Here is a 57,671-nt window from a genome sequence, read left to right as displayed (position 1 = left end):
TCCACGCGACCGTCGCGCAGCACGCTGGCGGCGTTGTAGACCACGCTACCGGCTGATTCCGGCCAGCCGACGACCGCGACGATGCCCCGCACGCCGGCCGCCACGCGTCGCAGCGCCGCCTCGCAGTCGGCGAGGAACGACGGCCGCATCAGCAGGTCTTCCGGCGGATAGCCGCTGATCGCGATTTCCGGAAACAGCACCACATCGGCGCGATGCACGTCGCGTGCCTCGGCGATCATGCCCGCGATGCGCTCGGCATTGCCGGCGACGTCGCCGACTGGAAAGTCAAACTGTGCGAGTGCGACGCGGAGCGATTGGCTCATGGTGATTGAACACTTATTGTTCGGTCGGCTGCGGCTGCATCGAGGGCAATCCCGCGAGGATCGGCGTCACCCATTCGTCCACAGCGCCGCTGCTCCATGGACTGTCCGGACGAGTCCGGAACAAATTATGCGTGCCGGTCACCGTCCGCCACTTCTTCGGCGTCATGACCGCGGCCTTAAAGGTTTCGGTGCCTTTCACCAGCCTGGCCGAATCCTGCGCCGCAACAGCCGAGACGATGTCCTGTTCGATGCCCGCATCCAATTCCGGAATTTCGCAACTGAAACTGACTTCGGCGATCTCCGCGTCCTTGAACGCTTCACCGCCCATCGAGCGCTGCACATCATTCGGTCCGAGCTTGCTGGTCGTCGCCTTGCACTTCGCATTGGCGACGACGTGGTCGGTTCCCTGGAAATAATTCAGGAATGCCGAAGCAAGCACCGGGCGCTCGGCTTCGGGAGCCTCCGCGGCAATGTCCCTGGCTCGCGCCTCGTCCTGTTGGGGCTTCTCTTCGGCGAATTTGCGCAACTCGCCCAGGTCGTAGGCATCACCGCCGGAAAACTCCGGCTTGAGGTACTCGTTCAGGCGGCGCGCACTGTCGAGATCGCGGTTCACGAAGACCTGGATGTACAGGTCGGCGACTTGCTCCGGCGTCAGCGTCGAGGCCGCGGACGCTGCGCCGGAAGACAAGGCGGAAATACCAAGCACGCACGTCAGCAACGACGCTCTTGGGACGAGAAATCGGTTCGGCTGTCCTTTCATGAATCATTCCTTGTGGCGATGACTGTCCAGTGCATCCGCATGCCGGGTATGGCCAGATCAGTGGCCGAGTCGCTTCGCGATCGCGGCCCCCAGATCGCCCGGCGACTTCACCGTGGTCACGCCGGCCTTCTCCAGCGCGGCGAACTTGCCTTCGGCCGTGCCCGCGCCGCCGGAGGCGATCGCACCGGCATGGCCCATGCGCTTGCCCTTCGGCGCCGAGGCGCCGGCGATGAAGCCGACCACCGGCTTGGTGACGTACTGGCTGATGAACTCGGCCGCTTCCTCTTCGGCGGAACCGCCGATCTCGCCGACCATGATGATGCCCTCGGTCTGCGGATCATCCTGAAAAAGCTTGAGCGCCTGGATGAAGTTGGTGCCGTTGATCGGGTCGCCGCCGATGCCGATGCAGGTGCTCTGGCCGAGACCGGCGTCGGTGGTCTGCTTGACCGCTTCATACGTCAGCGTGCCAGAGCGCGAGACGATGCCCACCTTGCCCGGCTTGTGGATGTGGCCCGGCATGATGCCGATCTTGCATTCGCCCGGCGTGATCACGCCCGGGCAGTTGGGGCCGATCAGCACGGCGTCGTCGTAGCCCTTCAGGGTGTTCTTCACGCGCAGCATGTCGAGCACCGGAATGCCCTCGGTGATGCAGACGATGACCTTGATGCCGGCATCGGCCGCTTCGAGGATCGCGTCGGCCGCGAACGGCGGCGGCACGTAGATGACCGAGGCGTCGGCGCCGGTTTCGGAGACGGCTTCGGCCACGGTGTTGAACACGGGCAGGCCGAGGTGTTCGGTGCCGCCCTTGCCGGGGGTCACGCCGCCGACGACCTTGGTGCCGTACTCGAGCATCTGTTCGGCGTGGAAGGTGCCCTGCTGGCCGGTGAAGCCCTGCACGATGACTTTGGTGTTTTTGTTGATCAAAACGGACATTGCGATTATTCCTGTAGGGCGGGCCTTGGCCCGCCATCGGATCGGTGCGGCGGGCCAAGGCCCGCCCTACGGTTTACGGTTCGGTGCGGCGGGCCTGGGCCCGCCCTACGGTGACGTCACGCGGCCTTCTTCACGGCCTCGACCGCTTTCTTGGCGCCGTCGTTGATGTCGTCGGCGGGCGTGATCGCCAGGCCGCTGCCGGCCAGGAGCGCCTTGCCTTCCTCGACATTGGTGCCTTCCAGACGCACCACCACCGGCACCTTGACGTCCACTTCCTTCACCGCGGCGATGATGCCTTCGGCGATCATGTCGCAGCGGACGATGCCGCCGAAGATGTTGACGAAGATCGCCTTCACGCTGTCGGAGGAGAGGATCAGCTTGAACGCCTCGGTGACGCGCTCCTTGGTGGCGCCGCCGCCGACGTCGAGGAAGTTGGCCGGCTCGCCGCCGCTCAGCTTGATCACGTCCATCGTCGCCATCGCCAAGCCCGCGCCGTTGACCATGCAGCCGATGTTGCCGTCCATGGTCACGTAGTTGAGGTCGTACTGGCTGGCGCGCACCTCGGTCTCGTCTTCCTGGCGGATATCGCGCATCGCGACGAGTTCGGGATGGCGGAACGAAGCGTTGTCGTCGGAGTTGATCTTGCCGTCGAGCACGGCGAGGTCACCACTGGTGAGGATCGCCAGCGGGTTGAGTTCGACCAGCGCCAGGTCCTTCTCGTTGAACAGCTTGTACAGGCCCAGCATGATCTTGGTCAGCTGGTTGACCTGCTTGGCGGTCAGGCCGAGCGCGAAGCCGAGGTCGCGGCACTGGTAGGGCTGCAGGCCCTGGACGAAGTTGACGTGCAGGGTCTGGATCGCGTCGGGGTTCTCCACCGCGGTCTTCTCGATCTCGACGCCGCCGTCGGCGGAGGCAATGAAGGTGACCGACTGCGTGCCGCGGTCGACCAGCACGGAGAGGTAGAGCTCCTGGGCGATGTCGGTGGCCTGGGTGACGAGCACCGTGTCCACCGGCAATGCGACACCGGCCGACTGGTAGGTGGCCATCTTGGTGCCGAGCATGCCCTTGGCGTATTCGCGCACTTCATCCAGGGTCTTGGCGAGCTTGACGCCGCCGGCCTTGCCGCGGCCGCCTGCGTGGATCTGCGCTTTCACTACCCAGAAGTCGCCGCCGATGGCCTTCGCGGCGTCCACCGCTTCTTCCGGCGTGCGCGCGACGCGCCCGGCCGGGACTGCAATGCCGTAGTCGGCAAACAACTGCTTCGCCTGGTATTCGTGGAAATTCATGTGGGGTCCGGTCGTGGGGAACGAATCGCCCGCAGCGCGATGCTGCCTGGGCAGCCAGGGGGTGCGGACGGGGCATGTATTCTCGCCGATGGGGGGGCTGTCGGCAAAATTGCATGCTCCCGCAAAAAGGCGTACCGCTCCTGCCCGCATCGATGGCCGGCGGAGCCTGCCCGGATTAGGATGCCATCCATGGCGCAACTCCCCCGACTTCGGAAACCCCGACCCGGCCATCCATGGCCGGACGTCCGGAACGGCAGGCGACGCCAATATGGCATCGTCTAAGCGCCGCCCCGAACCCAGTGCGCTCGGCCGCGAACTGTATCTGTTCGCGCTGTACCGCCTGCTCGAAGCCTCGCTGCTGGCGCTGATGGTGTTCAGCCCGGCTGGCGCCTTCATCGGCGAGCCGCGCGACGCCCTGCTCGCGGAATCCGTGGCCTTCGCCTACGCGCCGATGGCCCTGGTGCTGGTGCTGTATGCGCGCCATTCGGCGGCGTCGCCCCGGTCGCAGGCCCTGATCGGCGCCGTGCTCGACATCACCGTCGCCGCCCTGATCACCCACGCCCTGCCCGGCGCCGGTCCGGGCGTGGCGATGATGCTGATGTTCAACGTCGGCGCCGCGGCGCTGCTGGTGCGGATCGAACTCGGCCTGGCCGTCGCCACCGCCGCCGTGCTGGCGCTGATCGGCGAATACCTCTGGAACAGCCTGAGCGCCGACGCCTACGACCGCCCGCTGGCGGAAGTGCTGATGTTCTCGGTGAGCTTCTTCGCCATCGCCACCTTCAGCAACCTGCTCGGCCGGCAGATCCGCGAAAGCCAGGAGCTAGCCGAACAGCGCAGCGCCGAGGCGGCCAATCTCACCGAGGTCAACGGCCTGATCATCCGCCGCATGCGCACCGGCGTGCTGGTGGTGGATGGCGGCGGTTTCGTGCGGCTCGCCAATGAGGCCGCGCTGCTGCTGCTCGGCGAATCGCGCGAGGAGCAGGCGGCGCAGAAGCCGCGCAACCTGCGCATCATGGCGCCGGAGCTGGCCGATCGCCTGCAGGCCTGGCAGGCCGGCGGCGAAATCGACGACACGCCGCTGCAGATCGGCGACGAGCGCATCGAAGTGCTGCCGCGGTTCGCGCGGCTGCTGGCCAAGGGCGAGACCACGCTGGTGTTCCTCGACGATGCCTCGATGGTCTCGCGCCGTGCCGAGTCGCTGACGCTGGCGGCGATGGGCCGCTTCTCCGCCAGCCTCGCCCACGAAATCCGCAATCCGCTCGCGGCCATCAGCTACGCCACGCAATTGCTGCAGGAGTCGAACGAGATCTCCACGCCCGACCGGCGCCTGCTCGACATCGTGCATCAGCAATGCATGCGCACCAACGCCATCGTCGAGAGCGTGCTCGGACTGGCGCGGCGCGAGCGCGCGCATGCCGAGCATCTGGATCTGGTCGACTTCGTGCGCCGCTTCCTCGAGGAATTCCGCCAGAGCATGCCGCCGGACGTCGACAGCCTGTCGATGAGCAGCGCCGCCGGCTCGCAGCCGGCCCTGGTCGATCCGCGCCACCTGCAGCAAATCCTCACCGTGCTGGTGCAGAACGCGCTGCGCTACGGCCGCATGCCCGGCGCGCCCGCGCGCGTGATCCTGCGCGTGGAGGCGCGCGGCAACATGCCGGTGCTGGAAGTGCTCGACCGTGGCCCCGGCATTCCCGACGCCGTCGTGGCGCAGCTGTTCCGACCGTTCTTCACCACCTCCGAGCACGGCACCGGCCTCGGCCTGTACATCGCCCGCGAGCTCTGCCACGCCAACGGCGCCAGTCTCGACTACGTAGCGGTCCCCGCTGGCGGCGCCTGCTTCCGCATCACTCTGCCCGGCCCGGACTCGGTGTTACCGTTGTAGCGCCGGTCACAAAAACGCGTCCAAATCGTGCGCCATGCACTGATCGGCTTGCAAAAGCATAAAATCGACGTAACTGGTCACCCGGCCTTGCATATATAAGGTGTGCGAATGAGTGAGACCCGCAGCGTCCTGATCGTCGACGACGAGCACGATATCCGCGAGCTGCTGGTCCTGACCCTCGGCCGCATGGGGCTGCGCACCGATACCGCGCCCACGCTCGGCGTCGCGCGCGAGATGCTGTCGACCGTCAGCTACGACCTGTGCCTCACCGACATGCGCCTGCCCGACGGTTCGGGCCTGGAACTGGTCAGCGAGATCAGCACCCGATTCCCCAACACGCCGGTGGCAATGATCACCGCCTACGGCAACGTCGAAGCCGCGGTGGAAGCGCTCAAGGCCGGCGCCTTCGATTTCGTCAGCAAGCCGGTCGACATCAACGTGCTGCGCGGCCTGGTGCGGCAGGCGCTCGATCTCAACCAGCGCCGCCGCGCGCAGCCGGAGGAAAGCAGCCGGCTGCTTGGTAATTCCGAAGCCATGGTCGGCCTGCGCGAAACCATCGCCAAGGTGGCGCGCAGCCAGGCGCCGGTGCACATCACCGGCGAGTCGGGCACTGGCAAGGAACTGGTCGCCCGCACCATCCACGCCCAGGGAGCGCGCGCCGGCGGGCCGTTCGTACCGGTCAACTGTGGCGCGATCCCGGCCGAGCTGATGGAAAGCGAATTCTTCGGCCACAAGAAAGGCAGCTTCACCGGTGCCCATGCCGACAAGCCCGGCCTGTTCCAGGCCGCCGACGGCGGCACGCTGTTCCTGGACGAAGTGGCCGAGCTGCCGCTGCCGATGCAGGTCAAGCTGCTGCGCGCGATCCAGGAGAAGACGGTGCGGCCGGTCGGCTCCTCCAGCGAAGTGCCGGTGGACGTGCGCCTGCTCTCGGCCACCCACAAGGATCTCGCCGCCCTGGTCGCCGACGGCCGCTTCCGCCACGACCTCTACTACCGCATCAACGTCATCGAACTGCACGTGCCGCCGCTGCGCGATCGCGGCGGCGATCTTTCACTGCTGTCGCAGGCCATCCTGCAACGCCTCGCTCAAGCGATGCAGCGGTCGGCGCCGAAGCTGTCCGACAGCGCGCTGTCGGCGCTGGAAACCTATGGCTTCCCCGGCAACGTGCGCGAACTGGAAAACATCCTCGAACGCGCCCTGGCCCTGGCCGACAACGACGCCATCAATGCAACCGATCTGCGCCTGCCGACCGTGGCCGTCGTGTCTCCAAGAAGTCCCGCGGCTGCAACATCGCCGGCCGTCGCCGCTCCGGATCCTCGCACCCTGAGCCCGCGCGACACCGCCAGCAGCGCCCTGCCCTCCTACATCGAAGAAATCGAGCGCGCGGCCATCCAGCAGGCCCTGCAGGAAAACCGCTACAACAAGACCAAGGCCGCCGCCGCGCTCGGCATCAGCTTCCGCGCATTGCGCTACAAGCTGAAAAAACTCGGCATCGACTGACGCGACCCGTCGCGGATCAGTTGGCGGGAACGAAGAACGGCTCGATCGCGCGCCACCAAATTGTCGATGCCAATCACGCTTCGTGATTTTTTCCACGATCCAAGCTGGCAAAACGCGTCACTTCAGGCTCTGAAAACTGACGCAACGCGTCATTAGTGACAAAGCCTGTCGGGGTTCTTTCCGTGACTGCCCCAACAGATCGGAACCAAGATGCAAGACGTTGCCGAGTTGGCACGGCTCATGCTTACTCCCCAGCGCACGTGCTATGCGCCCGGCTGACTCAACGGACGGGAATGCTGCGCATGCGGCATGTGAAGCATCCAACCACCACCTTCTGAGGGGAATACACGCATGAAGAAGCAGCAGGGCTTTACCCTGATCGAACTGATGATCGTCGTTGCGATCATCGCCATCCTGGCCGCGATTGCGATTCCGCAGTACCAGAACTATGTCGCTCGTTCGCAGGTCACCCGCGCCATGGGTGAGGCAGGGCAATTGAAAACAGTCGTAGAAGATTGTTTCAACAATGGCAAGGTCAACATCACCGCTGCAGCTGGCCCGACCAATTGCAATCCTGGCGCCACCGCTTCTAGCATTTTGACCGGCGCATCCCAAGGGGATCCGCTCCCGGATGCAGCGCACACCGGCGTCCCTGTGATTGCCCCAAATCCGATGACGGCCGATGCAAATGTCACCATTACTGCCACGCTTGGCAACTCTGCTTCCACTAAAGTGGCAGGCGACACTGTTGTCTGGACTCGCGATTCCGCGACAGGCTCTTGGGCTTGCTCTAGTACCACTGAAGACCGTTTCGCTGCGACTGGTTGCCCAGTTGCTGCTGCTCCTTAAGATTCTCAGGCTAGGCACGATCACAAACCCCGCCTTTCTGGCGGGGTTTTTCTTTTCCGGGCTTCATTGCGCTCGCAATGTTAGATCCAGCTCGAAATCACACCGTCATCGCCGGATTGCGGTAAAGTCTCAACATAGGGGAACGGGTCGAAGGGTATGAACGCAGTCCCGACAGCCAATCTCGTCGGCATCACCGGCATCGCTCGGCGGCTGGTGCTGGACGGCGTCCTGGACGAAGCTACGGCGCGCAACGCGCTTGATACAGCGACGCGCGAACGCAAGCAGATCGCGGCTTATCTGCGGGAACACAAACTCGTCACGGCGGCGCAGATGGCGGCAGCCAACTCCATCGAGTTCGGCATGCCCATCTTCGACCCCGCGGCGATGGACGAGAGCCAACACGCGCTCAAGCTGGTCCGGGAAGACCTCCTGCAAAAGCATGGCGTGCTGCCGCTGTTCAAACGCGGCAACAAGCTCTTCGTCGGCACATCCGATCCCAGCGATCACCACGCACTGGACGAGATCAGGTTCCATACCAATCTCACAGTGGAACCAATCCTTGTCGACGAGGAAATCCTCCGCCGCACCACCGAGCGCTGGATGGAAAGCGGCGACATGCTCGGGGATGCGCTCAACGACAACAGCGGATTCGATCCCCTCGACGTCGGCACCGGCGATGATCTCGACGCCGACGCTATCGTCGACTCCAAGGGCGATGACGCACCCGTCGTGAAATTCGTCAACAAGGTGCTGGTGGATGCAATCCGCCGCGGCGCCTCCGACATCCACTTCGAACCTTACGAACACGATTATCGCGTCCGCCTTCGTATCGACGGCCTGCTCAAGCAGGTGGTGAAGATTCCAGTCAAGCTCAACCCACGCATCACCGCGCGCCTGAAGGTCATGGCGCAACTGGACATCGCCGAAAAGCGCGTTCCGCAGGATGGCCGCATCAAGCTGCGCATCAGCAAGACACGGCAGATCGACTTCCGTGTCAGCACCCTGCCTACTCTCTTCGGCGAAAAAGTGGTGCTGCGTATCCTCGATGGCGGTGCGGTCAAGCTTGGCATCGAGAAGCTCGGTTACGAGCCCGAGCAGAAGCAGCTGTTCGTCGATGCTGTGAGCAAGCCCTACGGCATGGTCCTGGTCACAGGCCCGACCGGTTCGGGCAAGACGGTATCGCTGTACACCGCGCTCAACCTGCTCAACGACGATCAGCGCAACATCTCCACAGTCGAGGATCCGGTCGAAATCCGCGTCCCCGGCATCAACCAGGTACAGATGAACGTCAAGCGCGGCATGACGTTCGCCGCCGCCCTGCGCAGCTTCCTGCGTCAGGACCCGGACGTGATCATGGTCGGCGAGATCCGCGATCTGGAAACCGCGGAGATCGCGGTCAAGGCCGCACAAACCGGTCACATGGTGCTGTCGACCCTGCACACCAACGATGCGCCGCAAACCATCGCACGTCTGATGAACATGGGTGTGGCCCCCTACAACATCACCAGCTCCGTCACGCTGGTGATTGCCCAGCGCCTGGCGCGGCGCCTGTGCAACAACTGCAAGCGCCCGATGGAATTGCCAGGTCATGCCCTGCTGGCCGAAGGCTTCACCGACGAAGAAATCCAGGAGGGCATCGAACTCTTCGAAGCCGTGGGCTGCAATGAATGCACCGAAGGCTACAAGGGACGCGTCGGCATCTACCAAGTGATGCCGATGAGCGAACAGATCCAGACGATCGTGCTGCAAGGGGGCAGCGCACTGCAGATCGCCGAGGCCGCGACCGCCGCGGGCGTGCGCGACCTGCGCCGATCCGCGCTGGACAAGATCAAGGCGGGCGTCACCAGCCTCGCTGAGATCAACCGCGTCACCAAGGACTGACCGAATGCGTCACATGGGGACGACGCTTCGTATCAATCCATGCCAGCCGTCACATTCGCATCCATCAATCGCAACCGTAACCCGCTACTATTGAGGAATATTGAAATCCAGCGCACGGACGCCGGACCAGGGGAATCCAAGCATGGCTGTAACTCGTAGCGTCGCCAAGACCGCCGCGCCCGCACGTCAGGGCGTCAACCTCAACACGTTCGTCTGGCAAGGCACCGACAAGCGCGGCGTCAAGATGAAGGGCGAACAGACGTCGAAGAGCGCCAACCTGCTGCGCGCCGAACTGCGTCGCCAGGGCATCACGCCGACAGTGGTCAAACCCAAGAGCAAGCCGCTCTTCGGCAGCGCCGGCAGCAAGATCAAGTCCAAGGACATCGCGATCTTCAGCCGCCAGATCGCCACGATGATGAAGTCGGGCGTGCCGATCGTGCAGGCCCTCGAAATCATCGGCAACGGCAACAAGAATCCGAAGATGCAGACGATGGTGAACAGTCTGCGCACGGACATCGAAAACGGATCCTCGATCCACGAAGCGATGGCCAAGCATCCGGTGCAGTTCGACGAGCTGTACCGCAACCTCGTGCGCGCAGGCGAATCCTCGGGTGTGCTGGAAACGGTGCTCGACACCATCGCCACCTACAAGGAAAACATCGAGACCCTGAAGGGCAAGATCAAGAAGGCCCTGTTCTATCCGGCGATGGTGATCGCGGTGGCGCTGATCGTGAGCGCGATCCTGCTGATCTACGTCGTGCCGACCTTCGAGGAAGTCTTCCAGAGCTTCGGAGCAGAATTGCCCGCCTTCACTCAGATGATCATCGCGGTCTCGCAGTTCATGGTGAGCTGGTGGTGGCTGCTGTTGATCCTCATCGCAGGCGGTATCGGCGTGAGCATCTACGCCTTCAAACGTTCGCCTGCGTTCCAGCATGCCGTCGATCGCGCGATCCTCAAGGTCCCCGTGATCGGCCAGATCATGCACAACAGCGCCATCGCCCGTTTCGCGCGTACCCTGGCAGTGACGTTCAAGGCCGGCGTGCCGCTGGTCGAGGCGCTGGAATCCGTCGCCGGCGCCACGGGCAACACCGTCTACGAAAAGGCGGTGCTGCGGATGCGCGATGACGTCGCGGTCGGCTATCAGGTCAACATGGCGATGAAGCAGACCAATCTCTTCCCGCACATGGTCACGCAGATGACCTCCATCGGCGAAGAAGCGGGTGCGCTCGACACCATGCTGTTCAAGGTAGCCGAGTTCTACGAGCAGGAAGTCAACAACGCGGTGGATGCGCTTGCCAGCCTGATCGAGCCGCTGATCATGGTCTTCATCGGCGTGGTCGTTGGCGGCTTGGTGATCGGCATGTACTTGCCTATCTTCAAGCTCGCGTCGGTCGTCGGATAAAGCGATCGCTCATCTTCTTGCCATCTGCAGCCACAAGCGCGCTGCTGCAGATGGCAACTGAACGCTTCTCTACGCCCGCCTCGCCACAAGCGAGCCCTCAACAGCCGAACGGCTGGCCATCCAGTGACTTTTCCCGGCCGGACACTTAAAGTCGCCGGATTCCCGCACTTGCGATCGCCGCCACGGAAGCACCCGAACTCCCAGAATGGCATTCCTCGACCAAAACCCCGCACTCGGCTATCCCGCCGCAGCCTGTCTGGGGCTGGCGCTGGGCAGCTTCCTCAACGTCGTGATCCTGCGCCTGCCCAAGCGGCTGGAATGGCAGTGGAAGAACGACAGCCGCGAAATCCTCGGCGAACCCGAGCTCTACGACCCGCCGCCCCCCGGCATCGTCGTGGAGCGCTCGCATTGCCCGCATTGCGGTCATCAGCTGTCGTGGTACGAGAACATCCCTGTCGTCAGCTATCTGGTGCTGCGCGGACGTTGCCGCAACTGCAAGACGCCCATCTCGCTGCAGTACCCGCTCGTGGAGTTGCTGACGATGCTGCTGGTGCTGGCCTGCGTCTGGCAATGGGGCTTCGGCTGGCAGGGCTTCGGCGCGATCGTGCTGACCTGCTTCCTGATCGCCCTGACCGGCATCGACCTGCGCACCCAGCTCCTGCCCGACCAGCTCACGCTGCCGCTGATGTGGCTCGGCCTGATCGGCAATATCGACAACCTCTACATGCCCGCGAAGCCGGCACTGGTCGGCGCGATCATCGGCTATCTCAGCCTGTGGACCGTCTGGTGGCTGTTCAAACAGATCACCGGCAAGGAAGGCATGGGCCACGGCGACTTCAAACTGCTGGCCGCCATCGGCGCCTGGGTTGGTCTGAAGGGCATCCTGCCGACCATCCTGATCTCCTCCCTGGTCGGCGCGATCATCGGATCGATCTGGCTGGCCGCCAAGGGCCGTGACCGCGCCACCCCGATCCCGTTCGGCCCCTACCTCGCCATCGCCTGCTGGATCGTCTTCATGTGGGGCGAACCGATCATCGCGGCGTACATGAGCTACGTGAAACCCTAGCCATACCCTTTACGGCGTTTCGGGCGAGAATGCGTCCATGGCCGATTTCGTGGTGGGACTGACCGGCGGCATCGCCTCCGGGAAAAGTGAAGTGTCGCGACGTTTCGAGGCGCTCGGTATCGTCGTAGTCGATGCCGATGTCGTCGCGCGAGAGGTAGTAGCGCCGGGCAGTGAGGGCTTGGCTGAAGTCGCAGCTGTTTTTGGCACGGAAGCGCTGGATTCCAACGGCACACTCAATCGCGCAGCGATGCGCCGTCGCGTCTTCGCCGATGAAGCAGCACGCCGCCGTTTAGAGGCCATTATTCACCCACGTGTCCGCGCTGCCTTACAAGTCGCTTGTGTTACCGCCACTAGTTCTTACGCGATCGCAGCCATCCCTCTGCTCGCTGAAAGTGGCGGATACGGCACTTATCCTTGGCTACAACGTGTCCTTGTTGTTGATGCCCCAACTGCTATGCAGAAAACACGCCTGTTACAGCGTGATGGCATCGATAGTGCTCTTGCCCTCCAGATGATCGCCGCACAGGCGACGCGCAAAGAGCGTCTGGCAATAGCCGATGACATAATCGTTAACAGTGGAAACATATTTACACTCGACATCTATACCAAGGCATTCGATATTAGTTACCGCCAACTCACTTTATCCATAAGCTGATCGCCCTCACTACTGCTACGCTTTTTTGCACGCACGCCAAAGTGGATATGCAGCCTATTCTATTTTCAAAACAAGCACCATCTTTGTCTTTCCAATTGTCGCCTGAGCATCACTCAGCGACTCGACCAAGCCATTAAAAATGTTTTGAATCATAAAGTAATCTTCCACTGAAGAATCTCGAAGAATCAACGATTCAGGCCATACGATCACTATGCCCTTTTCTTCGAGATGATCGAGCCCCCCCCATAAGGAATCTTCTAGAGCGTCCCAGCTGTAATTGCTGCACAATGGAGGATCTAATGGGATTACACTTCTAATGCCTTCAAAAAAACCATCTTTTGTTTTAATCCCACCAGGCAAACAAAACACTCTCCATCCGCTATTTATACCTTTCTTAAGAAGATCTTCTGCATCTTTCCTGTCGACGCTTACAACGCCTGTCATGTTCAACATAGTTTCTACCTAATTCGCACAAATGGTGGTATGCCTGCAGCCCCATAGTGCGTCCACGTATAGTACATTTCGCCTGTTTGACTATTCACCACAACTCTGTTGGTTCCAGCGCCTTTCTGGCCTATAGATGGGGCAACTCGATACTCAAGATATGGGGAAGAACCTCCACTAGGACCAGGCAAATCGCCCCCCCAATTTTTAAACTGGCTCCCCCACTTCTTTGCAAGATCTCCAATAGGTTTTGTCCCATTATCAATATGCTCCAATATCTCTATGAGATTTCTTTCATCTAAATGAGGGAGAGATCCTGGTGTAATCCACGGTATATCCTTTGCTTTACTATACCCTCCTCCAGGCATGACCATCCCGAACAAAAGTAGGCCGGCAGCCATTGACTTCTCAGCACCACTTGCACAAGGATCAAGCAGCGTTTTACCAGTTTCATATAAATCATAAATCGATAATCCGAGCTCTATCAAACCCCATGCCGCCAACAGAAACTGAACAACATGCCCGGATGGATCATTGTGATGGACTGGGTCCCCCAGTGCATATGCATAGAAATTCAAATCTCCTGCAGCGAGGCCATAGCTGTCTTCGCTAATGAAACGCCCCATTTCAGGGTGGTAATACCGAGCTCGGTAATAGTACAGCCCGGAACTATCCTGCTCTCTTCCTGTATAGCGATATGGGTTGCTGAAGTTATTTATACTTGCTTGTGTTAAACCATAAGCTGTGTAGTCGTAACGCTGCACCGCATTTCCGCTAGAATCTGTCAATGCTCGAATGTTCCCCAGCATATCCGTGAGGAAATACGTCCTTCCACCGATATCGTTTCTAGCATAGCGTTCATCAATGCCCAGCCCCGTCAGTATCGGATTGGTGACCCCAGCACTGGTTTCCTGCACGATGTCCGGCCCGTCATAAAGATACGACGTCTCCCGCCCGCCTTCGGACCTGCTAATCCTGCGACCAAGAGCGTCGTATTGATAAGCTGCAATAATACTGGTGCCCTGCTTGATCTGAGCCAGCTGGTTGCGCGCATTCCAGATATAGGTCCGAGCGCCGTCTCCCGTCAGATTGCCATTGGCATCGTGGCTCAAGCTTTGACCGTTGTATTGTGTCTGCCGATTGTTGTCATCGAAGCTGCCGCTACTCTCTGGCGGCAAGCTCTGGCTAACGAAGCTCCCGGTCTGAGCCGCTAACTTGCCCTGAGCATCGTAGCCATAACCAAGATCACCAATGTGGCTGTCGTTGGCCTTCAACCAGGCAATACCCGTTAGCTGATCCGCATCGTTGTAGGCGTAGCCTGACTTCACCCCGTTGGGCAATGTTGTTTTCGTCAGCCTGTCGACCTCATCATAGTCGAAGGTGACTACCTCGCTTCCTTGTAGTATCTGCCGGATCCGATCCGCGTCATCGTAACGATACTCAACCTTCGGTTGGCTACCCGCGATCATTTCCTTGCGTCGGCCGACATCGTCGTAGCCGTAGGTAATGATTCCCTGCGCTGAGGTCGTCTTAATCAGCTCGTCAAAATCGTTATAGTCCCAGCTCAGGGGGCCGGAGCCAGTGTCGACCAAGCTACGCAAGCGGTTTGCAGCATCATATGTTGCGGTTGCGGAGCTTCCATCACCAAAGATCGTAGTCTTCAACCGACCGACTGCGTCGTAGTCAAACGTGGTCTTCTGCAGCTTTCTGTCGGTATACGTTTCGACTTGGTCGCCAAAGTCGTAGGTCCATTGCTCCTTCTGCCCCAAAGCATCGGTCCGAGTCTTGAGGCGATCGCGCTCGTCATAGTCATACGTGACGCCCGCGCCGTTAGGCAGAAGCACGGCCTCCAGATTGCCGTTGCCGTCATAGTCGAACTCGGTCGCCTTGCCTCTCGCGTCATAAATCTTCTTGATGCGATCCATCGCATCGAATTCACGCCACACGACATTACCGCTGGGATCCTGTGCCGCCACCTGGCGTCCCAGCGCATCGTAGCGGTAGGAAATCTGGCGTCCCATAGGATCCGCGACCCGGACAAGATCCGCACCGTCATACGATAGAACGCTAGTGCGCTCCAGCGGATCCTTCACGCTGGTGAGTTGTCCCGCACTGTTGCAAGTAAAGCTATAGCGGTACTCAAGTGTGTTTTCGAAAGCGGACAAACAGCCACTCTCATACTCAAGGCGTATCTTCCTGGCCAAGGAATCAGTCATGCTTTCAAGATCGCCGGTCGCGTTGTACGCAAGAGTGATAGCGCGCTCCTGCGACGTCCCAGCGAGCGACGCTACTCGGCTGATCTGACCGTCGCTGTTGTAGCGATACTCCATTCGACGATTAAGAGGGTCGATTCTGGCCGTGATCCGACCATAACTGTCCCGCTCAAATTGATAGGCCTGCTCCTCTGGCGTTCCATAACCGACCACATCTACCTTCGGATACAGATGATTCTGATCAAAGGCGATCCGACGCTTGCTCCCATCTGCGTTCGTGACAAGTGTGCCGTAGCCTGGATACCTGTCGTCGATATGTTCGTAATCGATAGTGATCACGCCGTTGTCGGCCCGCGTCTGCTTGATCACCCGACCAACCCACTTCGGGAACAATGGGAGCGGCTCGAACTCGTTGAATAGAAGGCGGTGACCACGCTGATCAGTGATCGAGACAATGCCATGCTGATTGATCGGATTACCAACGGCCTTTTGTAGCTCGATGTAGCCGCACGTGTAGTGGGACACGCTCGGCGGGCACGCCGTATCAAGCAGCGTGGAGAATGTATACGCGTATTGCTTAAAGGTGTTGTCCGGGTAGGTCACCTTCGCCAGGAAACCGTTGGTGTCGTAGTCGTATTGCCACCGGCGACCCGTATGGTCCTTGGCCACCTTGATCCGGTTCTTCGTGTCGTGTTCCAGCGCGATGTAGCGCCCGTTGGGCGAGACAATGCGGGTCACGAGCCCGGCATCACGGATGAACTCGATCCGATTGCCGAACCGGTCCTCCATCCAATTCAGATAATTGGGCGAATGGTGATCGAAATACAGCCCCGATCCATCTTGGAACAGCAGCTGATACTTGCCCCCATCTAGAGTGATCACTGCACCGCTGTAGCCAGTCGAGGATCCCGTCTGCCGCCACATTCCGTTCATCCCTTGACCGGAGACGCGAGTGAACGGAATCGGCACGCCGTTCGGCAAGGTCAATTTAAGCGTGTTCGTGTCATCCCACGCAGGCACGGTCAGCTTGTAGTTGAACTGCGCCGCCGTCGCGATGCCGAAGTCGCGCTGCATCGTGTCATTGGCCCGATAGCTGCGTTCGAGTGTGATCGGCAGGAAATCGGTGATGGCGATATCGGTTTCGTGGTAGTCAAAATCACCTGTCCGAAGATCGATCGGATCGCCTGCGGTGGCGCCGCTGCCACTACCGACCGAGCCGCACGCCTCACTGCATGGGGGCTTGCCTTCTTCCGACGCCGGATCGTTAGTGTTGAGCGTCGGCCGATAGCTGCCGCCCATCGTTTGGTAGAGCGCCACGCCGACTTCCGGCGCAAATCGGCTGCCGTCCTTGTTGACTTCTCCCTTGCCGTAGACGTGCCATCCATCCTTCGGATCGTAGATCCAGAAATCGGCCAGCGTTCCCTTGGGGAGACCGTCGTAGTTGGGATAGCTGACGCGGACACCCTTGGCGCTTTCCGGCGTCAGGCCCTGGACCACGGCCCCGCCGGGTTCCAACGTGAAATAGAGCGGATAGTTTTCCGGCACCGGGAACGGCGCACGGTTGACCGGCGTCGGTACGATCGCCAGTTCGGTCACTAGCTTGCCTTTCCTATCGCGCAGCACGGTGCCGGCCGGAATCTCGATCGTCAGCCCCGGCATATCCGGATGGGTCAGGACCGTGTCCTTGGCCAGAGGGGAGGCAATCTTGATCTTGTCACGCGCGGCAATGCGCGGCAGGTACATCACGTAGGGCAGTTCGTTCAACTTGCCGCGTTCGACGTCGACGCCCACGACGAATTGACCGTACTCCTCTCCCTTGCGCCGGACGGCACTGCCGTCCACATATAGTTCCTGCCGCCCGTTCGGCACACCGAGCAGGGTGAACCAGCCTTGCGCATCGGTTTGGGTGATCTCCTTGCCGATACTGACTTCAACGCCCGCCACTGGTTTTTGATCCACACGCACCACGCGGCCGCGCAAGGTCGTGACGTGCAAGTTCTTCGCGAGCTGTGCAAGATCGACGTCGTGCTGAGGTTCCAGCGCCGGCCCATAGATGCGCCAGCGGTTTTCGGTATTGTCCCGCCCCGGCGTCCAGATGCCCTCCTGCATGCGGCTCTGGGGCCGGCAGGCGAGACTGTCGAAGCCCCCGGCACAACTCCGCTTTGCTCCTGCGGTCGTCCCTGCGCTGGCATCGGTGTTGGCGACGCCCAAGGCTTCGGTCTTGAAATCAAGCGCCACCAGCGGCATTGGCTTGCCCGTCGCCGTCCGCACACCGTCCACCAGCAAGGTGTACTTGGAGCCCGGGAACAAGGTCTGCTCCGGCTGTACGAACGCCAGCCGCCCCTCCTCGGCAGCGCGGACCTGCAACCGCGCGCTGCCACCCGGCCCGATCAGGGTGAAGTGGGTGGCGTTCAAATCTTCCAGGCGGACGTTTTGGGTGAAACGCAATGCCAGGCGCGCATTCACGCCAACCGCATCCGCACCCTGCGTGGGTAGCGAAGCCGCGACGCCGGGAGCCGATCGGGCGAGGGCCGACTTCCAATCACGGACCTTCGAGAAGCGACCGGATGTCACATCGAACATCATTGCGCGAGTGGCAGGATCCCCCACTCCGTCGACTCCGTTCGAGATCAAGACATTGCCGTCCGCCAGCAGCTTGGCCTGATGGCCCCAGCGCCCGATGCGCGAATCCTCGAACAGCGCAACCGCCCGGTTGTCGCGCTCATCCCAAAGTTCCGCGGGCAGGGATTCAGGTACACCACCGGCGAACAGCACCCGGCCATCGCTCAGCACAGTTGCCGTGTGTCCCGATCGCGGTGACAACGTCAGATCCGCCGCAGATGTGAGCGCCTTTTGGTCAGGCGCAAACCACAGACCACCTGGCTGCCCAACACCGCGCGCATCCTGCCCGCCCCAAATCAGCACCCGCCCACTCGAGAGCGGTGTCAGGCTCGCACCGGCGCGGCGCGGCGACACAGGGAGACTGTAAAGCTGTCGGTTACGCGCAAGATCCCACAGCGACAACTGATCGCCATTCCGGCTCAGGCGCAGTTCCCGCTGCGAAGCCAGGAGTAGATGGCGTTCCACGGCGACCACCGTGGGTGCCGCGGGTTTGTCGGCGACGACGAGCGGTGCGCTGACGTTGTCCACATGGCTGGACGCACTGCCTGCCGCCAGCAAACCGACCAGTATGCCGGCCAGTACGATCTTCCATCTGCGACGATTCATCTTCGCTGTTCCTTGTTCCTGTTCCAGCCAGTCACGATTCATGGGGTTTGCTCCGTGATCGTCACCGACGAAGTCGCAAGCGATCCAAGCTCGGGATCGACCAGCACGGCATAGGTGCCGTCGACCGGAAGCGACGGCACACTGATGGTCGTGGAGGACGTAGTCGCACCACTTGTCAAACTCGCACCATCAGGCTTGTACACCCGATACCACACGTACCCGCCCGCTGGTGTGGTCGATTGCGGGCCAGCCTGGAGTTTGAGCAACTCCCCTGTCGTGCCGGAGAATGTCAAGCGCTGATTCTGGCCGGGCCGTTGCAGGTTGACCCCGAAGGGGACCCCTCGCTGCAGGGTTCCGGGCACATCCGTGGAGAGCGTGACCTTGAAACTCAAGGTGCTGCTCGCACTGCCCGGCCGCATCTCGACGCTGTACATCCCCGCTGCCAGATTGCTGAGATCGGCTTCGCATCGGGTGGCGCACGAAGACTGACTTCCAGCTGCAGAGCTTCCATCCGGACGATAGACGTAGAGATTCGCCGCTGCGCCGGTACCTTCCGTCACGCCGAGTCCGAGATTCGTATCGTCTGCTGGCACTTTGAACGTGAAGTAGGCTCGCGCCCCCGCAGTGGTGCCTGTATAGACAGTGGCAGGCCCGTCAATGCTGAGATTGGTGTCGCCCGAGAGAAAAAATTGCGCGGTTGACGTGGCGCCTTTGGCCGGATCCACAACGATTGTATACGTCCCGCTCGCCGGCAGCGTAGGCAACGGCAACACGGAGTCCCCGTCATCGGCAGCACCACTTCTCAACAGCGTGCCATCTGGGTTGTAAACAGAGTAAGACACTTCCTGGGGATAATTGGTGTCAGAGGATTGGGGTGTGGTCGCTTGGCCGTCCACGTGGAGCGCAAGCATTTGCCCCTCAATGCCGGAGAAAGTGAGTTTCCCGTTCTGCCCTCTGCGCGCGATGCTCAGGCCAGATGCCGTGTCTTCCTGCACCTGCCTCACAACTGGCGTGGACAATGTCAACTTGAATCGCATCGTCCGGTCTCCGGCATTGGACGTCTCCACAACGATGCCATAGCGTCCGGCCGCCAGGTCATTCAGATTCAGATCGCACCCTTGGTTTTTCTCAAAGCAACTCGTGGATAGCAATGAGGTCCCATCTGGCTTATAGGCCCGCACAGAGACCGAACTGGTCGATCCTGGCGTGATGAGATCGCTGATCCCAAGCCCAAGATCCTGGCCCTCGGTCGCATCGAATGCGAAATATCCTCGCTGCTCGGGGCCAGCGGATTCGAAAGTTGCACTGGCACCGTCGATCACCAGGCCGCTGGCTGTCCCAGTCGATAGCAGAACCTGACCCGTCACGGTGCCGCCATACATCGGGTCGATGAGCACGGTATACGTCCCGCTTACCGGCAGCACCTTCATCTGCAATAGCAAACTGGAACCGATGCTGCCTGAGGTCAGCACCCCACCATCTGGCTTGTAGACGATGTAATTCAACTGATCGTTGGGTGCTTTGACCACGCTCCACAGCTGCAGCGCCAATGTTTCTCCTGCTGTCGCGTCAAACGTCAATTTCGCGTTCTGCCCGCGTCGCGGCAGATTCAGGCCATAAACCACATCCCGTTGCAGCACACTGGTGACATCCGTTGACAACGTGAGCGTGAAGTTCGCCGTCCCATTCACCGACGTGGGATCCACCTCAATGCTGTACATGCCTGCCGGCAAAGCGGGCACATTCCACTCGCACCGGTCTCCGCAGCCAGAACGGCCTCCCAACGAACTCCCGTCTGGGCGGAAGACACGCATCGTCATCGATCCGCCCGTTCCATTACTGAGTCCAAGCCCCAGACTCGGCGAGTCAGTCTCCAGCTTGAACGTGAAGTAGGCATTCTTATCGATCACCGTCGTGCTGTAGCTCACCGGGTCGCCGTCCAGCTGGATCGTGCCCTGCGTATCCAGCACCAATTGCGCAGTCATGGTGCTGCCGAACTTGGGGTCGACAAAGATCGTGTAGTTACCGCTTTCCGGTAACGTGGGAAGATTCAGCGCATACTCGCCATCGTTGACCTCAGCACTGCGAAACAGGGTGCCATCTGGCTTGTAAACGCTGTAGTACACATCTGCAGGATAATAGGGATTGTTAGTGACTCCCGGCACCGTCACTTGCCCCGCCACATTGACCGACAGCATCTGCCCTGCGGTTCCGGCAAAGCTCATTCGTCCGTTTTGCCCTCTGCGCGCAATATTCAGATCAAAAGGGATTCCCGGTTGTAATTCCGTGACCACTTCCGTGGACAGCCCGATCTTGAAATTCAATGTCCGCGGGCTCTGATCCCATGGCGGGATGATCTCGATGGTGTATCGCCCCGTCACCGAAGCGGTCAAATTAAGGTCGCAGCCACCGTTGCTCGCGTAACAGGTTTGCGATGCGTCCTGAAATCCAAATGGTCTGTTGACATTGACTTTTGTCGAACCTGTTGATTCGTGTGTCAGCAGATCACTGATCCCCAAACCGAGCTTTTGCCCAGCAACAGCATCAAAGACCAGCCGCTTCTCCTCGCCTTTCACAGCGGTAGTGATCTCCAGCGGCGTTGCATTGATCTGGATGACCTTCGAACGTTCGATCCGCATGTTCCACATCGCTGGAACTGCACTTGGCTTCATGAGCAGCAGGTACGTTCCCGTCACCGGCAACATCGGCAAATGTCCGGTCGGATAATCTGGCCTAAAGGTGTCCTCATTTGTCTGCAACTGCGTCGTGGGCTTTTGGACCCACGTGTTTGAGCTGTCATAGGCCCAATACGTGACACTGGAGACATTCAGGCCCGAAGATTGCAGGCTCAGGTAATCTCCCGCCTCGCCATCGAAAAGCACAGCGGCATACTGTCCAGCCGTCGTGACAGAGAACTCTTCCGCCGCACCATCCACCGCGAGGCGCTTGACCTGCGCGATATTCGCCACCGCAATGCCCGGCGGCGCGACCACGACTTCCTCCGCGCTGATCGCCGTGCCGTAGGGCGTCGTCACCGTCACGCGTCCGCTGCCCGCCCGCGCAGGCACAGGGAATACGATTTCCGAATCGGCGAGAACGGATGGCGCAGCGAAACGCTTGCCGAGGTAGACATCGGTCTGATTGGAAACGGGCGCCAGATGTTGGCCGCTGACGGTGACCGAGGTTCCGGCGGCGGCAATCAGAGGCGTGACCGATGTAATCGCGGGCGGCTTCGCGTTCGGATCGATGGTGAAGATGTCCTCGCTCGTCACCGTCTGGCTCCCGACCGTCACGCTGATCGGGCCGGTGGTCGCGCCGACCGGCACGGTGACCGTGAGATCCGAGGTTGTCGCCGTGGCAACTGAAGCCGGCACTCCATTGAACGACACCGCATTGGCGGTGGGATTCGGGCTGAAACCATGCCCCTTGATGTTGACCACCACGCCAGCGCCGCCACTGCGTGGCGCAAATGCGAAGATCGCCAAATCATCAACCGCTAGGCGCTCGGTCCTCACGAGGTTGCCGAGATCGTCATAGTGATAGCGGGCGGCTTGCCCTGCATCGTTGGCTTCGGCGATCAAACGACTATTGCCGTCGTATACCCGCGTCACCGCGAATGTCGCCCAGGTTGCAGTGAGCAGGCACGCGAGCAAGGCCCAGACAACCGTCTGCCTCCATCGCTGCCAACCGGTGCTGAGATGCTCCCCTGCAGCCGACACGCTGACGGCTACATGCCCGAACCGACGATTCGTCATGCCCAATCCCCATTAGGCCCCCTAACGAGGGGGCATCCGTGGCCCGGCTGCCACCTGGCAGACGTCCCCTTTGCCACATTGGCAAATTCCCCACGCCCAAATTACTGTAGCGAGATGGCGATCACAAGACCCTCGCAACAAATCATGGGACTGCGGAGTGGCTTCTTCACACACAGCTTCTTCCGCATGCTTGTCGTGCCAGGGCTAGTGTGGGCTCTTGCCAGTTGCAGTGCTCCCACACCGACGAATATGGCCGCAAAAGCTGAATTGGGTAAAAGACTGTTCTTTGATACCACTTTAAGCGCCGATGGGCAGGTAAGCTGCGCGACTTGTCATGACCCGAAGCGGCACTTTACGCAGGCCATACCCACATCCGTGGGCGCTTTGGGGCGCGTCGGCACCCGCAATGCGACCAGCCTGCTCAATGTGAATGGGAGTACAGCTTTCTTTTGGGATGGGCGGGAAACGGTTCTGCAGAAAGTCGTCCTTCAGCCTTTCACTAATTCCGTCGAAATGGGATTGCCCGGAACAGAATCGTTGATGCAGCGGATAAGCGAGGATGCCGAGTACGCCTCGACTTTTCAGAAAGCTTTCAATCACCCCCCCGATACGGACGGCATCGCGGAAGCGCTATCCGCCTACATCCGCTCCCTTCCGACCACGCGGAGCCGTTACCATCAATCACTAACTGGTAAAGCGACTTTGAATGGAGATGAACGAAACGGACTTGCTCTATTCCAAGGGAAGGCTGGTTGTGCAGAGTGCCATCGCTTAACGGACGCACCCGTCACGCTTACCGACCATGCATATCACCACACCGGAATCGGTTTCGATAAAGTGGCCGGCAACATCGCGCCGATGTTGGTCAGACTCCGAGCCTTGGAGAAACAAGGCAAGCCCCTTGGCGAGGCAATCCTGAGCGACGGCAAGCTAGCTGAACTTGGTCGTTTCGCCATCACACAAAAACCTAGTGATCTAGGCGCTTTCCGCACACCTTCGCTACGCAATGTAGCCGAGACCGCTCCCTATATGCACGATGGAAGCGCCCCAACACTGCCTGCCGCTGTCGAACAAGAAATCTACTACCGCAGCCTCGCACGAGGGCGCCAGATCAATCTGACTGTCGATGAGAAACGGCAACTCCTCGCGTTCCTAGAAACACTCACGGACGAATGAGCTTAGTTGTCTGTTGTTGCCGGATCGTTTTCCGTCTTGAAGACGTCCAGCTCCTGGTGTTTCAGCAGCTTGCCATCCAACGTCAATTCAATCAGATAGCGGCCCGGCTCCCATTCCCCAGGATTCTGGAACTCAAAATCGATCTTGTCAGGCGCGACTTTACCAATCTCTTTTGTAAATTCGCCAGCGACTTGCCCCCGCCGTAAATTGAAGAGCTTGGCTTTCAACTGTGATGTCTTGGCGCCGGTCCCTTTCACTGAGATCGAAACATGTATTGGCTTCGTCGTCGTCAATGGCTGCGCTTCGGCCAGATTTGTACCGACCTGAACATCCTGAACAGCGAGCGGTTGCGAAGCCTCTGGTGTCTTTCGCGGAGCCGCCTGCCCCTCAGAATCTCGCCGACATCCTCCCATGAAGACCAGCACAGCAAGCAACGCTCCCATACCAACTGATGAAGATTTCATGGTTATCGCTCACGCCCGATGCTGCACTGATGTCGTCGGCGGATCATAGTCAGGCATGCCGCTTCCTTCAAGCTTACCTATAACCATCGATTATTTCATGGAAATACCAAACCACGGATTGCGGCGATCCCTTGAGCTCCATGTCGGCGAGCGATGTCGAGATCGCCCACCTTGAGGCCACCGATTCCATACATAGGGAGTGAAACAATCTCTCGCAGATGCTCGAAATGTGCCCAGCCGATACCCTTTGCGTCAGGGTGGGTAAGCGTTGGCTTCAAGGGGCCTAGGACTACGAAATCACACCCCAACGCTTCAGCCATTCGAAGTTCGGTTTCGTCGTGACATGAGGCTGCAAATGGAATGTCGTCTGCAATGGGACGCTCCTTGCACTCCCGCAGCTGTGTTGCGCGAAGATGCAAGCCAGCCTCGAGCTTGGAAGCAAGTGCCACATCGCCATTAACCAGCACTTCCACATTAGCGGCACGGCAACGATCCACTGCATCGTGAATCAGCCGCTCGCGACGTAGTGCGGGAATATCGGGAAGACGCAACTGCACTCGACGAATGCCGGCCGCAAGCGAACGGTCGAGATTCTCAAGCCATTCGGCGTCGCTCTTGTCCGGCTGTGGTGTAACCAGATAACGATCCGGCTGCAACAATGCCGCGACGACCGGACGATCGGCGGGCGGCATGGAATAAGTGGGAAGCTTGGCCGGCGGCACCCAGGCCAGGGCCTGCCCTTCGTTGCCGCGCGGTTTGCCACGCCAGCGCTCGATACGGCGCACGTCCAGGCGCAGACGCTTGTGCGGATAGCGCTGCGGCACGGCGATGATGGGATCGCCGACTTCGACTTGAATACCGAGTTCTTCGTCGAGCTCGCGGATCAGCGCCTGCTCGGGCGTTTCGCCCGGCTCGCGCTTGCCGCCAGGGAATTCCCATAAACCAGCGAGGTCGCGGCCGTCGGTACGGCGCGCAAGCAGGATACGACCGGTAGCGTCGGTGATGACGCCGGCGACGACATCGATGCGCGGTTCGTCCTCGGTCCCCACTGCGGTCGCGACCTACCCGACCGCTATCGGAACGACGCGCGGCCGGGATTGCCGATATCGGTTTTCCGGCTCAGGCCAGCTGCCCATGGCAGTGCTTGAACTTCTTGCCGCTGCCGCAGGGACAGGGATCGTTGCGGCCGACTTTGGGCATCTCGGCAAGCTCCGCTTGTGCCTGGGCCTGCGCGGCTTCTTCATCGGCACCGTAACCACCCGCATCGGCGTGGCGGAACTGCATCTGCCGCGCCACCGCCTCGGCCTGCGCGCGCTCTTGCGCTTCGAGGGCGGCGACTTCCTCTTCGGTGCGGATGCGCACGCGCGCGAGCAGCGTGACCACTTCGCGCTTCACCTTCTCCAGCATCTGGCTGAAGAGTTCGAACGCTTCCTTCTTGTATTCCTGCTTCGGCTGTTTCTGCGCGTAGCCGCGCAGGTGGATGCCCTGACGCAGATAATCCATGCGCGCGAGGTGCTGTTTCCAGTTGTCGTCGAGGACGTTGAGCATGATGTGCTTCTCGAGCATGCGCATCGTCTCGGGTCCGACGGCGGCTTCCTTGTCGGCGAACAGGCGGTCGAGCGTGTCCTGCACGTAGCGCTGGATGCCTTCGGCGTCGAGCTCTTCCTTGTCCTTCACCAGCGAGGTCACCGGCACGACCTGGCCGAACTCGGCGTTGAGCGTGCTTTCCAGGCCCGACAGATCCCATTCCTCGTCCACCGAATCCGGCGGCACGTGACGCTCGACGAGTTCGGCGACCACGTCGCCGCGGATGCCGTCGATGTTGTCCTTGATGCTCTCGGCTTCCAGCAGTTCGTCGCGCTGCTTGTAGATCACCTTGCGCTGGTCGTTGTTGACGTCGTCGAAGTCGAGCAGGTTCTTGCGGATGTCGAAGTTGTGCGCTTCGACCTTGCGCTGGGCGTTGGCGATCTGCTTCGACACCAGCGGGCTCTCGATGATGTCGTCTTCCTTCAGGCCCATGCGCGCCATCACGCGCTGCACCCAGTCGGCGGCGAAGATGCGCATCAGGTTGTCTTCGAGCGACAGGTAGAAGCGCGAGGAACCCGGATCGCCCTGACGACCGGAGCGGCCGCGCAGCTGGTTGTCGATGCGGCGCGATTCGTGACGTTCGGTGCCGACGATGTGCAGGCCGCCAGCGGCTTTCACTTCGTCGTGGCGCTGCTGCCAGGCTTCCTTGAGCTTGGCCTTGGTGGCGTCGTCGAGCGGTGCGCCGGTTTCGGTTTCGAGCGCTGCGATCTCGGCTTCGAGCGCGCCGCCGAGCACGATGTCGGTACCGCGACCGGCCATGTTGGTGGCGATGGTGACGGCCTTCGGACGGCCCGCCTGCGCGACGATGTGCGCTTCGCGCTCGTGCTGCTTGGCGTTGAGCACTTCGTGCGGAATGCCGTCCTTGCGCAACTGCTCGGAAAGCATTTCCGAGACTTCGATCGAAGTGGTACCAACCAGCACCGGCTGACCGCGCTCGTAGCAATCCTTGATCTCGGCCGAGACGGCGCGGAACTTGCCGGCGCGGTTGAGGAACACGGCATCCGGATGATCCTTGCGGACCATCGGGCGATGGGTCGGGATCACGATCACTTCCAGGCCGTAGATGCTCTGGAATTCGTAGGCTTCGGTGTCCGCGGTGCCGGTCATGCCCGACAGCTTCTTGTACATGCGGAACAGGTTCTGGAAGGTGATCGAGGCCAGCGTCTGGTTCTCGCGCTGCACCGGCACGCCTTCCTTCGCTTCGACTGCTTGATGCAAGCCGTCGGACCAGCGACGGCCCGGCAGGGTGCGGCCGGTGAATTCGTCGACGATGATCACTTCGCCGTCGCGCACGATGTAGTCGACGTCACGCGAGTAGATCGCATGCGCGCGCATCGCCGCGTTGAGGTGATGCACGACGTGGATGTTGTGCGGCGCGTACAGGCCGTCGTCCTCGGACAGGATGCCGGCCTTGCGCAGCAATTGTTCGGCGTGTTCCTGCCCTTCCTCGGACAGGTGGACCTGCTTGCCCTTCTCGTCGACCCAGTAATCGCCCTCGCTGTCTTCCTTTTCCTGACGCGCCAGCGACGGCACGATGCGGTTGACCTTGATGTACAGCTCGGGCGATTCGTCGGCGGGACCGGAGATGATCAGCGGCGTGCGCGCTTCGTCGATCAGGATCGAGTCGACTTCGTCGACGATGGCGTAATGCAGACCGCGCTGGAAGCGGTCGTCCTTCGACAGCGCCATGTTGTCGCGCAGGTAGTCGAAGCCGAATTCGTTGTTGGTGCCGTAGGTGATGTCGGCGCCGTAGGCGGCGTGCTTGTCGCTGTGTGGCATGCCGGGATACACCACGCCAACGCTCAGCCCGAGCCAGTTGTACAGGCGGCCCATCCAGGCCGAGTCGCGGCGGGCGAGGTAGTCGTTGACGGTGACGACATGCACGCCCTTGCCTTCCAGGGCATTGAGATAGGTCGGCAGCGTGGCGACGAGCGTCTTGCCTTCACCGGTGCGCATCTCGGCGATCTTGCCCATGTGCAACACCATGCCGCCGATCAGCTGTACGTCATAGTGGCGCATGCCGAGCACGCGCTGGCTGGCTTCGCGGCAGACTGCGAAGGCTTCCGGCAGCAGCTTGTCGAGGGATTCGCCGTTGGTGACGCGTTCCTTGAACTCCGCCGTCTTGGCCTGCAGCTGCTCGTCGGAGAGCGCCTGCATCTGCGGTTCCAGCGCGTTGATTTTCTTGACGATGCCGCCGAGTTGCTTGATCAGGCGTTCGTTGCGGCTGCCGAAGATGCCGGTGAGCAGGCGATTGAGCATGTTGTTGATGGCCGAGGCGTGTGATTTAACAAATCGGGAATGGGACCCGGAAGTCGCCAAGCCTTGGCCCCCTTGCCCCACCCGGACCGCGCCGAGGGCGCGGGAAGGCGGGGAACCGCGGGAAACAGCTCCCGACTACCGAAAATAAAAAAGGGCGCCGGGCGCCCTTTTGGCAACGCGACATTGTACGTGGTGACGCCCGGATGGGGTATCAAGCCCATCTGCATCCCCTCCCCCGCGTCGCGGCGGGGGCGCGAACGGATTACATCCGCTTGACGCCCTGTTCGCCGAGGAACTTCTTCGGGTTCACGACGTGACCGTCCTCCCACACCTCGAAATGCACGTGGGCGCCGGTGGAGCGGCCGGTGGAGCCGGCCTTGGCGATCTGCTGGCCGCTGCGGACCAGATCGCCCACCTGCACCAGCAGGCGCGAGTTGTGGGCGTAGCGGGTGACGTAGCCATTGCCGTGGTCGACCTCGACCACCTTGCCGTAGCCCGAACGCACGTCGGCGTAGCTGACCACGCCGTCGGCCACGGCCAGCACCGGATCGCCGATGTTGGCGTGGAAGTCGATGCCCTTGTGGAAGGCGCCACCGCCGCCGAACGGATCGGCGCGGCCGCCGAAGGGCGAGGTGATGTAGCTGTTGGCGATCGGTTCGCGCGAGGGCGTGGCGCTCTTGTCGAGCTCGCGGTTGAACAGCAGCGATTCCAGCACCGACAGCTGGCGGCCGGAATCCTTCAGCTGCGCGCCAAGCGCGTTCATGCCCTGGCGCAGATCGCCCGCCGGCATGTCGCGCACCGGGCCTTCGCCACCAACGCCGACCGGCTTGTTGAAGTCGAATTCGCCATCGCCGAGCTGGCCGATGCGGGTCAGCCGTTCGCCGAGGGCGTTGAGACGGTTGGCCTCGGCCTGCAGCTCACCCAGGCGGGCGGCGAGCGCATTGACCTCGCGCTGCGCTGCGCGGCGAGTGGTCTCGATCTGGGCTTCCTGGCCGTCGGCGCGGGCCTGCAGGACCGAGACGCGCAGCACGTCGACCGTGGTGGTGGCGGCAACGCCGAAGGCGACGCCCACGCCGAGCAGCGCCACGAGGGCGGTGGCCGGGCGGGTGGCGGTGCGCGCATGCGCGCGCTGGGCGAGTTCATGGGTGCGACGCTGCGTCCAATGCCACAACCGGGCGGACTGATGACGCGCGTAATTGGAAATGCTGTGTAAAGTCATAGGTACCGATGTCTGATTCCCGATCCAAACCGCCCAGGCCGTCCAAGGCCTCCGACCGCTCCGCCACACCGCGCGCCGCGCTCGATGCGCTGCTCGCCGATGCCGCAGGCGATCCCTTGCGTCGAGCCTTATGGCTGGACGAGTTGGATCGTCGTTTGCGCCCCCAATTGGCGCCTTCGCTGGCCGCGCATGCGCGACTGGCGAATGTGGTTGGCGCCAAGCTCGTTTTCGTCACCGATTCGCCGGTCTGGCATGCGAAGCTCAGGCTCGCCGCCGACACGCTCCTCGATGCCGCCCGGTCCCTCGGACTGGATGTCAGCGAAGTGGCCGTCAAGACGGCCACCCGGTCGGAAGCTCCACTCGCGCAGAGATCACCGCCGGCTGCGAAACCCATGTCGGCCACCGCGCGTGAAGCCTTGCGCGATGCCTTGGCGTCGCTTCGTGAGTCCGGTGGGGGGCCGGCGAAGGACGAGTCCTGACAAAACTTCAGTTTCAAAAACGCGAGTCCTGCGCGTTTTTGACGTCGCGGGCAGTCCGGGAAACGGAATGAGGCGCTGCCGGGACCGCAAACGAACGGGGCATCCTACCGGCGCACGCGCGACTGAGCGTTAAACAAAAACTAAAATTTAAGTAACAAAAAGTTAAATTTTAGTTAAGTCATCACGCCACATTCACATCTGTGACGTGGATCGACTTGTGGTCATGTGTCAGGAAGCGACACCTGCCCGCCATCGGCGGGCTTGGACCGCCTGGTCTCAGGCCGGCAGTGGATCGGCGTATACGACGGGCGCGGTCTGCGCTTCCGGGAAGGTGACTTCTTCCCAGGCCGAACGCTCGGCGAGCAGTGCGCGCGCCAGCTTGTTGTTCAGGGCATGGCCGGACTTGAAGCCTTCGTAGGCGCCCAGGATCGGATGGCCGATCAGGTACAGATCGCCGATCGCATCGAGGATCTTGTGGCGCACGAACTCGTCGGCGTAGCGCAGGCCGTCGTCGTTGAGGATGCGGAACTCGTCCAGCACGATGGCGTTGTCCATCGAACCGCCGAGACCGAGGTTGCGCTCGCGCATGTATTCCAGATCGCGCATGAAGCCGAAGGTACGTGCGCGGCTGACTTCGCGGATGTAGGCCTCGGTGGAGAAATCGACTTCGGCGCGCGACTGCGCGGCCGGGATCATCGGATGGTCGAATTCGATGGTGAAGCCGAGGCGGAGGCCGTCATGGGGCTCGAAACGGGCGACCTTGTCGCCCTCGCGCACTTCCACGGGGCGCTTGATGCGGATGAAGCGCTTGGGCGCGGCCTGCTCGACGATGCCCGCCGATTGCAGCAGGAACACGAACGGGCCTGCGGAGCCGTCCATGATCGGCACTTCGGCCGCGGACAGATCCACGAAAATATTGTCGATGCCGAGGCCGGCCAATGCCGACATCAGGTGCTCGACGGTCTGCACCTTGGCGCCGCTCTGGGCGAGGCCGGTGCACAGCGTGGTTTCAGCGACGAGTTCGGCAGTGGCCGGAATCTCGACGATGGGGTTCAGATCGACGCGGCGGAACAGGATGCCGTTGTCGGCAGGCGCAGGCCGCAGCGTGAGGTAAACCTTCTCGCCACTATGCAGCCCGACGCCGGTGGCGCGGATCACATTCTTGATAGTGCGCTGCTGCATGCGGGAATAGATGTCTAGGGTCGTCAGACGACGGTCATGGAACCGTGTTATGGGGAATGGGGCATCAGACCGCCGAGCAGATTAGCACGCGGAATGCTGAACCTGAACGGAAGAAATGCCGCGTACTGCGGCGTGCATCGCAGTTTCTGGCCCGGCTTTCACTGGAACGAATCGATGGGGTCGAACCCACCCACCGCGCCGGAACCCCGGCGGGGGTCGAAAAACCCCGCCCGGACACTGGCGTCCGGGCGGAAATCAACGGGACATGGCTTACTGCTATCGAGCTACTTAGTCAGCCTGACGACGCAGAAACGCCGGGATGTCCAGGTAGCTGCTGTCGGTGCCGAAATCGGCCACCGGCGGTGTCGACGGCGCTTCGGCCGGGCTGCTGCCGCGACCGCGCAGGCTCGAAGCCAGGCTCTGTCCCGGGTTGTAGGCCATGCCGCCGTCGTCCACCAGCAAGCCGGTGGTGCCGTCGCGCTTGGCCGGGGTGCGGACCAGTTCGACCTGCGGACGATTGGTGCGCAGGATGTCGTGGCCGAAATTGCCGGCTCCGGAAGCGTAGGCACGATCGTCGTGACGCACGTTCTGGCGACCGGCGCTGCGGTTGAGGCCGGTGGCGACCACGGTGACGCGCACGTCGTCCTGCATGTCCTGATCGAGCACGGTGCCGATGACAATGGTGGCGTCCTCGCTGGCGAAGTTCTCCACCGTGCGGCCGACTTCGTCGAACTCGGCCATGGTGAAGTCCGGACCCGCGGTGATGTTGACCAGGATGCCGTTGGCGCCGGCCAGGTTGACGTCGTCGAGCAGCGGATTCTGGATCGCGCTTTCGGCGGCGGCCTGGGCGCGATCGTCGCCGCGCGCGTGGCCGGTGCCCATCATCGCCAGACCCATTTCAGCCATGACGGTACGGACGTCGGCGAAGTCGACGTTGATCAAGCCCGGACGGACGATCAGATCGGCGATGCCCTGCACCGCGCCGAGCAGCACGTCGTTCGCCGCGCGGAAGGCCTGGATCATCGTGGCGTTGCGACCGAGCACGGTGATCAGCTTCTCGTTCGGGATGGTGATCAGCGAGTCGCAGTGCTGCGACAGTTCGTCGATGCCCTTCAGCGCCACCTGCATGCGGCGGCGTCCCTCGAACGGGAAAGGTTTTGTCACCACGGCGACGGTGAGAATGCCCATCTCCTTGGCCAGCTGCGCGACGACCGGTGCCGCACCGGTGCCGGTGCCGCCGCCCATGCCGGCGGTGATGAACACCATGTCGGCGCCCTGCAGCGCATCCATGATGATTTCGCGGTCTTCCAGCGCGGCCTGACGGCCGACTTCCGGATTCGCACCGGCGCCGAGACCCTTGGTGACGTTGCCGCCGAGCTGCAGCTGCAGCTTGGAGCCGTTGTTCTTGATCGCCTGCGCGTCGGTGTTGGCGGTGATGAACTCAACGCCGTCAACGCTGCTGTTGACCATGTGCGCCACGGCGTTGCCACCGCCGCCGCCGACGCCGATGACCTTGATCACCGCGTTGGGAGCCATTTTTTCAACCAGTTCGAAATGTGCCATGTCCGTGTCCTCGCTTTGGTTTAGTTATGTGTTGCTAGTGATGGTTCGTGTTGCCAAGTACCACGTCGTCGTCGCCTCGCCTGCCGCGTTTGCTCTTGCCCGTCATTGCCGCGCAAGCGGGAACCCAGCGTCTTTCGTGCCGTAGCAGCAAAAGCAAAGCCACTGGATTCCCGCTTGCGCGGCAATGACGGGCAAGAGAACTTCATCTGCCTCATCAGAATTCCCCCCGATACCAGTTCTTCAACTTGTTGAAGAACGTGCCGGCGCGTCCGGTCGGAATCACCGGACGGCGCGGATGCTCGATCTGGCTGCCCATCAGCAGCAGGCCGACGCCGGTGGCATGCACCGGATTGCCCACCACTTCGCCCAGACCCGTGACGTGCTGCGGAATGCCCACGCGCACCGGCATCTGCAGCATCTCCTCGGCCAGTTCCACGACGCCTTCCATCTTCGAAGCGCCGCCGGTCAACACCATGCCGGCGCGCACGTGCTGCTCGAAGCCGGAACGGCGCAGTTCGGCCTGCACCATCTCGAAGATTTCCTCGTAGCGCGCCTGCACCGCCTGCGCCAGCGACTGCCGCGGCAGACGGCGCGGCGGACGATCGCCGACGCTCGGCACCTGGATCGATTCCTCGCTCGTGGCCAGCTGCGCCAGCGCGCAGGCGTAGCGCACCTTGATCTGCTCGGCCTCGGGCGTGGGCGTGCGCAGCATGTGCGCGATGTCCTCGGTGACCTTGTCGCCGGCGATCGGCAACGACGCGGTATGGCAGATCGCGCCCTGCACGAACACGGCCAGATCCGTGGTGCCGGCGCCGAGGTCGACCAGCACCACGCCGAGTTCGCGTTCGTCGCCGGTGAGCACCGCAGTGCTGGAGGCCAGCGACGACAGGATCAGATCGTCGATCTGCAAGCCGCAGCGCTGCACGCACTTGCTGATGTTCGCGGCCGCCGACTGCGCGCACACCACCAGGTGCGCATGTACTTCCAGGCGCACGCCGGTCATGCCGACCGGATTGCGGATGCCTTCCTGCGAATCGTCGAGCACGTACTCGCGCGGGATCGCATGCAGGATCTTCTGATCGGCGGGAATCGCGACGGCCTTGGCCGCTTCGAGCACGCGATCCAGATCGGCGTAAGTCACCTCGCCGTCGCGGATCGGCACGATGCCGGGCGAATTGCGGCACTGCACGTGATTGCCGGAAATCGATGCATACACCGAACGGATTTCGCAGCCGGCCATCAGCTCGGCCTCTTCCACCGCGCGCTGGATCGACTGCACCGTGGATTCGATATCGACGACGACGCCGCGCTTGAGTCCGCGCGATTCGTGCGAGCCAATGCCGATCACCTCGATGGGATTGCCCGGCGAATACTCGCCCACCAGCGCCACCACCTTGGAGGTGCCGATGTCGAGTCCCACGATCAATGCCTTGTCGCCTTTACGGTTCATGTGCGTGCCTGCCTTTGCGGCGTGTTGCGCCCGCTTGCGGCAGCGGGTTGGGGGGATGCGGGTGCGGCTGGCGTGTCGGTGGCCCAGCTCAGCGCGAAACCATTCGTGTAGCGAAGATCGGCACGCTGCAACGGCAACGGTTTCGAGGCGAGCAACTGCGGCATCAGGCGCGCGAAGCGCGCCAGGCGCAGACGCGCTTCCTGGCTGCCGACGATCAGTTCGGTGCCGTTCGACAAGGTCAGCGACCAGCTGCCGCGGCGATCGAGCGACACACCACTCACCTTCCTGCCTTCGGCCGCGAACAGTTCACCGGCCTCGTTGTAGAGCGCGACCACGTCCTTGATTCGCGCGGCTGGCGCGTCGACATCGAAGCGCGGCAGCCCCGGCGGCACGGTCATGCTGCCGATCGGGAACACGTTGCCGCGCTCGGACAGCAATTCCTTGTCGCCCCAGCGCGCGAACGGCTTGTATTCGACGATGCGCACTTCGAGCACGTCCGGCCAGCGCTTGCGCACTTCGGCCTGCTCCACCCACGGCAGTTTTGCGACCGCGGCCTGCGCGTCCTGCAGCTTCACCGCGAAGAAACCACTGCGCGCATACGGCAGCACCGTGTTGCGTAGCTGTTGCGCGTCCACACGCTTGAGTTCGCCGCCCACGCGCAGCGTGCGCAGCGGCCAACGATCCGCGCCGATCCAGCCATTGAGCACGGCAACGACCGGCAGCACCACCAGCGCCAGCGCCAGGCTCCAGACGATCAGGCGCAGCAGCGCGCTCATGCACCCTTCTCCGGCGCCTTGACAGGCTCGAAGCCGTCGATGGCGATCTGCTGCGCGGCGTAGCCGATATCGCCCGCGCCCATCATCAGCAGCAGGTCGCCGTCACGCAGGATGTCGGGCAGCACCGAGCGCAGTTCCTGCGCGCCGCTGACCACGACCGGATCGATGCGCCCGCGCGCACGGATCGCACGCGCCAGCGACTTGGCATCGGCACCGGCGATCGGTGCCTCGCCAGCCGGATACACCTCGGTCAGCACCAGCGCATCGACATCGGACAGCACGCTGGCGAAGTCGTCGAACAGATCGCGCGTGCGCGTGTAGCGATGCGGCTGGAACGCGACCACGAGCCGATGCTGCGGCCAGCCGCCGCGCGCGGCCGCGAACACCGCCGCCAGTTCCTTGGGATGGTGGCCGTAATCGTCGACCAGCTGCACCGTCGCGCCCTGCGCGGTATGCAGTTCGGCCAGCAGGTTGAAACGGCGGCCGATGCCCTGGAACTTCTCCAGCGCACTGGCGATCGCCTCGGCGGAAACACCAAGCTGCCACGCCACCGCGGCGGCGGCGAGCGAGTTCAGCACGTTGTGCCGACCCGGCAGCGCCAGCGTGACCGGCGTGCGCGAGGCGTCGGGCAGGCACAGCACGTAACGCATGCGGCCGCCTTCTTGTTCGACATCCTCGGCGCGGACTTCCGCCTTTTCGTCGAAGCCATAAGTCATCACGTGACGCGGCATGTCGCCGGCCAGCTTGACCACTTCGGGATCGTCGATGCACAGCACCGCGATGCCGTAGAACGGCAGACGGTGCAGGAATTCCGAGAACGCGGCCTGCACGCGCGCGAAATCGCCGCCGTAATTCTCGAGATGATCGGCGTCGATGTTGGTGACCACCGCCACCAGCGGATTCAGGCGCAGGAAGCTGCCATCGCTCTCGTCGGCCTCGGCCACCAGCCAGTCGCCGCTGCCCAGGCGCGCGTTGGCGCCGGCCGCGAGCAGCTGTCCACCGATCACGAAGGTCGGATCGAGCCCGCCCTCCGCGAGCACGCTGGCGAGCAGCGAGGTAGTCGTGGTCTTGCCATGCGTGCCGGCCACGGCGATGCCGCGGCGGAAACGCATCAGCTCGGCCAGCATCTCGGCGCGCGGCACGATCGGGATGCGCTGCGCGCGCGCTTCCAGCAGTTCCGGGTTGTCCGGCTTGATCGCGCTCGACACCACGATGCAGTCGGTGCCCAGCACGTTGGCGGCGGCATGGCCGCGATGCACGTTGGCGCCAAGCTTGGTCAGGCGGCGCGTCACCGCGTTGTCGGCCATGTCGGAGCCGGAGACCTGATAGCCGAGCGTGCACAGCACCTCGGCGATGCCACTCATGCCAACGCCGCCGATGCCGACGAAATGCACGCGCGAGTAGCGGCGCGCGAAATCGCCGGGCGAAACGCCTCCCTGGCTGTCTTTGGCGTCGTACAAACGGCGGATCATGCGTGCTGTCCCATCGTGGGTTCCACACGACGACGAACGTCGCCGCTGCGCGCGGCCGCCGGCGTCGCCTTCACCTGCTTCGGCCGCACCGTGACGGTGTCTTTCTGCGGCTCGGCATCGGCTTGCACCGCATTGGCGGCCACCTGCGCGCCTTCCCCGCGCAGGCGCGCGACCTGGCGCTCGGCGCGATCGAGTTCGTAGGACACGCGCAGCAGCAGGCCGAGCGCGGCGCAAGTCATCAGCACGCTGGAGCCGCCGGAGGAGATCATCGGCAGCGTCAGCCCCTTGGTCGGCAGGATGCCGAGGTTCACACCAATCGAGACGAAGCTCTGCAAGCTGATCCACAGCGCCACGCCGAACGCGCAGTAGCCGGCGAAGTGGCGGCGCATGCCGACGCAGCGATAACCGATCCAGAACGCGCGCCCGACCAGCGCCACGTACAACCCGATCACCAGGCACACGCCGACGAAACCGAGTTCCTCGGCGATCACCGAGAAGATGAAGTCGGTATGCGCTTCCGGCAGATACGACAGCTTCTGCACCGAAGCACCGAGACCGACGCCGGTCCATTCGCCGCGACCGACCGCCATCAGCGCATTGCTGAGCTGGTAGCCGGAGCCAAGCTGATCGGCCCATGGATCGAGGAACGAGGTGAGACGGCGCACGCGATACGGTTCAAGGATCGCCACGAACGCGAACACCGGCAGGCCGATCACAATCGGCATCGACATGCGCGGCAGGTTGACGCCACCGAGCACCAGCATGCCGGCGGTGATCGCCAGGATCAGCGAGGAGGAACCGAAGTCCGGCTGGATCAGCAGCAGCGCGACCAGCGCCACCGCCACGCCCAGCGGCTTGAGCATCGCCGGCCAGGTGGCGTTGACCTCGTCGCGGAAGCGCACCAGATAGCTCGACAACCAGACGATGTAGAGCAGCTTCACCGCCTCCACCGCCTGGAATTTCGAGATGCCGAGATTGATCCAGCGCCGTGCGCCGTTGACGCTGCTGCCAATGCCGGGCACGAACACCACCAGCAACAGCACGAAACAGCCGAGCAGCAGCAACTGGTTGTAGTGCTCGATGGTCTTCAGCTCGGTGCGCATCGCCCAGATCGCCAGACCGACGCCGATGGCGAGGAAGATCAGATGACGGTTGAGGAAGTAGAACTGCCCCACGCCCAGCCCTTCGCCGATGGCGATCGAACTCGAGGCGACCATCACCACGCCAAGACTGGCAAGCGCGATGCAGACGCCAAGCAGCCAGCCGTCGTAACGGCCGGTGATGGCATCGAGCCGGGTCGCCTGTTTCGCGCCGCCGAGGTAGGAAGATCCGATATAAGAGGATGTGCCCATCAGCGCACCTTCAATGTGGCGAGGCCGACCAACACGAGAATCACGGAGATGATCCAGAAGCGCACGATCACGCGCGGCTCCGGCCAACCCTTCAGTTCGAAGTGGTGGTGGATCGGCGCCATGCGGAACACGCGCTTGCCGGTCAGCTTGAACGAGGCGACCTGGATCATCACCGACAGCGTTTCGATCACGAACACGCCACCCATGATCACCAGCACCAGCTCCTGGCGAACGATGATCGCCATCGTGCCGAGCACCGCGCCGAGCGCGAGCGCACCGATGTCGCCCATGAACACCATCGCCGGATAGGTGTTGAACCACAGGAAGCCGAGACCTGCGCCGGCGATCGCCGCGCAGATGATCACCAGCTCGCCGGCGCCCGGAATCTGCGGAATCTGCAGATAGGACGAGAACACCGCATTGCCCGAGGCATAGGCGAACACGCCCAGCGCGCAGGCCACCAGCACCGTCGGCATGATCGCCAGGCCGTCGAGGCCGTCGGTGAGATTGACCGCGTTGGAGAAGCCGACGATCCAGAAGTACGCGACGACGATGAAGAACGCGCCGAGCGGAATCGCCACCATCTTCAGCAGCGGCACGAAGAACGTGGTCGCCGCTGGCACCGTCGGATCGGCGGTCATGTACAGGAACACGCCCGCCGCCAGGCCGAATATCGACTGCAGCAGATATTTCCAGCGCGACTTCAGGCCATTGGGGTCGCGCTTGACGATCTTGATCCAGTCGTCGAGCCAGCCGATCGCGCCGAAGGCGAGCATCACCGCCAGCACCAGCCACACGTAGCGGTTGCGCAGATCGCCCCACAGCAGCACCGACAGCAGCACGGTGATCAGGATCAGCGCGCCGCCCATGGTCGGCGTGCCGGCCTTGGAGAAGTGCGTCTGCGGGCCATCCGTGCGGATCGGCTGGCCGCCCTTGTACTGCGCCAGCTTGCGGATCACCGCGGGGCCCATCCACAGCGACAGGAACAACGACGACAGCGCGGCGAGGATGCCACGGAAGGTCAGATAGCCGAACAGGCCGAAGAGGCCTTCCAGCTGCTGCAGCCAGCGGGTCAGTTCAAGCAGCATGTGTGGCGCTCCCCTTTTTGTTCGGCCCGTTCTTGTTGGGCCCGCCCCTGTTCGGCTCGCCACCGTCGGCGGCCAGCAGCGCCTTGACGATGCGATCCATCGCGCTGCCGCGCGAACCCTTCACCAGCACGCGCACGGTGGCGTGCAGTTCCGAGCGCAATGCGTCGATCAGCTCTTCGTGCGTTGAGAATGTGCGCGCGCCCTCACCGAAGGCCTTGGCCGCCATCGCGCTCAGGCCGCCGAGCGCGTACAGCCGCGCGATGCCGGCTTCCTTCGCGCGCTTGCCGGCCGCTTCATGCAGCTGTTGGCCGTCCACACCGAGTTCGCGCATGTCGCCCAGCACCAGCCAGGTTTCACCGCTCGCGCTGGCGAGCGTGTCGATCGCGGCGTTGAGCGAGCCCGGATTGGCGTTGTAACTGTCGTCGATCAGCACCGCGCCGTTGCCGAGGCGATAACGCATCAGGCGGCCCGCCACCGGCTGCACGTCGCGCAATCCGATGACGATGTCCTCCAGCGACGTCTCGCACGCAAAAGCGAGCGCTGCGGCGGCAAGCGCGTTGGCGACGTTGTGCCGGCCGGCCATCGGCACCACCGCATCGGCCTCGCCCTGCGGCGTGATCAGGCGGAACTGCGTGCGATCGTCGGCGACGCGCAGATCACGCGCCGTGATCTCGGCCTCGGCATCGAGCGCGAAGCGGATCTGACGGCGGCCATGCGCACGGGTGGCGAAATACGAGGCGAACGCGTCGTCGGCGTTGATCACCGCGATGCCGTCGGACGGCAGCGCGTCGTAGATCGCCGCCTTGGTGTCGGCGACGCCTTCCACGCTGCCCAGGCGCTCCAGGTGCGCCGGCGCGATGTTGTTCACCAGCGACACGCGCGGACGCACGATCGCCGTCAGATAGGCGATGTCGCCCGGCTGGCCGGCGCCCATCTCGTAGATGGAGAAATCGGAGTTTTCCGGCGCATCGATCACCGACAGCGGCAGGCCGATCTCGTTGTTGCGGTTGCCGGGATTGGCGTAGGTCTTGCCGACGCGCTGCAGGATCGACAGCAGCAGCGTCTTCACAGTCGTCTTGCCGTTGCTGCCGGTGATCGCCACCACCAATTCGTCGCGTGTGTGCTGCAACGCGGCCGCCAGCGAGGCCAGCGCGCGCTCGGTGTCGGCCACCACGATCTGCGGCAGCGCCACCTCCTGCGCTTCGGACACCAGCGCCGCACGCACGCCGAGTTCGGCCGCTTCGGCGACATGACGATGGCCATCGAAGCGCTCGCCCTTGAGCGCCACGAACAAGGCGGCGGACTCGGTATCACCAGCGGCATTGCCGAACGTGCGCGTATCGGTGATCACCGTATCGATGAGCAGATCCTGCGACGACGAATCCTGCGCGCGCCCGCGGACATGCAGCTGGCCGCCGGTCCATTGCGCGATGCGGGACAACGGAACCGGGATCATGCCGCTCCTCCCGCCGCCGCGCCTTTCGTCAGTCTCTTCTCCAGCACTGCGCGCGCCACCAGCGTGTCGTCGAACGCGTGCTTGACGCCTGCGACTTCCTGATACGGCTCGTGGCCCTTGCCGGCGATCAGCACGATGTCGTCGGGACCGGCTTCGCCGATCGCGTGCGCGATCGCGGCCGCGCGGTCGCGCTGCACCAGCACGGCGGAACGATCGCGAAACCCTTCGAGGATGTCGGCGATGATCGTGTCGCCATCCTCGAAACGCGGATTGTCGTCGGTGACGATGACGCGATCGGCGGTTGCTTCTGCGATCGCCGCCATCTGCGGACGCTTGCCGCGATCACGCTCGCCGCCGCAGCCGAACACGCAGATCAACCGGCCGCGCAGATGGCCGCGCAGCGATTCCAGCGCCTGCTGCAGCGGATCGGGCTTGTGCGAGTAGTCGATCACCACCAGCGGCAGCACGCCGTCACCACCGAGGCGATTCATGCGGCCGGGAATGGGCTGCAATTGCGGCAGCGTGGCGGCGATGTCGTCGTCGGCCTCGCCCAGCACATGCAGCACGCCGGCCACGGCCAGCAGATTGTCGATGTTGAAACGGCCGAGCAGAGGCGAATGTACCGGGTAGCGCGCATCGCCCAGCACGAGATCGAACACGATGCCGGATGCGTCGAGCGCGACGTTCTCGGCGCGTACCTGTGCCTGCGCCTGCCCACGCGCGCTCAGGCCCACGCCGCGCACCGTCTGCGGCAACTGCGCCAGCAGCAAGGCGCCGAAGGCATCATCGAGATTGATCGCGGCCGCGCGCAGTCCGTCGCGCGAAAATAGTTTGGCCTTGGCGGCACCGTAACTTTCCATGTCACCGTGGTAATCGAGATGGTCGCGGGTGAGATTGGTGAACACCGCCACGTCGTAGTGCACGGCGTCCACGCGGCCCTGGTCGAGCGCGTGCGAACTGACTTCCATCGCCACCGCCGCCGCGCCCGCATCACGCAGCTCGGCCAGCAGCGCATGCATCTGCAGCACCAGCGGCGTGGTGAAGCCGGTCGGCACGACCGCGCCGTACAAACCCGCGCCCAGCGTACCGATGGTGCCGGTGCGGCGGCCGCGCGATTCCAGCGCTTGCGCGATCAGCTGCACGGTCGAGGTTTTGCCGCTGGTGCCGGTGACGCCCACCATGGTCATGGCGCGCGACGGCTCGCCGTGGAACTGGTTCGCCATCGCGCCCATGCGCGCGCGCAATCCCGACACGGCGATGGCATCGGCAGGCGCCGGCAGGTCGGTGGGCGCGGGAGGCTCGAACAGAATCGCCCCCGCACCCGCCGCCTTCGCCTGTTCGACGAAATGCAGACCGTGCGTGCCGAAACCGCCGATGGCGACGAAGGCATTGCCTGGTTCGATGGCACGGCTGTCCTGCACCAGTCCGGTGATCGACAGCGACGGCGGCACCGCGGCGACGTCGGGCAGCAGTTCGGCGAGCGGCATGCTGCGCGTCATTGATGCGCTCCCGCCGCCGGCGTGGCCGCGGCCACGGGCGGACGCGCCGTGGTCTTGCCGGCGTTCTTCTTGGCTTCCGCCTTCGCCTGCTCGGCCAGCCAGGTCTCGATGTCGTCCGGCGGCACGTCCATCAGGCGCAGCGCGCCTTCCATGACGTTGCGGAACACCGGCGCCGCGGTGAGACCGCCGAAGTGCGAGCCCTTGGTCGGATCGTCGATCACCACCGCCATCGCGAAGCGCGGATTGTCGACCGGCACGATGCCGGCGAAAAAACCGACATAACGGCGCGAATAGCCGCCATTGCTGGCCTTGTGCGCGGTGCCGGTCTTGCCGGCGACGTGATAGCCGAGGATCGTGCCCCAGGGATAGGCGGTGCCGCCGGGTTCGGTCACCGTCTGCATCATCTTCACGACTTCGTGCGCGATCTGCGGATCGAGCACCTGCTTGGATTCCGACTCCTGGCGTTCCTTGCCCTTGATGAAGGTCGGCGTGTACATGCGGCCGCCATTGGCGAGCGCGGCGTAGGCGTGCGCGATCTGCAGCGGCGTCACCGAGATGCCGTAGCCATAGGACATCGTCTGCTTGGTCGTGCCGCTCCAGCGCGAGGGCGGCGGGAACAGGCCCGCAGCTTCGCCGGGGAAGCCGCTCTGGGTGCTCTGGCCGTAACCGAAGCGACGCAGGAAGTCGTAGAACCGCTGGTTCGGCAGCAGCGCCACGATCTTGGATACGCCGACGTTGGAACTCTTGCGGATCACACCCGTGGTATCGAGCACACCATAGTTGTGCGTGTCGGTGGTGCGGTACTTGCCGTTGGGCATCCAGCCCGGGCTGGTGTTGAACGTGGTGCGCGGCGTGATCACGCCCGCTTCCAGCGCCGCGGCGACGGTCAGCGGCTTCATCGTCGAACCCGGTTCGATCAGGTCGGTGACGGCGCGGTTGCGATGCGCATCGCGGTTGCCGGTTTCCACCGCGTTCGGATTGAACGACGGCAGGTTCGCCATCGCCAGGATCTCGCCGGTGGCAATGTCGACGATCACCGCCGAGCCGCTGGCGGCACCGGATTCGTCCAACTGGCGGCGCAGCTCGCGATAGGTCAGGAACTGGATGCGGCGATCGATGCTGAGGGTGAGGTCCTTGCCCGGCTCGGCGGCACGCACCAGATCGACGTTCTCGACGATGCGGCCGCGGCGGTCGCGGATTACCTTCTCCACGCCGGGCTTGCCGCGCAGCCAGTCGTCGAACGCCAGTTCGATGCCCTCCTGGCCCTCGTCGTCGACGTTGGTGAAGCCGAGGATGTGCGCCATCGCCTCACCCTGCGGGTAGAAGCGGCGGTATTCGCGCTGCGAGAACACGCCCGGAATCTTCAGCGCGAGGATCTTCTGCGCCTCCACCGGATTGATGCGGCGCTTGAGGTACAGGAATTCCTTGTCGGCCTTCTGCGTGAGCTTGCGCGTGAGCACGTCCTGCGACACGCCCAGCACGCGCGCCAGCTCGGGGATGCGGTCCGGCGCCTTGAGCAACTCGTGCGGATTGCCCCACACGCTTTCCACCGGCGTCGAGACGGCGAGCGGTTCGCCGTTGCGGTCGGTGATCATGCCGCGCGAGGTCGGGATGGGGATTTCGCGCAGGATGCGTGCGTCCGCCTTCTGCTGATAGAAGGCGTTGTCGACCAGCTGCAGATCGACCGCGCGCCCGACCAGCGCCACCGCGCACAGGCCGAGCGTGCCGATTACCAGCCGCAGGCGACCGCGCAGGTTGAACTGCGCGCGATTACGCGACTTGCGCGGCGCCGGCGCGCGATCGTTGGACTTGCGCGAGAAAGGCAGCTTGATCATGTCCCGGATGCCTTTCATGGCCGGATCACCACGATGTCGGCGCTTTCCGGGAATTTCATGCCGAGCTTGGTCCGCGCGATCTGGTCGATGCGGTTGGCTTCGGCCCAGGTCGCCTGCTCCAGCTGCAGACGGCCGAAATCGACGTTGAGTTCGTCGCGCGCGTGCTCGAGCCTGGCCAGCTGCACGAACAGCTGGCGATGCTGGTGGCGCGCATTGACCACGCCCACCGCGCTGACGATGTTGGCGATCACGAGGATGGCGAGGAGGACGCGCAGGATCATGCGGCCGTCTCCAGTTTTTCAGCCACGCGCAGCACGGCGCTGCGGGCACGCGGATTGGCCGCGACCTCGGCCGCGTCGGCCTTCTGCGCGTCACCGATCGCGCGCAGCGTCGGCACGAAAGATTCCGCCGCCGGCAAACGTCGATTGGCCGGCGGCGCTTTCGCATGCCGCGCGATGAAACGCTTGACGATGCGGTCTTCCAGCGAATGGAAACTGATCACGGCCAGCCGTCCGCCCGTCTTGAGGCCGGCATAGGCAGCGTCGAGGCCGCGCTCGAGATCGTCGAGTTCGCGGTTGATGTGGATACGGATGGCCTGGAAGGAACGTGTGGCCGGATGGATTTCCTTTTGTCCGCGCGCTGGTTTGCCGCGCGGCACGCTCGATGCGATCAGCTGCGCCAGATCGGCGGTGCGTGTGATCGGCTGCTGCGCGCGCCGCGTCACGATCGCGCGGGCGATGCGGCGGCTCATGCGCTCCTCGCCGTAGGTCCACAGCACGTCGGCGATCTCCTGCTCGGAGGCACGCGCCAGCCACTGCGCCGCGCTTTCGCCGCTGTCGGGATCCATGCGCATGTCGAGCGGCCCGTCCTTGCCGAAGCTGAAACCACGCTCGCCGACATCCAGTTGCGGCGAGGACACACCCAGATCGAAGAGAACGCCGTCGAGACCGTCCTGCGCGGCGTCCCAGTTTGCGAGGTCGGCGAAGCTGCCGCGGCGGATCGTCACGCGCGGATCGGTGCCGAATTCACGTTCGGCGACGGCGATCGCTTCGGGATCCTTGTCCATCAACAGCAGTCGACCTCCTCCCCCCAAGCGTTGCAGCACGCCGCGCGCGTGACCGCCGCGACCGAACGTGCCATCCAAATACGTTCCGTTCTCCACCACCCGCAGCCCTTCCATGACCTGCTGCCACATGACGGGGAGGTGGGCGGACCCGGCGTCCGCGCCACCGCCCGTCACAACTGCAAACCGAGCATGTCCTCGCCCAGATCGGCATCGCCCAGCGTCTGCCTGATCTGCGCGAGATGCGCCTGCTCGCTCCACAACTCGAATTTGTCGCCCATGCCCACCAGCACGGCCTTCTTTTCCACGCCGATCGCGTTGCGATGGCTGGCCGGCAGGCCGATGCGGCCGTTGCCGTCCGGCTCCACGAAGGTCGCCGCGCCCACCAGCTTCAGCTGCAAGTTGCGGCTCACCGACTTGGTGCGCGGCAGCGCGTTCACCTGATCGCGCACGCGCTCCCACACCGGCTGCGGGTAGAGGTAAAGACAACCCGACTCGAAGGGGTTGTAGGTGATCACCAGGCGGTTGCCGCACTCACGCGCGACAAGGTCCCGGTAACTGGTCGGGATCGCCAGCCGGCCCTTATCGTCAATTGTGATGGCGGTCTCGCCTTGGAACACGACAACCTTCTGGTTTTGCCCGTCTTCGGCGGGCTTCAACGCAAGAAAACCACAGAACTCCCGGTTTTCCCACGAAGCGCCACCTTAGGAGTGCCGCACAGGGTTGTCAACAACTTTCAGAAGGAAATTTACTTAGGCGTGTCAAGGACTTGCAGAGAACTTCAGAGACTTGTTCAAGCTTTATCCACAAGCTGCTGTTTCATCTCAAATTTTGAGATTCGACCAGTCTCACGATTGACGAGACGCACAGAATGAGCACAGCGCCACAGACCTGCTGCGACGCAACAACGGTTGAAGATTCCGCCACTGTCCTGAAATCGGAACAAACAGCAAAAAGTAAGAATTAACTCATCTAAATCAGAACAATAGAACCACCCGCAGACCGCCGCCCTACCCGACGAAGAGCCCCCTTGAGTCAAGGGGGCGCCGCGAAGCGGCGGGGTTCTGGTAGCAGATGCCCGGGGCCCAAAGTTTGCCGCGCAAACTTTGGGGCTTCATTTGGCGCTGCGCGCCAAATGAAGCGGCGGAGCCGGCCTGTAAGCCGGGTTCTGTCGTGAGCAGTCATTCCTCTAGGCGCAGCGTCACCGCTACGCTCAAGCAGCCTACCCGGAGGCACCGCGGGCCGCGGCATTGCCTCCCTATTTGGCCTTGCTCCCGGTGGGGTTTGCCGTGCCGGTCCGTTGCCGGACTCGCGGTGCGCTCTTACCGCACCATTTCACCCTTGCCGTCCTGCTTGCGCAGTCTTAGGCGGTATCTTTCTGTTGCACTTTCCGTCGGCTCGCGCCGCCCAGGCGTTACCTGGCACCGTGCCCTGTGGAGCCCGGACTTTCCTCGGCACCCTTGCGGATGACGCGACTGCCTGGCCGACTCCGCCGCGTCGATTATCGCACGCCCCCTTCCCGCCGGGCTAAAGGACGTCCGTCCGCCCGCGAACTTCAGAAGACGTAGCCCAACGACGCCGACAGCAGATCGATGTTGGCGCTGTAGCTGCCGTTGATGCGGCCGAAGTTCGAGGTGGTGGTGATTTCCGGCTCCCCGTTGAACAGGTGCAGATAGCCGACATCGACCACCATGCGATCCGACGGCTTCCACTCGAAGCCTAGGCCGAGCAGGCGGCGATCCGCGTCCGGCAGGCGCGCGTTGCGATGCTCCAGGCTCGTGGGCGTCTGGTCGTAGCCGATGCCGCCGCGCAGCAGCCAGCGCTCGTTGAGCTGGTATTCCACGCCGATCGACACCGCGGTGGTGTCACGGAAACCGTAGGTCTCCACCACGTTGCGTTCGCCCGGCGTGGTGTCGAAGTCGAGCACCAGTTCCTGGAAGCTCGTCCATGCGGTGCGCGAGATGTCGCCGGTCACCGCCCAGCGATCGTTGAACTTGTGAAACACGCTCAGGATCGCGACCGCCGGCGTATCGAGCCGGGTGCTGCCCTTGCTGGATTTCAGCAACGGCGGCAGATTGTCGAGGATCGCCTGTTCGGTGGCGTTGCGCGCCTGCGGCGGCCGGAACGTGCCCTTGCCGTCGATGTCCTGCTTCACCTTCGACTGATAGCTCAGCCCGATGTGCGTGTTCTCGGTGACGCTGAGCAGCACGCCCAGCTTGAAGCCCCAGTCGGTGGCATCGCCTTCGATGGTCGCCTTGCCGTCGCGCTGCTGCGACTGCCCCAGGAACAGGCCGTAATCCACAGCCTGGCTCAGTTCCGCATCCAGCCGCTGGCCGTACACGCTGACGCCGAAGCTGACGTAAGGATTCACGTCGTAGGAGAAGCTGGCGCCAAGATCGATCACGCGCAGATCCGACTTCAGCGCGCTGTAGCGTCCGACCCAGCCGTTGTCGTATTCGGTCTTCAATCCGAACGGCGCATCGATGAAGAAGCCCAGATGCGCCTTCTCGCCGATCGGCGTGGCAAAGAACGCGGACGCCACCGGCAGCAGATCGCCGGCATCGCCGCCATCACCGCCGGTGAGCGGCTGACGCGTGAAGTTATGCGTGCCGTTGTTGGAATCGTATTCGGCGCTGAGATTGATCAGCGTGGCGTCGGCCTGGAAGATCGGCCGCTCACCCAGCAGGCGCATGCCGGCGGGATTGTTGGAAACGATCGCGGCATCGCCCGGCGCGGAGGCACGTCCGGCGAAAGCGCGGCCGAGCGCGGCGGCGCTGTTTTCCCGGATCTGGAAACCGCCGGCAATGGCATCTGGCGCGATGGCGAAGGAAGCAACAACGGCGACGGTCAATACGCTCGGAACGAATAGCTTGCGGTTCATGCCTACCCTCTTGTCAGTGAAATTGCGGAATCCCCGATAAGATTTTTTGTCAGCCCCTGACGAATTCGCGTGAATCACGCACGTTGAAGCGCGCATGCATCGTTCCGGACCGTTCATACGCAATGTCCAATTCGAACGGGCCATGCGGGATAGCGGATCGGGCCAGATACCCGGCCTCTTGAGGCCATCCCTTTCGCGCGCTGATCGTTCACACGGTTCGACGCATCGCGGACCGTGTGAACTATTCGATCTTTGGATTCTCGCGAAGCAGAAATGCTTCGAGCGGATCAATCGCTGCCGTACAGCGCCTTGCGCGGCGCGCCGCTCAATTCCGCGGCCAGTTTCGCCGCCGTCGATGGCGGCAGGTGCGCGCTGAGTTTCGTGTAGATGCGCCGGCCCTCGGCGACTTTCGCATCCGCGTCATCGCCCGCGCCTTCGATCAGCAGCACGAACTCGCCCTTGCGTTGATTGGGATCGGCGTCGATGCGCGCCTGCAGTTCCGCCAGCGTGCCGTCGAGCACGCTCTCGAACAGCTTGGTCAACTCGCGCGCGACCACGGCGCGCCGCCCGGCGCCGAACACCGTCACGCAATCGGCCAGCGTCTCGGCGATGCGATGCGAGGATTCATAGAACAGCAGCGTGCGCGTTTCACTGACGAGCGCGGTCAACCGCTCGCGTCGCGCGTTTGCTTTCGCCGGCAGGAAGCCCTCGAACACGAAGCGGTCGCTGGGCAGGCCGGCGACGCTGAGCGCCGTGATCAAGGCGCTGGCGCCGGGCACGGGCGAGACGCGCACGCCCGCCGCGCGCGCGGCGCGCACGAGACGGAAGCCGGGATCGCTGACCAGCGGCGTGCCAGCATCCGACACCAGCGCCAGCGATTCGCCGGCCTGCAATCGCGCCACGAGCCGGCCGGCGAGTTCGTCCTCGTTGTGCTCGTGCAGGGCGATCAGGCTCTGCTCGATGCCGAAATGCGCCAGCAGCTGGCGGGTATGGCGGGTGTCCTCGGCGCAGATCGCGGCGACCGAGCGCAGGGTCTCCAGGGCGCGGGGCGAGAGATCGCCGAGATTGCCGATCGGCGTGGCGACTACGTGCAGCGTGCCGGCTGCGAAGGGTGTGGCGGCGGACATCGGAATTCCCAGCGTGAACGCTTCCCGGCCGCTTCGCGGAGCCGGGAAAGGCGAAAGGGTAGAATCCTAGCCGTTTCCGTCCCCGGGCCGGTCCTGATGCGCCATCCGTTGCAATCGATGAAAGGAATCCTCGCCGTTTCGCTGCTGGCCGCCCTGGCGGCGGGCTGCACCACGGTCAAAGTCAGCCAGGCCCCCGACAAGCCGAAGGAAGCGGCCGTCGAGGCGTCCCAGCGAGTCGCGCACTGGCAGTTCGACGCCGGCAGCCGTCCGCCGGCCGATCGCGACGGCTATCGCCCGCCACAGAAGTTGGCGGTGCTGCTGCCACTCTCGGGCAGCCTGGCCCCCGCCTCGGCGCCGGTACGCGACGGCCTGCTGGCCGGCTACTACGGCGAACAGCGCCGACGCCCCGAATTGAAATTCTACGACACCGCCGGCACGGCCGGCGGCGCGATCGCGGCCTACCAGAAGGCGGTCGCCGACGGCGCCGACCAGGTGCTGGGGCCGCTCGGCCGCGACGAGGTCGACGCGGTGTTCCGCGATGTGAAAACCGGCGTGCCGGTGCTGGCGCTCAACCGCGGCACGGTCGCCCCGCCCGCCAACAACGCGAGCTATTCGCTGGCGCCGGAAGACGACGGCAACAGCGCCGCCGACTACCTGACCACGCGCAAGGCATTGCGCGTGCTCGTGCTCAGCTCCGGCGACGACTACGCACGTCGCAGCGCGGCCAGCTTCGCGGCGCGGATGCAGGAAAACGGCGGCAGTGTCGTGCAGACATTGGCCGTGGTCGGCGACAAGCCGGCCGACATGACGCCGACGCTGCAGGCCGCCCTGCAAAAAGAAGGCGGCGTGGACGCGGTCTTCCTCGCCCTGCGCGGCCCGGCCGCGCGCGCGATGGCGCCGCAACTGTCGGCGGCCGGCTACACGGGCAAGCCACTAGTGGCGACCTCGCAACTGGTCTCCGGCACCGGCAAGGCCGAGCAGGACCGCGCCCTCGACGGCATCGCCTTCCCCACCGAGCGCTGGGGCGTGGCCTCGGTCTCCGGCCTGCCCGGCGCCGCCGACACCGCCGGCCGCATCTCCACGGCGCGCGGTCCGCAGGCCAAGCTGTTCGCCTTCGGTTTCGATGCCTGGCTGCTCACCGCCTATCTCGAACGCCTCGCCACCAGCGCGGACGCCGACGTGGAAGGCGCGACCGGCCTCCTGCGCGTCGGCGCGACCGGCAACGTGCTGCGCACGCCGGCGTGGTCGACCTTCAGCAGCGGCTACGTCGTGCCGCTGAACAACGGCCGGGGCGGCTGATCGCACCGGAACATCGGGCGAAGCCTTGAGCAGCCCGCGGCAACGCGGCGCGACCGTCGAAGCGGCGGCGCGCGCCTATCTGCTGCGTGCGGGACTGCGCGAGGTGGCGGCGAACGCGAATTATCGTTTTGGCGAACTCGACCTGGTCATGCTGGAGCCGGCGAGTCCTCATCGGGCTGGCAGTGCTCGCCGGCCTGGCGATGCGACGCTGGTGTTCGTCGAGGTGCGCTATCGGCGCGATACGCGATTCGGTGGTGGTGGCGCGTCGGTGGATGCCGGCAAGCGGCGCAAGCTCGTGCTCGCCGCCGAACAGTTCCTGGCCGCGCATCGCGAATATGCCGATGCGGCGTGCCGGTTCGATGTGATCGATGCGAGCGGGGATCCCGAGTCGCCTGAAATCATCTGGCTGCGCGATGCTTTCCGCGCCGACGATCTTTGAAGTCGTTGTGTGACTCGTCATTCCCGCAAAGGTGGGAATCCATGGACTTTCTTTAAATGACTACGACCGGATCGAACGTCCTTGGATTCCCGCCTTTGCGGGAATGACCAGCAAAAGCCAGGGACCGCTCCCTTCAGAAATGAGCGTAGCCCGTCTTCTCGGGCATCCATGTGTTGCCCTGCGCATCGAACGCACTCACGCGCCGCGCTTCGACAATGCGGCCGATCCGCGTCGCGACAACATTCTCCCGGCGCATGACATCGTCGATCGCAGCGCGTGCCTCGATCGCCGCCGTGAAGCACAACTCGTAATCATCGCCACCGCTGGCCTGCAGCGCGCGCCGCGTCGCGACATCGAACGCGGAGAGCAGCGCGGGCGATGCCGGTAGCGCATCGACTTTGACATCGGCACCGACGCCACTCGCTTCACAAACGTGCCCGAGATCGGACAACAATCCGTCGGAAACATCGATGCAGGCATGCGCCAGGCCGGACAACGCCAGTCCGGCCGCCACGCGCGGCTCAGGCCGGTCGAGGCGCGTGCGCAATGCGGCGTCGATGGCCGCGCCTTCCCGCCACTGCGCCAACGCGGCGGCGGCATCGCCCAATGTCCCGGTGACCCACACGTCGTCGCCGACCCGCGCGCCGTCACGGCGCAGCGCCTTGCCGGGCTCGACGAATCCATGCGCCGTTACGCACACCGACAGCGGCCCGCGCGTGGTGTCGCCGCCGACCAAGGCCACGTCATGCTGCGCCGCGAGTGCGAGAAACCCGTCGAGAAACCCGTCGACCCAGGCCGCCTCGCCTTCCGGCAGCGACAACGACAAGGTGCACCACGCCGGCCGCGCGCCCATCGCGGCGAGATCGGAAAGATTCACCGCCAGCGATTTCCAGCCGATGTCGGCGGCTGCGGTTTCCGCGGGGAAATGCACGCCCGCGTTGAGCGTGTCCATCGCCACGACGAGCTGCATTCCGGCCGGCACCGCCAGCAGCGCGGCATCGTCGCCGATCCCCAGCGCCACGTCGCTTCTGACAGCGGCGCGTCCGCGGATGCTTGCGATGAGATCGAATTCCGCGCTCACGGGCCGGAACTCCCGCACGCGCTAGGAGCGCGGCGCTTTCGCCTCGACGGCACGCCATTCCGCCGCGGCGTGATCGAGCACGCCGTTGACGTAGGTGTGGCCGTGTTCGGAGCCGAAGCGCTTCACCGTCTTCACCGCCTCGTCGATGATCACGCGATACGGCACGTCGATGCGATGCTGCAGTTCGTAGGCGGCGATGCGCAGCATGGCGCGTTCGATCGGATCGACGTCCTCGATGCCGCGATCCAGGAACGGCGCCAGCGCCGCGTCCAGTTCGCGATAGTGCTTGTCGACGCCGTGCACCAGGTCCTCGAAATATTCGAGATCGGCGACTTCGTGCGCCTGCTCGTGCGCGAACTGCGCGATCACGTTCTTCACGTCGGCGCCGGAAAGCTGCATCGCGTAGACCGCCTGCAGCGCGCGGCTGCGCGAACGCGAGCGCGCGACGTGGTCGACGCCGTCACGGCTGCGATGTCCGCCACGGCCGCGGTTGCGCGATTCGTCCCGGCTCAACGCAGCTTCTCCGTCAGGCTGGCCATCTCGATGGCGACCAGGGCGCATTCCTCGCCCTTGTTGCCATGGCTGCCGCCGGCGCGGTTCTCGGCATCGACGAGATCGTCGACCGCGAGCACGCCGTTGGCCACGGGCACGCCGTAGTCGAGGCTGATGCGCATCAGTCCGTCGGCGCAGCGATCGGCGACGTGTTCGTAATGTCGGGTATCGCCGCGCACCACGCAGCCGAGCGCGACGATCGCGCGGTGCGCGCCGGCCGCGGCGAGGCGCGAGGCGGCCAGCGGGATTTCCCAAGCGCCGGGCACGCGAACCACGTCGATCGCCTCGTCGAGGACGCCGTGGTCGGCGAAGGTCTTGCGCGCGCCGGCCACCAGCGCATCGGTGATGCGCGGATTCCAGCGGCTGGCGATGATCGCGAAACGCGCGCCTTCGGGGGCGCGCAGGTCGCCTTCGTGGTGGGTCATGGGTGCTGCGGATTTGATGGGGTGTGCAGTTTAGCCTTTATATGCCGCCATCCCAGCTTGACCCGCCATTCGGCTGTTGAAAGCCGCTGGGCTGGACGACAACCGGGATTTCCCATCGACGTCATGGCTCGAGGTATTCCACGACCTCCAGCCCGAACCCGGCCAGGCCGACCTGCTTGCGCGGCGTGCCGAGCACGCGCAGCTTGCCCAGGCCCAGGTCCGCCAGGATCTGTCCGCCCGCGCCGTTGCGGCGCCATTCCGCCAGGGCGCCGGCGCGGCTTTTGCCGGCGGCGGCATGCGTGGATGCGTCGCGGATGCGCGCGAGCAAGGCGTCCGGAGACTGCGGCTCGTCGAGCAGCACCAGCGCGCCGCGGCCCTCGGCCACGATGGCCGCGAGCACGTCGCCCACCGCCGGGCCGAAATCGGCGCGACGCCAGCGCAAGGTGTCGGCCAGGGGGTTGTGCATGTGCACGCGCACCAGCGTCGGCGTCTCAGTGTCCACTTCGCCGCGCAGCAGCGCGAAATGCAGGGCGTGGCTGACCCGGTCGCGATAGGTCACCAGGTGGAACGGCCCGTGCTCGGTCTCGATCTCGCGCTCGTCGACGCGCTCGACGGTGTGCTCGGTTTCGAGCCGGTAGCGGATCAGGTCCTCGATCGAGCCCATCTTCAGCCCGTGCTCGCGCGCGAACGCCTCCAGTTCCGGGCGACGCGCCATGCTGCCATCGGCGTTGAGGATCTCCACCAGCACGCCGGCCGGTTCCAGACCCGCCAGCATGGCCAGATCGGTGGCGGCCTCGGTATGGCCGGCGCGCGTCAGCACGCCGCCGGGCTGCGAGGTCAGCGGGAAGATGTGGCCGGGCTGCGCCAGATCGCGCGGCTGCGCGTCCGGCCGCACCGCGGTGCGGATGGTGTGGGCGCGGTCGTAGGCGGAAATGCCGGTGGTGACGCCCTCGGCGGCCTCGATGCTGACGGTGAAATTGGTGTGGTGCGTGGAGGTATTGGCCTGCACCATCGGCGGCAGGCCGAGTTGCTGACAGCGCTCGCGCGTGAGCGACAGGCACACGAGTCCGCGCGCGTGCGTGACCATGAAGTTGATGTCGGAAGGCCGCACCAGCTCCGCGGCCATGATCAGATCGCCTTCGTTCTCGCGATCCTCGTCGTCGACGATGACGACCATGCGGCCGGCGCGCAGTTCCTCCAGCAATTCGGCGATGGGCGCGAAGCTCATGTGCCCTCCTTCGCCGATGTCGAGTTCGCCGACAGCAGACGCTCGACGTAGCGTGCCACCAGGTCGACTTCGAGATTCACCGCATCGCCCACCTGCGTTTGCGAGAACGCGGTGTGCGAGACGGTGTGCGGGATCAACGCCACGTCGAAGCCTTCATCGTCGACGCCGTTCACCGTCAAACTGACGCCGTCCACGCAGATCGATCCCTTCTGGGCGATGTATTTCAACAGCGGCTTCGGCGCAGCGAAGCGCCAGCGCTGCGCACGCGCGTCCTCGCGCACATCGAGCACGCGGCCGACGCCGTCGACATGGCCGCTGACGAGATGGCCGCCGAGGCGATCGGTCGGGCGCATCGCGCGCTCCAGATTCACCGCGCGCCCGACCGGCAGCTGCCCGAGCGTGGTCAGCGACAGCGTTTCGTTGGAGGCATCGGCTTCGAAGCCGGTTTCGTCATCTGTGCCATCGATTGCCGCGACCACGGTGAGGCAGACGCCGTTGACCGAGATGCTTTCGCCGAGCGCCACGCCTTCGAACGGCAGCGTGCCGGCGTGGATGCGCAGACGGGCATCGCCGCCGCGCGTGTCGCGTGCGGCCAGGGTGCCGACGCCTTCGATGAGACCTGTGAACATGGGTTACCTGCCGCGTTCCGCAATAAGTCAGCAAAAAACGACTTGGGACGCGAAGGCACACGCGCAGCCGCCGGCCGCGCGATGCCGTCTTCTTTCATCCGGACTCTGACCGTCGGCCCCGGCATTCGACCGGGTCTGCTGACCTTTCGCGGCGTTTGCGAGGAACTCGCGCCAACCACGGAAGCGCTCGCGGGCTCGTGACGCGACCTGGGAAACCCAGCGCCGCCGTCACCTACCGCCGGTGGGGAATTTCACCCCGCCCTGAAGACGTTTCAATGTTGTGTGTGAAGCCAGGCCGGCGAACCGGCCCGCGCATCCTATCACTCGACTGGTTTGCGGCGGGCGTGAACGAACAGAGGCCAGTGGAGACGCTGTGTTGCGGCAGCCTCGCCCCAGGCCGCCACGAACGCGTCGGCGCGGGCGGCGACGGGGTCGACGCCGTGGCGTTCGCGGTAGCGCTTGGTCGCCGAATAGCTGGAGAAATAGCTGAGCAGCCGCGCCAGCGGCCAGTCCGCCTCCAGCGCGAACACCGGTGCGTCGACCGGATCGAACGGCCAGCGGAACCCGGCGTAGGCCGCGTCGACCAGCGCTCGCTCTGGCGGCCAGTCCTCGCGGATCGCGTCCTGGAATGCCGCGTTCGCCGCCACCAGCGCCGGCGGCACGACGATGTCCTGGTAGCCCCAGGCCACCAGCACGCCGCCGGGGCGCAGCACGCGCCCGCATTCGGCGAAGAAGGTCTCGTGATCGAACCAGTGCAGCGCCTGCGCCACGCAGACGGCGTCGACGCTGGCATCCGGCAGGCCGCAACGCTCGCCGGGCTCGACGGCGAAGGTCACGTTCGATGGCCCCGACGCCTGCGCGATCTGCGCCGCGCTCGGATCGGTGGCGTACACCGCGTCGAAATGCGCCGCCAGATCGCGGCTGGCCTGTCCGCTGCCGCAACCGGCTTCCCACACCTGCCCGCGCGCGGGCGCGATGGCGGCGATCCAGCTGAACAGCGCCTGCGGATATTCCGGACGCGCCACCGCGTAATCGGCGGCGACGGTGGAGAAGTGATCCTTGAAGGTCATGAGAGGAGGATGTCGCAATGCCATCCCTGGCGCCACAGACTGGCTTACGGAACGTCCTGCCCGGCCATCCCTGGCCGGGCGTTCGCATCCGCAGCCGATGCCGATAGGGCATCGGCCGAGCGCGGCTGCTCACCCGGCTGCAAGAGCAGACGCATGTCATCGCCCAAACGACGCGTATCCACGGTGCGCAAGCGCAGGCGCTCCGCCATCGTCTCGATCGACAATCCATCGAACAACGGCCGCGCCTGCGCGCCGAGCAGCACTGGCGCCACATAGAGCAGCAGCTCGTCCACCAGCCCCGCCCGCAGGAATGCACCCGCCAGCGTGGCGCCGGCCTCCACCTGTACCTCGCCGATATCGCGCTCGGCCAGCAGCGCCAGCACGGCGGCCAGATCCAGCGATCCCGCCTGCTGCTTCACCGCGGCGTGCGACGCCGTGAAGCCACGCGGCAGCTTGGCATCTGGCGCGTGCAGGTAGAGCGTCGGTGCGTCACCCTCGCGCACGCGGCCGCGTGCGACGGTCGCGAGGCCCGGATCGAGCACGACGCGCATGGGCGCGACGAATTCGATCGCGTCGTCGAAGCGCACCGTCAGCTGCGGATCGTCCGCCAGCACGGTGCCGGAGCCGGTCAGGATCGCGCCGCTGCGCGCACGCCAGCGCATCACGTCCTGGCGCGAGCCCTCGCCGCTGATCCACTTCGACTCGCCGTTGGCCATCGCCGTGCGGCCATCCAAACTGGTCGCCAGTTTCACCCGCACCCAGGGCCGGCCGCGCTCGACGCGCGACAGGAAGGCGCGATTCAGGGCACGCGCCTGCGCTTCCATCAATCCGGATTCGACGGCGATGCCGGCGGCAAGCAGCTTGTCGAAGCCTTTGCCATCCACTTGCGGGAACGGATCGCGCATCGCCGCCACCACGCGCGCCACGCCCGCCGCGATCAGCGCATCGGCGCAAGGCCCGGTGCTGCCAGTGTGCGCGCAGGGTTCGAGCGTGACGTAGGCGGTGGCGCCGCGCGCCTGCTCACCCGCGGCCTGCAACGCGAATACTTCCGCGTGCGGCCCGCCCTTGCGCTGGTGCCAGCCCTCGCCGACCACGCGATCGCCCTGGGCGATCACGCAGCCGACCATCGGATTGGGCTTGGTGGTGTAGGCGCCACGCTCGGCCAGGCGCAGCGCGCGCGCCATCATCGCGTGGTCGGTTGCGGTGAATCCGGTCATCGTTTCGCCTTTTAAGTGTTGCTGTCCCCTTCTCCCCTCGAGAGAAGGTGCCCCGAAGGGCGGATGAGGGTGGGAGAACGACTCGCCAGGGAACGCTCCCGAGGGCCGGAATTCTCCCGCCCTCATCCGGCGCTTCGCGCCACCTTCTCCCGGCGGGAGAAGGAAAAAACCTAGCGTTTCTTGTTCTTGTCGACGTTCTTGTCGAACGGCACCACGTCCCCGCCGAGCAGCGGCAGCTGTCCCTCGCCGGGCAGATCGCGTTCGAGCCGGTCGAGTTCCTCGCGGAAATCAGCCACGTCCTCGAACGAACGATAGACGGAAGCGAAGCGCACGAACGCCACGTGGTCGAGCTTGCGCAGCTCCGCCATCACGAACTCGCCGACGCGGCGCGAGGGCAGCTCGCGTTCGGTGGTCATGCGCGACTGGTGCACCACCGCGCGCACCGCCGCCTCGATCTGCTCCTCCGATACCGGCCGCTTGTGCAGCGCGCGATCAAAGCCGCGGCGCAGCTTCTTGGCATCGAACGGTTCGCGCCGGCCATCACCCTTGATGATCACCGGCATCTTGATTTCCACCGTCTCCAGCGTGCTGAAGCGCTCGCCGCAGGCCTCGCACTCACGGCGGCGGCGGATCGTCGCGCCGTCGTCGCTGACGCGCGAGTCGATCACGCGGGTGTCCTGGTGCTGGCAGAAGGGGCAATGCATCGTCGGCTAATTACGCACCCTGACCCAAACCAGATGCAAGCAGGGCAACACCAACGCCGGCCCCGCAAACCATGCCCAGCGGGCAGATTTCACTTCATGCCAGCTCTTCGTCACCACACAGAGCACCACGAATGCCAGCGCCATGGCGATGCCGACAGCCAATGCCCCCCACCAGCCGGCGTTCACTTTTTTCAACGCAAGACGACCGCCGAACAAATAGTGACCGGACAAGACGAACCAAGCCGAAATTCCGAGCCCACCGACAACGACCACGAGAATTGCCAGGGCCAGTGTCGAAATCTCACGAAGGTCCACCTGCGTTTCGGCCGCCATCCCGACCACCATGAGCGTGCCGAAGAACAGCAATGGAATCGACACCGCCAAGGACGGCAATCCAAATAAAACCATCTCCATGCCGTAGAGCCAGCGACCGGCGATGTCAGATCGCGCACTAGCCATAGACAGGGAATTGTCGGCACTGCTTGGTCACGTTCTCGCGTACACCCGCGATCACGTTCTCGTCCTTCGGATTGTCCAGCACGTCGCAGATCCAGTTCGCCAGCGCCACGCAATCCGGCTCCTTGTAGCCGCGCGTGGTCACCGCCGGTGTGCCGATGCGCAGGCCCGAGGTGACGAAGGGCTTCTGCGGGTCGTTCGGCACGGCGTTCTTGTTGACGGTGATGTGCGCCTTGCCGAGCGCGGCCTCCGCATCCTTGCCGGTGATGCCCTTGCCGATCATGTCGACCAGCATCAGATGGTTCTGCGTGCCACCGGAGACGATCTTGTAGCCGCGCTTGATGATGGTCTCGGCCATCGCCTGCGCGTTCTTCACCACCTGCTGCTGGTAGGTCTTGAATTCGGGCTCCAGCGCTTCCTTGAAGGCGACCGCCTTGGCGGCGATCACGTGCATCAGCGGGCCGCC

The 57,671-nt window shown here is 63.9% G+C and carries 47 protein-coding genes, 1 other RNA gene and 1 riboswitch (2 of these 49 only partly in view); of the genes, 11 read left to right on the top strand and 37 right to left on the bottom strand.

Features of this window, described 5'->3' with window-relative positions; genetic code table 11:
• From AC1RNP_RS03940 to sucC, 4 genes are all read right to left on the bottom strand, one after another.
• Positions 1–323: the beginning of an NAD+ synthase gene (locus AC1RNP_RS03940; protein WP_493049948.1), read on the bottom strand. Its footprint begins 1,330 nt before the window's first position; 323 of the gene's 1,653 nt are visible here — the first part of the coding sequence; it begins with the start codon at positions 321–323; the stop codon falls past the left edge of the window.
• Positions 324–336: 13 nt separating this feature from the next.
• Positions 337–1,083 carry a hypothetical protein gene (locus tag AC1RNP_RS03935; protein WP_493049947.1) on the bottom strand — a complete coding sequence of 249 codons (747 nt, stop codon included), beginning with the start codon at positions 1,081–1,083 and terminating at the stop codon, positions 337–339.
• Positions 1,084–1,140: 57 nt separating this feature from the next.
• The gene (gene sucD / locus AC1RNP_RS03930; RefSeq protein ID WP_493049946.1) at positions 1,141–2,016 is read right to left on the bottom strand and encodes a succinate--CoA ligase subunit alpha; all 876 of its coding nucleotides are present in this window, start codon (positions 2,014–2,016) and stop codon (positions 1,141–1,143) included.
• 116 nt (positions 2,017–2,132) lie between these two features.
• Positions 2,133–3,302, bottom strand: a complete 1,170-nt coding sequence (gene sucC, locus AC1RNP_RS03925; RefSeq protein WP_493049945.1) for an ADP-forming succinate--CoA ligase subunit beta — start codon at positions 3,300–3,302, stop codon at positions 2,133–2,135.
• A gap of 268 nt (positions 3,303–3,570) precedes the next feature.
• Here sucC and AC1RNP_RS03920 point away from each other — a divergent pair, with 268 nt between their 5' ends.
• The 7 genes from AC1RNP_RS03920 (at position 3,571) to coaE (ending at position 12,537) form a co-directional block, all read left to right on the top strand.
• Entirely contained in the window at positions 3,571–5,184 is a 1,614-nt protein-coding gene (locus AC1RNP_RS03920) for a sensor histidine kinase (protein WP_493049944.1), read from the top strand.
• Between the two features lie 108 nt (positions 5,185–5,292).
• Positions 5,293–6,684, top strand: a complete 1,392-nt coding sequence (locus AC1RNP_RS03915) for a sigma-54-dependent transcriptional regulator (RefSeq protein ID WP_493049943.1) — start codon at positions 5,293–5,295, stop codon at positions 6,682–6,684.
• Positions 6,685–7,035: 351 nt separating this feature from the next.
• Complete coding sequence (locus AC1RNP_RS03910) at positions 7,036–7,533, top strand: pilin (protein WP_493049942.1); 498 nt, start codon at positions 7,036–7,038, stop codon at positions 7,531–7,533.
• Between the two features lie 156 nt (positions 7,534–7,689).
• Positions 7,690–9,414: a type IV-A pilus assembly ATPase PilB gene (gene pilB, locus AC1RNP_RS03905; RefSeq protein ID WP_493049941.1), complete on the top strand. Its 1,725-nt coding sequence runs from the start codon at positions 7,690–7,692 to the stop codon at positions 9,412–9,414.
• 244 nt (positions 9,415–9,658) lie between these two features.
• Complete coding sequence (locus tag AC1RNP_RS03900; RefSeq protein ID WP_493050280.1) at positions 9,659–10,816, top strand: type II secretion system F family protein; 1,158 nt, start codon at positions 9,659–9,661, stop codon at positions 10,814–10,816.
• 205 nt (positions 10,817–11,021) lie between these two features.
• Entirely contained in the window at positions 11,022–11,882 is an 861-nt protein-coding gene (locus AC1RNP_RS03895; RefSeq protein ID WP_493049940.1) for a prepilin peptidase, read from the top strand.
• Between the two features lie 37 nt (positions 11,883–11,919).
• Positions 11,920–12,537 carry a dephospho-CoA kinase gene (coaE, locus tag AC1RNP_RS03890; RefSeq protein WP_493049939.1) on the top strand — a complete coding sequence of 206 codons (618 nt, stop codon included), beginning with the start codon at positions 11,920–11,922 and terminating at the stop codon, positions 12,535–12,537.
• 54 nt (positions 12,538–12,591) lie between these two features.
• On the opposite strand, the gene AC1RNP_RS03885 is transcribed toward coaE, so the two are convergent.
• Genes AC1RNP_RS03885 through AC1RNP_RS03875 form a run of 3 tightly spaced genes read right to left on the bottom strand, consistent with a single transcriptional unit; the run spans position 12,592 to position 22,177 of the window.
• A complete protein-coding gene (locus tag AC1RNP_RS03885; RefSeq protein ID WP_493049938.1) occupies positions 12,592–12,981 on the bottom strand; it encodes a barstar family protein in 390 nt (129 codons plus the stop codon).
• A gap of 14 nt (positions 12,982–12,995) precedes the next feature.
• Positions 12,996–18,464, bottom strand: coding sequence for an RHS repeat-associated core domain-containing protein (locus AC1RNP_RS03880; RefSeq protein ID WP_493049937.1), 5,469 nt, complete (start codon positions 18,462–18,464; stop codon positions 12,996–12,998).
• Positions 18,461–22,177 carry an IPT/TIG domain-containing protein gene (locus AC1RNP_RS03875; protein WP_493049936.1) on the bottom strand — a complete coding sequence of 1,239 codons (3,717 nt, stop codon included), beginning with the start codon at positions 22,175–22,177 and terminating at the stop codon, positions 18,461–18,463. The genes AC1RNP_RS03880 and AC1RNP_RS03875 overlap by 4 nt, the downstream gene beginning before the upstream one ends.
• Before the next feature lie 114 nt (positions 22,178–22,291).
• Here AC1RNP_RS03875 and AC1RNP_RS03870 point away from each other — a divergent pair, with 114 nt between their 5' ends.
• The gene (locus AC1RNP_RS03870; protein ID WP_493049935.1) at positions 22,292–23,353 is read left to right on the top strand and encodes a cytochrome-c peroxidase; all 1,062 of its coding nucleotides are present in this window, start codon (positions 22,292–22,294) and stop codon (positions 23,351–23,353) included.
• Between the two features lie 2 nt (positions 23,354–23,355).
• Here the strand turns inward: AC1RNP_RS03870 and AC1RNP_RS03865 are convergent, their stop codons facing one another.
• The 4 genes from AC1RNP_RS03865 to AC1RNP_RS03850 all read right to left on the bottom strand — a co-directional run bounded on the left by AC1RNP_RS03865 (position 23,356) and on the right by AC1RNP_RS03850 (position 28,882).
• Positions 23,356–23,817 carry a hypothetical protein gene (locus tag AC1RNP_RS03865; RefSeq protein ID WP_493049934.1) on the bottom strand — a complete coding sequence of 154 codons (462 nt, stop codon included), beginning with the start codon at positions 23,815–23,817 and terminating at the stop codon, positions 23,356–23,358.
• Positions 23,818–23,912: 95 nt separating this feature from the next.
• Positions 23,913–24,866 carry a Nudix family hydrolase gene (locus AC1RNP_RS03860; RefSeq protein ID WP_493049933.1) on the bottom strand — a complete coding sequence of 318 codons (954 nt, stop codon included), beginning with the start codon at positions 24,864–24,866 and terminating at the stop codon, positions 23,913–23,915.
• 70 nt (positions 24,867–24,936) lie between these two features.
• Complete coding sequence (secA, locus tag AC1RNP_RS03855; RefSeq protein ID WP_493049932.1) at positions 24,937–27,663, bottom strand: preprotein translocase subunit SecA; 2,727 nt, start codon at positions 27,661–27,663, stop codon at positions 24,937–24,939.
• Between the two features lie 262 nt (positions 27,664–27,925).
• Complete coding sequence (locus AC1RNP_RS03850; RefSeq protein ID WP_493049931.1) at positions 27,926–28,882, bottom strand: peptidoglycan DD-metalloendopeptidase family protein; 957 nt, start codon at positions 28,880–28,882, stop codon at positions 27,926–27,928.
• An 8-nt stretch (positions 28,883–28,890) separates the two neighbouring features.
• Between AC1RNP_RS03850 and AC1RNP_RS03845 the strand changes: the two genes are divergently transcribed.
• A complete protein-coding gene (locus AC1RNP_RS03845) occupies positions 28,891–29,361 on the top strand; it encodes a DciA family protein (RefSeq protein WP_493049930.1) in 471 nt (156 codons plus the stop codon).
• A gap of 276 nt (positions 29,362–29,637) precedes the next feature.
• Here AC1RNP_RS03845 and lpxC read toward each other — a convergent pair whose 3' ends face one another.
• From lpxC to rsmI, 16 genes are all read right to left on the bottom strand, one after another.
• A complete protein-coding gene (lpxC, locus tag AC1RNP_RS03840; protein WP_493049929.1) occupies positions 29,638–30,543 on the bottom strand; it encodes a UDP-3-O-acyl-N-acetylglucosamine deacetylase in 906 nt (301 codons plus the stop codon).
• Between the two features lie 288 nt (positions 30,544–30,831).
• Positions 30,832–32,106, bottom strand: coding sequence for a cell division protein FtsZ (gene ftsZ, locus AC1RNP_RS03835; protein ID WP_493049928.1), 1,275 nt, complete (start codon positions 32,104–32,106; stop codon positions 30,832–30,834).
• Between the two features lie 214 nt (positions 32,107–32,320).
• Complete coding sequence (ftsA, locus tag AC1RNP_RS03830; RefSeq protein WP_226469121.1) at positions 32,321–33,556, bottom strand: cell division protein FtsA; 1,236 nt, start codon at positions 33,554–33,556, stop codon at positions 32,321–32,323.
• Positions 33,553–34,332, bottom strand: a complete 780-nt coding sequence (locus tag AC1RNP_RS03825) for a cell division protein FtsQ/DivIB (protein WP_493049927.1) — start codon at positions 34,330–34,332, stop codon at positions 33,553–33,555. The genes ftsA and AC1RNP_RS03825 overlap by 4 nt, the downstream gene beginning before the upstream one ends.
• Entirely contained in the window at positions 34,329–35,804 is a 1,476-nt protein-coding gene (gene murC, locus AC1RNP_RS03820) for a UDP-N-acetylmuramate--L-alanine ligase (RefSeq protein WP_493049926.1), read from the bottom strand. Before murC ends, AC1RNP_RS03825 begins: the two co-directional genes overlap by 4 nt.
• Entirely contained in the window at positions 35,801–37,156 is a 1,356-nt protein-coding gene (ftsW, locus tag AC1RNP_RS03815) for a putative lipid II flippase FtsW (RefSeq protein WP_493049925.1), read from the bottom strand. The genes murC and ftsW overlap by 4 nt, the downstream gene beginning before the upstream one ends.
• Positions 37,156–38,244, bottom strand: a complete 1,089-nt coding sequence (gene mraY, locus AC1RNP_RS03810; RefSeq protein WP_493049924.1) for a phospho-N-acetylmuramoyl-pentapeptide-transferase — start codon at positions 38,242–38,244, stop codon at positions 37,156–37,158. The genes ftsW and mraY overlap by 1 nt, the downstream gene beginning before the upstream one ends.
• Complete coding sequence (locus AC1RNP_RS03805) at positions 38,234–39,700, bottom strand: UDP-N-acetylmuramoyl-tripeptide--D-alanyl-D-alanine ligase (RefSeq protein ID WP_493049923.1); 1,467 nt, start codon at positions 39,698–39,700, stop codon at positions 38,234–38,236. The genes mraY and AC1RNP_RS03805 overlap by 11 nt, the downstream gene beginning before the upstream one ends.
• Positions 39,697–41,199, bottom strand: coding sequence for a UDP-N-acetylmuramoyl-L-alanyl-D-glutamate--2,6-diaminopimelate ligase (locus tag AC1RNP_RS03800; protein ID WP_493049922.1), 1,503 nt, complete (start codon positions 41,197–41,199; stop codon positions 39,697–39,699). The genes AC1RNP_RS03805 and AC1RNP_RS03800 overlap by 4 nt, the downstream gene beginning before the upstream one ends.
• A complete protein-coding gene (locus AC1RNP_RS03795) occupies positions 41,196–43,034 on the bottom strand; it encodes a peptidoglycan D,D-transpeptidase FtsI family protein (protein WP_493050279.1) in 1,839 nt (612 codons plus the stop codon). The genes AC1RNP_RS03800 and AC1RNP_RS03795 overlap by 4 nt, the downstream gene beginning before the upstream one ends.
• Before the next feature lie 14 nt (positions 43,035–43,048).
• Positions 43,049–43,312, bottom strand: coding sequence for a cell division protein FtsL (ftsL, locus tag AC1RNP_RS03790; RefSeq protein ID WP_493050278.1), 264 nt, complete (start codon positions 43,310–43,312; stop codon positions 43,049–43,051).
• Positions 43,312–44,229: a 16S rRNA (cytosine(1402)-N(4))-methyltransferase RsmH gene (rsmH, locus tag AC1RNP_RS03785; protein WP_493049921.1), complete on the bottom strand. Its 918-nt coding sequence runs from the start codon at positions 44,227–44,229 to the stop codon at positions 43,312–43,314. The genes ftsL and rsmH overlap by 1 nt, the downstream gene beginning before the upstream one ends.
• A 41-nt stretch (positions 44,230–44,270) precedes the next feature.
• On the bottom strand, positions 44,271–44,717 hold the full coding sequence (gene mraZ, locus AC1RNP_RS03780; protein ID WP_226469128.1) for a division/cell wall cluster transcriptional repressor MraZ: 447 nt from the start codon (positions 44,715–44,717) through the stop codon (positions 44,271–44,273).
• A 521-nt stretch (positions 44,718–45,238) separates the two neighbouring features.
• Positions 45,239–45,588, bottom strand: an RNA gene (rnpB, locus tag AC1RNP_RS03775) — RNase P RNA component class A.
• 64 nt (positions 45,589–45,652) lie between these two features.
• Complete coding sequence (locus tag AC1RNP_RS03770; RefSeq protein ID WP_493049920.1) at positions 45,653–46,978, bottom strand: OmpP1/FadL family transporter; 1,326 nt, start codon at positions 46,976–46,978, stop codon at positions 45,653–45,655.
• Between the two features lie 287 nt (positions 46,979–47,265).
• Positions 47,266–48,105 (bottom strand): 16S rRNA (cytidine(1402)-2'-O)-methyltransferase, encoded by an 840-nt coding sequence (rsmI, locus tag AC1RNP_RS03765; RefSeq protein ID WP_493049919.1) that lies wholly within the window; start codon positions 48,103–48,105, stop codon positions 47,266–47,268.
• 117 nt (positions 48,106–48,222) lie between these two features.
• Between rsmI and AC1RNP_RS03760 the strand changes: the two genes are divergently transcribed.
• Positions 48,223–49,404 (top strand): penicillin-binding protein activator, encoded by a 1,182-nt coding sequence (locus AC1RNP_RS03760; RefSeq protein ID WP_493049918.1) that lies wholly within the window; start codon positions 48,223–48,225, stop codon positions 49,402–49,404.
• Between the two features lie 25 nt (positions 49,405–49,429).
• Complete coding sequence (locus AC1RNP_RS03755; protein ID WP_493049917.1) at positions 49,430–49,843, top strand: YraN family protein; 414 nt, start codon at positions 49,430–49,432, stop codon at positions 49,841–49,843.
• A gap of 133 nt (positions 49,844–49,976) precedes the next feature.
• Here AC1RNP_RS03755 and thiL read toward each other — a convergent pair whose 3' ends face one another.
• The 10 genes from thiL to glyA form a co-directional block, all read right to left on the bottom strand.
• Entirely contained in the window at positions 49,977–50,924 is a 948-nt protein-coding gene (thiL, locus tag AC1RNP_RS03750) for a thiamine-phosphate kinase (protein WP_493049916.1), read from the bottom strand.
• A gap of 21 nt (positions 50,925–50,945) precedes the next feature.
• Positions 50,946–51,437 (bottom strand): transcription antitermination factor NusB, encoded by a 492-nt coding sequence (gene nusB / locus AC1RNP_RS03745; protein ID WP_226469134.1) that lies wholly within the window; start codon positions 51,435–51,437, stop codon positions 50,946–50,948.
• Complete coding sequence (gene ribH, locus AC1RNP_RS03740) at positions 51,434–51,901, bottom strand: 6,7-dimethyl-8-ribityllumazine synthase (protein WP_493049915.1); 468 nt, start codon at positions 51,899–51,901, stop codon at positions 51,434–51,436. Before ribH ends, nusB begins: the two co-directional genes overlap by 4 nt.
• Before the next feature lie 121 nt (positions 51,902–52,022).
• A complete protein-coding gene (gene ribB / locus AC1RNP_RS03735; RefSeq protein ID WP_493049914.1) occupies positions 52,023–53,129 on the bottom strand; it encodes a 3,4-dihydroxy-2-butanone-4-phosphate synthase in 1,107 nt (368 codons plus the stop codon).
• The gene (locus AC1RNP_RS03730) at positions 53,126–53,758 is read right to left on the bottom strand and encodes a riboflavin synthase (RefSeq protein ID WP_493049913.1); all 633 of its coding nucleotides are present in this window, start codon (positions 53,756–53,758) and stop codon (positions 53,126–53,128) included. The genes ribB and AC1RNP_RS03730 overlap by 4 nt, the downstream gene beginning before the upstream one ends.
• 82 nt (positions 53,759–53,840) lie before the next feature.
• Positions 53,841–54,031, bottom strand: a riboswitch (FMN riboswitch).
• Positions 54,032–54,078: 47 nt separating this feature from the next.
• Positions 54,079–54,828 carry a class I SAM-dependent methyltransferase gene (locus AC1RNP_RS03725; protein WP_493049912.1) on the bottom strand — a complete coding sequence of 250 codons (750 nt, stop codon included), beginning with the start codon at positions 54,826–54,828 and terminating at the stop codon, positions 54,079–54,081.
• A 44-nt stretch (positions 54,829–54,872) separates the two neighbouring features.
• Positions 54,873–56,045, bottom strand: coding sequence for a bifunctional diaminohydroxyphosphoribosylaminopyrimidine deaminase/5-amino-6-(5-phosphoribosylamino)uracil reductase RibD (ribD, locus tag AC1RNP_RS03720; RefSeq protein ID WP_493049911.1), 1,173 nt, complete (start codon positions 56,043–56,045; stop codon positions 54,873–54,875).
• 170 nt (positions 56,046–56,215) lie between these two features.
• The gene (gene nrdR / locus AC1RNP_RS03715) at positions 56,216–56,749 is read right to left on the bottom strand and encodes a transcriptional regulator NrdR (RefSeq protein WP_226469140.1); all 534 of its coding nucleotides are present in this window, start codon (positions 56,747–56,749) and stop codon (positions 56,216–56,218) included.
• Positions 56,750–56,755: 6 nt separating this feature from the next.
• Positions 56,756–57,208 carry a hypothetical protein gene (locus tag AC1RNP_RS03710; RefSeq protein ID WP_493049910.1) on the bottom strand — a complete coding sequence of 151 codons (453 nt, stop codon included), beginning with the start codon at positions 57,206–57,208 and terminating at the stop codon, positions 56,756–56,758.
• Positions 57,201–57,671: the 3' end of a serine hydroxymethyltransferase gene (gene glyA / locus AC1RNP_RS03705; RefSeq protein WP_493049909.1), read on the bottom strand. Its footprint extends 798 nt past the window's final position; 471 of the gene's 1,269 nt are visible here — the last part of the coding sequence; the start codon falls outside the window, past its right edge — the gene reads right to left on this strand; its stop codon occupies positions 57,201–57,203. Before glyA ends, AC1RNP_RS03710 begins: the two co-directional genes overlap by 8 nt.

It is taken from the genome of Luteimonas sp. GW821-FHT14E02, from assembly GCF_058803905.1.
Note: the sequence above shows the minus strand (reverse complement) of the source record. Positions and strands in the feature narration are given on the sequence as shown.

What these genes read in the sequence shown, in the direction of transcription:
- lpxC (WP_493049929.1), bottom strand. Translation starts at nt 30,543, where the DNA reads ATGCAGCAGCGCACTATCAAGAATGTGATCCGCGCCACCGGCGTCGGG.
- ftsW (WP_493049925.1), bottom strand. Translation starts at nt 37,156, where the DNA reads ATGGGCACATCCTCTTATATCGGATCTTCCTACCTCGGCGGCGCGAAA.
- ftsZ (WP_493049928.1), bottom strand. Translation starts at nt 32,106, where the DNA reads ATGGCACATTTCGAACTGGTTGAAAAAATGGCTCCCAACGCGGTGATC.
- coaE (WP_493049939.1), top strand. Translation starts at nt 11,920, where the DNA reads ATGGCCGATTTCGTGGTGGGACTGACCGGCGGCATCGCCTCCGGGAAA.
- murC (WP_493049926.1), bottom strand. Translation starts at nt 35,804, where the DNA reads ATGATCCGCCGTTTGTACGACGCCAAAGACAGCCAGGGAGGCGTTTCG.
- AC1RNP_RS03910 (WP_493049942.1), top strand. Translation starts at nt 7,036, where the DNA reads ATGAAGAAGCAGCAGGGCTTTACCCTGATCGAACTGATGATCGTCGTT.
- mraY (WP_493049924.1), bottom strand. Translation starts at nt 38,244, where the DNA reads ATGCTGCTTGAACTGACCCGCTGGCTGCAGCAGCTGGAAGGCCTCTTC.
- AC1RNP_RS03935 (WP_493049947.1), bottom strand. Translation starts at nt 1,083, where the DNA reads ATGAAAGGACAGCCGAACCGATTTCTCGTCCCAAGAGCGTCGTTGCTG.
- rsmH (WP_493049921.1), bottom strand. Translation starts at nt 44,229, where the DNA reads ATGTGGCAGCAGGTCATGGAAGGGCTGCGGGTGGTGGAGAACGGAACG.
- pilB (WP_493049941.1), top strand. Translation starts at nt 7,690, where the DNA reads ATGAACGCAGTCCCGACAGCCAATCTCGTCGGCATCACCGGCATCGCT.
- ftsA (WP_226469121.1), bottom strand. Translation starts at nt 33,556, where the DNA reads ATGAACCGTAAAGGCGACAAGGCATTGATCGTGGGACTCGACATCGGC.
- ribD (WP_493049911.1), bottom strand. Translation starts at nt 56,045, where the DNA reads ATGACCGGATTCACCGCAACCGACCACGCGATGATGGCGCGCGCGCTG.
- AC1RNP_RS03915 (WP_493049943.1), top strand. Translation starts at nt 5,293, where the DNA reads ATGAGTGAGACCCGCAGCGTCCTGATCGTCGACGACGAGCACGATATC.
- AC1RNP_RS03770 (WP_493049920.1), bottom strand. Translation starts at nt 46,978, where the DNA reads ATGAACCGCAAGCTATTCGTTCCGAGCGTATTGACCGTCGCCGTTGTT.
- ribB (WP_493049914.1), bottom strand. Translation starts at nt 53,129, where the DNA reads ATGAGCTTCGCGCCCATCGCCGAATTGCTGGAGGAACTGCGCGCCGGC.
- rsmI (WP_493049919.1), bottom strand. Translation starts at nt 48,105, where the DNA reads ATGTCCGCCGCCACACCCTTCGCAGCCGGCACGCTGCACGTAGTCGCC.
- AC1RNP_RS03900 (WP_493050280.1), top strand. Translation starts at nt 9,659, where the DNA reads ATGAAGGGCGAACAGACGTCGAAGAGCGCCAACCTGCTGCGCGCCGAA.
- sucD (WP_493049946.1), bottom strand. Translation starts at nt 2,016, where the DNA reads ATGTCCGTTTTGATCAACAAAAACACCAAAGTCATCGTGCAGGGCTTC.
- sucC (WP_493049945.1), bottom strand. Translation starts at nt 3,302, where the DNA reads ATGAATTTCCACGAATACCAGGCGAAGCAGTTGTTTGCCGACTACGGC.
- AC1RNP_RS03825 (WP_493049927.1), bottom strand. Translation starts at nt 34,332, where the DNA reads ATGAGCGCGCTGCTGCGCCTGATCGTCTGGAGCCTGGCGCTGGCGCTG.
- AC1RNP_RS03800 (WP_493049922.1), bottom strand. Translation starts at nt 41,199, where the DNA reads ATGACGCGCAGCATGCCGCTCGCCGAACTGCTGCCCGACGTCGCCGCG.
- AC1RNP_RS03845 (WP_493049930.1), top strand. Translation starts at nt 28,891, where the DNA reads ATGTCTGATTCCCGATCCAAACCGCCCAGGCCGTCCAAGGCCTCCGAC.
- AC1RNP_RS03895 (WP_493049940.1), top strand. Translation starts at nt 11,022, where the DNA reads ATGGCATTCCTCGACCAAAACCCCGCACTCGGCTATCCCGCCGCAGCC.
- AC1RNP_RS03850 (WP_493049931.1), bottom strand. Translation starts at nt 28,882, where the DNA reads ATGACTTTACACAGCATTTCCAATTACGCGCGTCATCAGTCCGCCCGG.
- AC1RNP_RS03710 (WP_493049910.1), bottom strand. Translation starts at nt 57,208, where the DNA reads ATGGCTAGTGCGCGATCTGACATCGCCGGTCGCTGGCTCTACGGCATG.
- nrdR (WP_226469140.1), bottom strand. Translation starts at nt 56,749, where the DNA reads ATGCATTGCCCCTTCTGCCAGCACCAGGACACCCGCGTGATCGACTCG.
- AC1RNP_RS03870 (WP_493049935.1), top strand. Translation starts at nt 22,292, where the DNA reads ATGGCGATCACAAGACCCTCGCAACAAATCATGGGACTGCGGAGTGGC.
- AC1RNP_RS03885 (WP_493049938.1), bottom strand. Translation starts at nt 12,981, where the DNA reads ATGACAGGCGTTGTAAGCGTCGACAGGAAAGATGCAGAAGATCTTCTT.
- AC1RNP_RS03865 (WP_493049934.1), bottom strand. Translation starts at nt 23,817, where the DNA reads ATGAAATCTTCATCAGTTGGTATGGGAGCGTTGCTTGCTGTGCTGGTC.
- AC1RNP_RS03730 (WP_493049913.1), bottom strand. Translation starts at nt 53,758, where the DNA reads ATGTTCACAGGTCTCATCGAAGGCGTCGGCACCCTGGCCGCACGCGAC.
- secA (WP_493049932.1), bottom strand. Translation starts at nt 27,663, where the DNA reads ATGCTCAATCGCCTGCTCACCGGCATCTTCGGCAGCCGCAACGAACGC.
- AC1RNP_RS03795 (WP_493050279.1), bottom strand. Translation starts at nt 43,034, where the DNA reads ATGATCAAGCTGCCTTTCTCGCGCAAGTCCAACGATCGCGCGCCGGCG.
- AC1RNP_RS03920 (WP_493049944.1), top strand. Translation starts at nt 3,571, where the DNA reads ATGGCATCGTCTAAGCGCCGCCCCGAACCCAGTGCGCTCGGCCGCGAA.
- AC1RNP_RS03875 (WP_493049936.1), bottom strand. Translation starts at nt 22,177, where the DNA reads ATGACGAATCGTCGGTTCGGGCATGTAGCCGTCAGCGTGTCGGCTGCA.
- AC1RNP_RS03880 (WP_493049937.1), bottom strand. Translation starts at nt 18,464, where the DNA reads ATGAATCGTGACTGGCTGGAACAGGAACAAGGAACAGCGAAGATGAAT.
- AC1RNP_RS03805 (WP_493049923.1), bottom strand. Translation starts at nt 39,700, where the DNA reads ATGATCCCGGTTCCGTTGTCCCGCATCGCGCAATGGACCGGCGGCCAG.
- AC1RNP_RS03760 (WP_493049918.1), top strand. Translation starts at nt 48,223, where the DNA reads ATGAAAGGAATCCTCGCCGTTTCGCTGCTGGCCGCCCTGGCGGCGGGC.
- AC1RNP_RS03725 (WP_493049912.1), bottom strand. Translation starts at nt 54,828, where the DNA reads ATGACCTTCAAGGATCACTTCTCCACCGTCGCCGCCGATTACGCGGTG.
- ribH (WP_493049915.1), bottom strand. Translation starts at nt 51,901, where the DNA reads ATGACCCACCACGAAGGCGACCTGCGCGCCCCCGAAGGCGCGCGTTTC.